The following is a 57,671-nucleotide window of genomic DNA, read 5'->3' as shown; positions in this document are numbered from 1 at the left end:
GGCCGTCGCCGGTCGGCGGGGTGCCGGGGTCCGGTCGGGCGGTCACCGTCCACCGGGTGGGGCCGGCCGGTGCGGGGAGCGGCCCGAGCCGGGCCCGCATCCGGCGGGCCAGCGCCACGCCGTCCACCACCCGGGCCGGCTGGGCGAACCGGGCGGGCCGGGCGTGGCGGCCCCAGCGCACCTGGCGGTGGGTCAGGCGCGGTGCGTCGTCGACGAGCCCGTCGCCCCACAGCGACCGGAGCAGGTCGAGGGTGGGCCCGGTGAGCAGCAGCGGCCGCGACCCGGCCCCGGGGTCCGACCCGGCGGGCGGCCCGAGCCGGATCCGGTGCCCGCGCTCCGCGAGGAGCCGGGCACAGGTGAGCTCGGCGAGCCCGGACCCGGCGATGGTGACCGCACTCACGCGACATTCCCCGGTCCGCCGGCCGGGTTCCCGGTGTGCAGGTCGAGGACGGCCAGCAGCGCCCGGACGTCCCGCTGCTGGCGGATCGCCATCGACCGCGTCGCCCGGTCCCCGAGCCGGCGGAGGGCCTGCTGGGCGTCGATCGCGGCGAGCGCCGCCGCCCGGGTGGCCTGCCCGTCGGCGAGCGGTCCGGCGAGCGGGCCGGCGTCGGGTGCGCCACCGCCGGGCGCTCCGGATTCGGCCGGGCGGGCATCGGACGGGCCGGCGTCGGGCGCGGTGAGCCAGGCGGGCAGGGTGAAGCGGGGCGCCACCCCGCGGGTGGCGAGCGCGTGGTTGGTCTCGTGCAGGTTGGTCATGGTGCGGCGGGACTGTTCGATCAGCACGCCGCCCGCCCGGTCGCCCAGGCCGAGCGTGGTGTGCAGCGCGCCGAGCAGGAGGGCGTAGTACTGGTCGCTGAGGTCCAGCAGCCGGGTCTGCAGCGCGCTGCCGTCGCCCGGCCCCAGGGTGCGCAGGTACTGCTGCGGATCGATCGTCGAGAGGTGGCGCTGCACGGTGGTGAACCGGTGGAAGTGGTCGCCGCCCTCGTCGATGATCAGCTTGACCAGGTGGGCGAGCCGGCCGTCCGGGTCCTCCGGGAACAGCTCCGGCCGGCGCACCAGCGTCTCGTGGAGCCGGACGTACATGCCGTCGATGCCGGTGCCCGCCGCCTGGCTGGGGGCCTCGACGTCGATGAACCACTGCAGCACCTCGGGGTCGAGCCGCCGCAGCTCGAACGCGTGCGGTCCGTCCCGGTCGATGCTGGCCGCGCGGCCGAGGACGACCGGTTCGTTCAGCGTGCCGAGGGCCTCGTTGACCCAGCGCAGGTGGCGCATCTCGTCGACCGCGACGGCGAAGACCTCCGAGGCGGCCGTGTGGATCCGCGCGGTGAGCGTCCGCAGGCCGGTGCCGTCGGGCAGCTGCCGGGGCGCGTTCAGCGAGTAGTGCGCGAACAGGTACTCCACGCACAGCGCGTGCTCGACGGTGGCCAGCCGCTTCAGCTCGGCGACCACCTGCGACCGCGTCATCGGCGGCACGGCCGGCGGGGCGGGCACGCCGAGCGCGTCCGCCTCCCGGTCGTTGAGGACCGGGGGCAGGACGCCCCAGTCGCGGATCAGCCCCGGCCAGCTGAACTCCAAGGCCCTGCGGACGCCGGGCAGGCCGGCGGCCGGGGGCCGGTTGGTGTCGAGGTCGGGGGTGAGGGAGCGGTCCCGGCGGAGGTAGTTCAGCTGCGGGACGGCGCCGTCCGCGCTGCTGGTGACGTCCGGTTTGGAGGCCGCCCAGTAGTAGCAGCCGCAGTCGCGGAAGTCGTACTGCCAGGGCGCGCAGAGGGTGCGGGTGAGGTCGCCCGGCTCGTAGACCTCCGGGTCGATCACGCCGTCCGGGTCCAGGTAGCGGGCCCGGTCGGCGACCAGGACGGCGAGGCCGAACCGGCCGTCCTGGCCGCGCAGGACGCCGCTGCGGTTGTCGCGCCGCAGCCGGTTGAGGTTCCCGACGGCCGTGGAACCGGGGGAGAAGCGGCCGGGTTGCGGGCCGAGCACGACGGCGATCCGGCCGGGCAGCAGGTCCCGCACCCGGCGCCAGACGTCCAGGCCGTCCATGCCCTGGAAGCCGATGACGGGGGCCCGGTCCTCCGTCTGGTCGACGGTGGTGCGCCCGCAGACCGCCCAGAGGTGGACGGGGGTGTCGTCGTCCGTCAGGTCGGCGTCGGTGAGGCCCTGCTGCGCGGCGACGCCGCCGGCCACAGAGAGGACCCGGGAGCCGTCCAGGCGCTGGAAGTCGACCCGCAGGCCGGGGAAGAAGGCCCGGTCCAGGTTGCGCTGGTCGAACTCCAGGCCGGGGTAGCAGTTGTCGACGCCGCTCTCCGGGCGGGTGCCGGGCGGGTTGCCGCGGACGACGTGGTCCGCCTTGGCGGTGAGGTTGCGCGGGAAGATCTTCCCGGGGGGTGTGTTGTCGGGCATGGCACGCTCCTTTCAGTGGGCGGCGGGGCCGGTGTCCGGTCCGGCCGGGTCCGCCGGGTCCGCCGGGTCCGTCGGGTCCCGGAAGAACCCGGGCGCCGCCTCGCAGAGTTCGACGTAGGCGCGCAGGCAGAAGGCCAGCCAGCCGCGGACGTAGTCGCAGCCGGGCCGCCCCCGGCGGCTCACCTCGTGGTAGCAGCCGCCGCCGCACAGGTAGCGCGCCCAGCAGGACCGGCAGGGCTCCGCCCGGTCGACGTGGCGCCGCGCCAGGTGCCGCTCGCGCGCGGCGCGGTCGGAGCCGGCGGCCAGCGAGCCCATCGCGAAGGCGGGGTCGTCGACCAGCCGGTGGCAGGCGTACAGGCCGCCGTCCGCCGAGGCGCTCAGGTAGCCGGCGCCCGCGCCGCACGGGTACGGGCGGTGGGTGCCGCGGTGCAGCTCGTACAGGGCGGTCCGGAGGTTCCCGAACGGGTAGCGGCGCCCGGCGGACAGTTCGCGCAGGGCCTTCTCGCCGCACTCGACCATCCGGTCCAGGAAGCCGGTGAAGGTCGCGGGGGTGAGTTCGTAGCCGGGGTCGGGCGCGCTGACCACGGCGGCGAAGCCGACCTCGTCGAAGCCCAGGTCGATGCCGTGCTCCAGGACGTCGAGCAGTCGGCCGGTGTGCGGGGTGACGCTGACCCGGGCGCCCAGGTGACGCGGGCGCCCGTGCCGCTCCAGCACCTCCAGCCCGGCGCGCAGCCGGTCGTACGCGCTCCCGCCGCCCGGCGCGCGCCGCAGGGCGTCGTGCCCCGCCCGGTCCCCGTCCAGACTGACCGTCACGGTGAACGGGTGCTCGGCGAACAGCCGGGCGTCCCGGGGCCGGACGGTGGTCAGGTTGGTGGTGAGCGCGAAGCGGACCGGGTGCCCGGCGGCGGCCCCGGCCCGCTCCGCGTACCCGACGACCTCGTGCACCAGGTCCCGGGCCAGCAGCGGCTCGCCGCCCATGAAGCCGACCACCACGGCGGCGCCGGGTGCCGCCTCGGCCAGCAGCCGGTCGACGGCGGCGAACGCGGTGGCCCGGGGCATCGCGCGGGCGCTCCCGCCGAACCGGCCCTCGTCCGCGTAGCAGTGCCCGCAGCTCAGGTTGCAGGCCTGCATCACGTTGAGCGAGAGGGAGGAGAGCGGCGGCGGTTCGGCGGGGGTGCCGTCGATCCGCGGCGCTCCCCACAGGGGGAGGTCCAGTTCGCGGGCGAGGTCCGCCCGCGAGCCGTCCGGGGCGGCCGCCCACCGCTCCAGCCGGGCGGCGGTCCGCTCGTCGGGCAGGTCGTAGACCCGGCTGCCGTCGGCGACGAACAGGTGCGCGCCGTGCGCGCTGCGGAACACCTTCACCTCCGGGTGGCCGTCCGGCGGGGTCGCGCCGGGGGGCGTCTCCTCCGGCGGGGTCGCGCCGGGGGGCGTCTCCCCGGGCGGGCGGCGGCCGATCTGCAGCAGCACGGTCATGACCCGGGCTCCGTCTCGTCGCGCAGCGACCGGGCCCAGCCGACCAGCAGGTCGTACTGGCGCCGGGTCAGGTGGAGGTCGTAGGAGTCGGCGCCGCGCATCGCGAAGGGCATCCGCGCGTTCGGGGCCGGATCGTCGGGGACGGGCGCGCGGACCACCCGCCCGATGAGGTCGGGCTGCTCGCGCAGCACGTCCTCCAGCACTTCCAGCGCGACGTAGCGCCGGTGCCGGCGGCGGCCGTTCTCGGTGAGCCCGAGCACCACGCCGTCCGGCTCGTCCGGGACCGGCAGCAGGAAGCCGACGCGCTCGTTCTGCACGTCGACGTTGATGTTCGCCATCGTCTCCAGGATCCGTTCGAACAGGTCCCTGACCTCCAGGGCGGTCTGCCGCCGGTCGGCGAGGTAGGCGGGGTCGCTGACCTGCGCGCGCAGGACCCGGTCGGCCAGGCCGTCGGCGAGGGAGACGAAAGGCCGGCGGTCCGGCGCGAAGTCCGGCGGGCTGACGACGATCCGGGCCGTCGCGCTCGGACCGCCGGGGAGGGAGACCGAGACCGTGCCGTCGCAGACGTCGTCGACCAGGCCCACGCTGGTCTCGTTCTCGGCGTTGGCGAACAGCCCCGGCGGCATCGTGCGCGGGTCCACCTGGGTGTCGGCCAGGGGGAAGTGGCGCCAGACGGCGGCCGGGTTCAGGATCAGCCGATCCGGTGGCAGCTCGTACTGTTCGGGTTCGCCCGGCTCGGCGGGGCGGTTCGGCAGGTCGGTGGGCCCGTAGACGGCGCCGACCGCCGGGGTGAAGCGCAGCCGCAGCTCGGGCAGGGCCTCGTTCGGCCGGGGGACCTGCACCGAGCCGAGCGGCAGCGCGGCCCCCGGGGGGACGAGCGGCCGGTCGGCGCCCGGCGGGGACACCCCGTCCAGCGGGTGGCGGCCGTGGTCGTCGCCGTCGACCTCGACGCTCGCGTCGATCCGGTCGCCGGGGCTGCCGGTGTAGTGGTGCGCCTTGTGGTTGCCGACCGCGACCCGCCAGCGCACGTCGGCCGGGCCCAGCCCGAACCGGGCGAGCACCGCCTCGGTGAGCGGGCCGGTGTGGCCGGTGCCGTCGACGGTCCAGCTGCCGTGCAGTTCGAAGTAGGGGCAGACCGGACGCCAGCCGTCGGCGTCCTTGAAGACGACCCGGTCGGGCGTCCGCTCGCTCAGTGTGCCGTCGGGCGCGAGGTCGAGGGTGGGGGCGGGCAGCACGGTGGTCTTGCCGGAGCCCCGGGGGGTGAGGTCGCTCGGCCCCCACTGGTAGTTGTCGCACGGGACGGGCGAGGGCCCCAACCGGGCGATGGCGAGCGGTGGTTGGAGCCAGATTCGGTCGATCACCGGGGCCTCCTTGCCGGTCGTGCGGCCCGGGAGGGGAGGGATCGTGGGCGATCTCATGGGTCGCGAGCTCACCGAGGCTGCACCGAGGATGACGATAGGTGACCGAAAATACGCGACGGGTGACCGGATGTCCGGTCCGACACGGCCGCGTAGTGCGTCCGCATCGGACCGGACGGGTCCGGAACCGGTGGCTCAGGCCGTGCGGTCGTCCGGCTCCTCGGACCAGTCCTCGGCCAGCAGGCCGAGCACGACCTCGTCGGCGAACGCCCCGGACACCCAGGCGGACCTGCGCAGCGTCCCCTCCAGTACGAAGCCCGCGCCGGTGGCCGTCCGGATCATCGGCAGGTTGTCGGTGAGCGTCTCCAGTTGGAGCCGGTGCAGCCCGCGCACGGTGAACCCGTACCGGCAGAGCAGCCGCACCACGTCGCGCGAGAGCCCGCGGCCGCGGAAGGCGGGCCGCAGCGACAGCCCCAGGTGGGCGAGGCGGTTGTGCGTGTCGATGCCCCAGAGCAGCGCCTCCCCGGCCAGCTCGCCCGAGGCCGCGTCCACCACCGAGAAGCAGGCGGCCTCGTCGTCGGGCGCGACCACGGCGTACGGGGAGCCGGCGCCGTCGGGCGAGATCGGCCGCCAGGGCCGCGAGTCGGCCCGCGAACGGGTGGCGACGTCGTCGTACAGTTCGGACTGCAGCACGGGGACGTCGCTGTCACGCCGGGCGCGGAGCGCAATGCGGGAGTTCTGTAGCATGTCACATTGCTAACAGTCCGGAATGCCCCGGGCAACTCGTTATCCGAGTCGGGGCGGACCGGCCCCGGTCACCCGGTCCCGGTCGGCCGGCCCGGTGGGAATGGTGGCGGTGGGGGCGGATGTTGGGACGGGCGTGACTGCTTCGCCCGGTTTTCGGCTCTCCGTGTTGGATCGTTCCCGGACCCGGGAGGGGGAGGAGCCGGCGCGGGCGTTGCGGGCGACGGTGGCGTTCGCGGTGGAGGCGGAGCGGCTCGGCTACCACCGGTTCTGGGTGTCGGAGCACCACGGGGTGCCCGGGGTGGCCGGCTCGGCGCCGACGGTGCTGGCCGCCGCGGTGGCGGCCGCGACGTCACGGATCAGGGTCGGGACCGGTGGCGTGATGCTGCCCAACCACCAGCCGCTCGTGGTGGCCGAGCAGTTCGGCGTGCTCGCCGCCCTCTTCCCCGGCCGGATCGACATGGGCCTGGGCCGTTCGGTGGGGTTCACCGACGGGGTGCGGCGGGCGCTCGGCCGGGAGAAGGACGCCGCCGACCGGTTCCCGGAGCAGATCGCCGAACTCCTCTCCTACTTCGACACCACCGCGCGCTCCCACCGGGACGTCCACGCCCGCCCCGCCGAGGGCCTGGACGTGCCGGCATTCGTGCTGGCCACCGGCGCGGGTGCGGACGTCGCCGCCGAGGCGGGGCTGCCGCTGGTGATCGCGGCCGTCCGCGGGGAGGAGGCCATGCTGGCGGCGATCGACCGCTACCGGGAGCGCTTCCGCCCCTCGGCCCGGGCCGACCGGCCCTACGTCGTGGTCTCCGGCACGGTCGCGGTGGCCGGGACCGAGGAGCGGGCCCGGACCCTGCTCGTCCCCGAGGCCTGGGCGAGTGCCCACACCCGCACCCACGGCGAGTTCCCGCCGCTCGCCCCGGCGGAGCGGATCCTGGCCCGGCCGATGAGCCCGCGCGAGCGCACCGAGTTCGACCGGGCGCTGACCGGCCACATCGCGGGCACCCCCGACCGGGCGGCCGGCGAGCTGGCCGCGCTGATGGAACGCACCGGCGCCGACGAGTTCCTCCTCACCACCAGCACCTACGACCGTGCGGAGCAGTCGGCCTCCTACCGCCTGCTGGCCGAGGCGGTGGGGTTGTCGGCCTGACCGGGTTCGGTGGCGACGGTCGGTGACGGGGCATCCGCTTCCGTGAACGGTCCGTCGAGGGCTTCGAGTTCGGCCGGGCTGAGGGCGAGGGAGGCGGCGGCCGCGCTGTCGCGGATGCTGGCGGGGCGGCGGGCGCCGGGGATCGGGATGACGCTGGGGGAGAGGGTGAGCAGCCAGGCGAGGCCGACCTGCTGGGGCGAGACACCGTGGTCGGCGGCGACGCGGTGGAAGGCGGTGGCCGCGGGCACGGGGTCGGCGGGGTCGTCCAGGACGCTGCGGGCGAGTCCGCCGAGCGGGCTCCAGGGCAGGAAGGCCAGGCCGAGCCGTTCGGCGAGCCGCAGTTGCGGCTCGGCGGTGCGGTCGGCGGGGGAGAACCGGTTCTGCACCGAGACCAGCCCCGGGCCGAGGATCTCGTGGGCCGTCAGGATCTGCTGCTCGGAGACGTTGGAGAGGCCCGCCGCCCGGATCTTCCCGGCCGTCAGCAGCTCGGCCAGCGCGCCCACCGACTCCGCCCAGGGCACCCGGGGGTCGGGCTTGTGCAGCTGGTAGAGGTCGATCGCCGGGACGCCCAGTCGGCGCAGCGAGTCCTCGCACGCCCGCCGGAGGTGCTCCGGCCGGCCGTCGACCGTCCAGGAGCCGTCCCCGGGCCGGCCGCGGCCGCCCTTGGTGGCGACCAGCACGGCGTCCCGCTCGGCGGCCGGCCGGGCGGCCAGTGCGCGGGCGATCAGCCGCTCGTTGTGGCCGGTCTCGTCGGCGTGCCAGTGGTAGGAGTCGGCGGTGTCGAGCAGGGTGACGCCGGCGTCGAGCGCGGCGTGCAGGGTGGTGAGGGCGTCCGCGGCGTCGGGGCGGCCCTCCACCGAGAGGGGCATCGCGCCGAGCCCGATCGCGCCGACGGACCGGCCGCCGATGGTGCGCTGCCACATGGTCAGGCCGCCTTTCCGTCGGCCCCGGCAGCCCCGGCAGCCCCGGCAGCCCCGACGGCCTCGTCGGCCCGGGTGGCTTCGACGGCCTCGTCGACGGCGCCGGGCAGCCAGTGGGCGGTGGGGGAGAAGGCGAGCCCGAGTGAGACGGCGCGCCGGTCGTCCATCGGGTACCAGCGGTCGAAGGAGAACGGCGAGTGGTCCGCGCCCTCGGCCCGCCGGTAGCGGGCGGTCGTGCCGAGCCGGTCGGCGATCAGCTCGCACAGCTCGATCGCGTCGAGCGGCCGCGCCGAGCAGGCGTTCACCGCACCGACCGCCGGGGAGGCGGCGACCCGGACCAGCGCGGCGGCGATCTCCTCGTGCCGGACGAAGGAGGTCGGCTGCGGCCGCTCGTGCACGGCGACCGGTCGGCCGGCCGCGATCAGCCCGGTGTAGTGCGCGAGGCGGCCGGTGAAGTCCCGGGCGCCGCCGCCCAGGACGTGCGCGCTGCGCACGCTCGCCCAGGAGAACGGCGGGTCGGCGGCGAGCACCGCCTCGGCCTGCCGCTTGCCCTCCGCGTAGGCGGTCGCCTCGCCGAAGTGCCGGACGATCGCCGCCGGATCGTGCCAGGGCAGGCCCGGGTCCACCGCCCAGCCGGTCGGGTCGACGGCCTCCTCGGCGACCGGCCGGCCCGGGGTGCCGCGCAGCAGCGGTGAGGTCGCCGGGTCGTACACCTCCATCGTCGAGGTCATGACGTAGCGGCCGGTGCGGCCGGCGAAGACCCGGCGGGCCACGGCGGCCTGGGCGGGGGTGTAGAGCACCTGGTCCACGACCGCGTCGAAGGTGCGGTCGCCGAGGGCTTCGGCCAGCGCGGTCCCGTCCGAGCGGTCGGCGCGGACGTGGTCCACGCCGGGTGGTGGCTCGGTGGAGCCCCGGTTGACCAGGGTGACGCGGACCCCGGCGTCGCGCAGCAGGGTGACCAGGTGTCGGCCGAAGTACCGGGTGCCGCCGATCACGCACACGCTGCGGAGGTCGTCGTCCTGTTCGGCCTGGTTCTGTACGGCGTTTCTCATGGGCACCACTCTGCTGCCGTCCCGTCATCAGCAGAACTACCGAATGACTGAACGCGTCATCAGCTGAGCTGTCGACCGGGGCTCAGAGCCAGCCGCGCCGGGCCGCCTGCACGCCGGCCTGGAAGCGGTTGCTGGCGCCCAGGTGGGTCAGCAGCGCGGAGACCCGGCGGACCACGGTGCGTCGGCCCAGGCCCAGCCGGCGGGCGATGGCGTCGTCGGTGGCGCCGCTGGCCATCAGGGTGAGGATGCGGCGGTCCCGGTCGTCGAGGTGGAGGCCGGTGCCGGCGGCGGACGCCGGGACGGCGAGCCGCCACAGCGTCTCGAAGACCGCCGCCAGCGCGCGGAGCAGGCCGGACGGGCGGATCAGCAGCGAGACGACGCCCGCGTGGTCGTCGGCGGGGAGGGTGACGATGGCGAGCTCGTCGTCGCCGATGGCGAGCTTGAGCGGCGGTTCGTCGAGCGTCCGGGCCTGTTCGCCGGCCTCGATCATGCGCGCCATGTTGGGACCGGCGACCGGGTCGTCGAAGGCGCAGCCGCCGTAGATCGTGCGGTAGGCGACCCCGGCGGCCATCCGCTGCCGTTGCAGCACCTCCTGGTCGAGGTAGTGGGCGGGGCTGCCGGAGTACGGCGGCACGTCGATGACCCGCAGTCGGTGGCGGGCGGCGAGTTGGATGCGCCGGCTGGCCGCGAGCACCTCGGCGGGGTCCTCGACCACCTCCAGCGCGCCGTAGCCGCCGGTGCCGCGGCGGGCGAGGCGGTAGATCCGGTCCAGCTCGGCGCCCGCGCGCCGGGCGTCGGCGCGCCGGACGGAGTCGCGCTGGAGGACGGCCTCGACCACCTGCCCGGGTGGCAGCGCCTCCCAGGCCAGGCTCCGGCGGTCGCAGGTCACCACGATGCCCTCGTCGGCGAGTTCGCCGAGCACGGCCAGGACGGCGGCCTCGTCGAGGCCGGCGGTCGCGGCCAGTTCCGGTACCCGGGCCCGCGGGCGGGTGACCAGGCCGTGGTAGACCCGGCCGCGTTCGGAGTCGGGGTCGAGCACGTCGTACACAAGGGCCTCGATTCGCCATGTTCATGTCGGAATGTCGGGCCGTCGGAGCCTACCCAGGCCGACGGCGCACATGCGCCAGTGGCCCAACCGGGCCGACAGGCGCTCTGGCGCGCGGCGATGTGACGTCGCGAGAGTGGTCGGTGTCCGGACCGTTCGCCGACCCGCCCGTCCGCCCCGCCCGTCCGCCCCGCCCGTCGGACCACCGGTCCACGGCTGCCGTTGCCCCCGTGCGTCCGGACGCGGACGCGGGCGCCGACTCGGCGGCACGCACCCTCACGCCCAAGGACGCCCCATGACAGCTGCACCACCCGCCCGGCTCCCGCGCACCAGGACGGCCGCCGCCGCCCTGGTCGCCGGCCTCCTCCTGCTCCTCCTGCCGGGCGTGCCGTCCGCGCACGCCGGGACGCCCGCCCCGCCGCCGATGACGGACGGCTTCGGGCTGACCCAGGTCCGCGCCGTCACGGGCAGCGCCACCAACTTCGTGCTCACCGTGACGACCCCCCAGGTGGCCGGCGAGCACACCATCCGGATCCTGCTGCCCGCCGACTACGCGGCGAATCCGGACAAGCGCTACCCGGTCCTCTACTTCCTGCACGGCGCCTCGGACAACCCGGCCAATCCGGCCCTGGCCTTCCCCGCCCTGACGGCGGCCACCTCGATGATCACGGTCATCCCGGACGGCGGCCTGCGCGGCTGGTACACCGACTGGCTCGACCAGAACACGGCGGCCGGGGCACAGAACTGGCAGACCTTCCACCTCAACCAGGTGGTCCCGTTCGTCGACGCCAACCTCCGCACCCTGACGGCCCGGAAGAGCCGGGCCGTCGGCGGCCTGTCGATGGGCGGCTTCGGCGCGCTGCACTACGCCCAGACCCGGCCGGAACTCTTCGGCCACGTCCTCACCATGTCCGGCGCCAACGACCTCTCGGCGGACGAGATGATCATCCGCGGCGCCGTGGTGGGCACCCTCACCAACGCCGGCACCGTGCTGTGCGGCTCCAGCAGCGGGCAGCCCTGCGGCCTGGACTTCGGGCCCACGGTGTCCAGCGACGCGATCTTCGGCTCGCCGTACCCCGTGTTCAACGTCGACTGGCGGTGGAACGCCGCCGACCCGGTCGCCCACGCCGGGCTGCTGGCCGACACGGACATCGCCGTCTACACCGGCAACGGCAACGGCAACCCCGCCGACATGGAGTTCTGGGCCGAGGGCACCGCGAAGCGCCTCAAGGACCGCCTGACCGCCCTCGGCCTCCCGCACCGCTTCGTCGACTACGGCAACGGCGCCGGCTGGGGCACCGCCTGCGACGGCGGCCACTCGGCGGGCTGCTGGGCGCAGGACCTCGTGGACTACGTCCCGCGCCTGGAAGCCGCCTTCGCCTCCTGAGCCCCCTTCCACCCCCGTACCCGACGAGCCCTGTTCCCCGACGAAAGGACCCACCCGTGCCGTCCACCCCGACCTCGACCCTGACCCCGGTGCCGGGCCATCGCCCGGCCTCCTGGCTGCGCCTGCTCGCGGCCGTCCTGGTGACCTGTTGCGCCGCGCTGGGCCTCGGCGCCGCCCCGTTCACGACGGCCCGCGCCGACGCGGCCACCACCGGCACGGCCGGCGCCGTGGCCGCCTGCGGCGCCACCCCGCAGCAGTGCCTCACCCTCAAGTCGCTCAGCAACGGCCGCCAGCTCGACGTGCAGAACGGCTCGATGGGCGACGGCGCGTACGTCGTCACCAACTCCGCGCCCGGCTACCACCAGTCCTGGCGGCTCAACGTCGACCCCGCGGACTCGTCGTTCACGATCGTCAACAACGACACCGGCAAGTGCATCGACCTCGCCTGGTTCACCCCGGCCCTGCGTCAGCAGACCTGCGCCGGACAGGCCAGCCAGCGGTGGTTCTTCCAGCCGGTCGCCGGCTCCGACGACTCGTTCATGATCCGGCACCAGGGCGACAACACCTGCCTCGACCTGCTGCTCGGCGCCAACTACGACGACGCCTGGACCGACCAGTACACCTGCAACGGCACGGTCAACCAGCGCTGGTCCACCGGCCACCCGCTGGCCGCCCGCAACCTGGCCGTCGACCACGCCGCCAAGCAGTGCCAGAAGGACCTCTCCAGCTGCTCCTGGGCGCTGAAGAGCGAGGCCCCGGCGGCGCCGCTGCCCAAGATCTGCGTCTCCTCGGTGTGGTTAAACAACACCGGCGGCACCGTCCAGCAGAACTTCTCGGTCACCAACATGAGCGGCTGGTCCAACAGCATCGGCGCCGACATGGGCACGCAGATCTCGGCCGGCATCCCGGGCGGCGGACTGACCGCGGTGGTGAACTCCACGCTGCGGTACAGCAACGTCTGGAACGGGTCGACCACCGTCAACAACAGCGTCACCGTCTCCGTCCCGCCGCAGCAGTACGGCTGGGTGACGCTGGCGGAGCTGGCCCGCAAGGTCACCGGGACGTGGACCTTCGACGCCCGCGGCATCCCGTGGACGGCCGAGGACACCCTCACCGTCCCGCTCACCTACGACCCGGCGAGCGGCGGCGCGACGCTCTACATCGCCAACACCAGCCCGACCTTCACCACCTGCTCCTGACGCTCCGGAATCACCGGACCGGGCGGGCGGCGCCTCACGCGCTGCCCGCCCGGTCCGACGGCTGTGGGCTCAGGCCAGCAGGTCCGACTGGAGGGTGACCACCTGCCGGAACGCGGCCTCGGGCACGCCCTTGGGGTTGGTCATGGTGATGACGCCCACGACGTCACCTGCGGAGAGGTAGGCCAGGCTGGCGGTGGGATCGGCGTCCCGACGGCTGGTCGGGGTCTGGCGAGCCGCGAGGTCGACGCCGTAGACCGTGTTCCACGCCTGCGGCGTGAAGCCCACCAGGCCGGGGATGTCCTTCGGCTCCCCGCCGTCCCGGAGCTTGACGAAGACGGACCAGGCCTCGCTGGAGGAACCGAAGGAGAGCAGCCGGATCTGCGTGCGGGTGCCGTCGGCGGTCGTCCACTCCCGGACGGTGGCGGCCCGGCAGGCGAGCTGCAGGAGGTCGGCACGCAGCTTGGCCGGATCCTTCTGCTCGGCCGCGAGGGCGTCGCAGGGCACCCAGTCGGCGACGGCCGGGCCCGCACCGGTCGAGGTGGACGGGGCGGGGCTCGTGGCGGTCGGGCTCCCGGTTGCGGTCGCGGACGCCGACGCGCTCGGGGTCGCGGGCGCGGTGGGGCTCGGGAAGACCACTGGGCCGAGCGAGCCGCCCGCCTCCTTGGGCGCGGGCAGCAGCAGGTGCCGCAGATCGGCGGCGTGCCGGCTCTTGCTCTCCCTGGGCGCGGCCTTGCCCGAGGGCAGCGGCGGAAGAACCAGGGCGGGGAAGGTGTAGCGGCCGTCGCTCTTGGTGGCCAGTCCCGGAAGGTCCGTGCGCTCCGGCGTGGTGACGGCGAACGCCGCCCCCGTCCCGGCGAGCACGAACACCACGGCCGCCGCGCTCCACCGCACCGCCGCCTTGCGCCGACGGGTGCGCAGGGCCGCGCGCTCCTCCTCGGTCGGCGACGCGGCCGCGTAGGGGGCCGTCACTCCGGGGCTACCCCAGGGGTTGTACTCGGCCACGGGTACCGGGGCAGCCGGTGGGGCAGGGGCGGCCGGTGGGGCCGGAGCCATGGGCTCGGCGGGGACGTCGGGGGTGTCGTGGTCGGTCATACGGACGCTCCCGGGCTGGCGAGGCGGTCGAGCTGCTGGGTGAGGAGGGCCACGATCTTGTCCTTGGGCAGTGGTGTCACGCCCTCGGAGGACAGCACCACCAGGAGGTCGCCCTCGGCGGCCGAGCACTCCATCCGGTCGATCGGCGCGGACGGCGGCGCGGGCAGCAGGTAGCAGTGCGCCTCGGGGTGGCCCGGGACCGCCGGGCCGGTGCGGAAGAGTCCGGTGTCGCTGGTGAACACGGCCGTGTACTCGTTCATCTTCTGCACCTCCTGCTGGTTGAACTGGTGCAGCTTCACGCTGATGACCAGGTTGTTCAAGCGGTGCTTGTAGGTGCGCACACCGATGGCCTTGACGTGCAGGCTGTCCCAGAACCGGCGGAGCTTGTCCTGCTGTTCCTTGGGTACCGGCAGGATGTCGTCGTTCAGTTCGGCGTCGAGCTGACCGGCCGCCAGCTCGACGTCGTTGCCGGAGCCGCCGTCGTCCGGGCCGAGCCCGTAGTCGCCGCCGACCGGCAGCAGCAGGTCGCGCAGCGAACCGAAGTGGTTGCCGTTGGACTTCGCGCCGAAGGGCGTGGCGGTGGCGGTCGGCGTGGGCGCGCCGGTCGGCACGGCGGCGGCCGTGACGGGCGCGGGATCGTCGTACCGGACCTCGATGATGCCGACCCCGATCACCACGCCGACCAGTGCGGCCGCCATCGTCGCACCGCCCGCCCGCAGCAGACGGCGGGACGTGGCGACCGGTACGGGCTGCGGCTCGGTGTCCGGGATGCCGGTCACGATGCTCTCGTTCATACCAGCCGCTCCCACTGCTGCTTGGCAAGGTTCTTCAGGGCCTCGCCGTCCACCGGCTGAGTGCCGAACATCTCGACCTGCATCAACACGGGGCCGCGTTGCGCGACCGCGATGCCGCGGTAGAACTTCTCGGTGGTCTCGTGCCAGTACGAGGCCTGGCTATCCACGCGGTAGCCGCCGTTGGCCTCGGCCGCGAACGGCTGCGCATCGGACTTGGCCCACCGTCCCAGGTCGGCCTCGCGGGCGAAGTCGGCCGAGTACTGGATCAGCGAGACCCGGACCTTCAGGTCGCCCTGCTGCCAGTCGACCTCGACGGCGCGCCGGAAGCCGTGCTCGACCAGCTTGGTGAACTCGCCCTTCGAGTTGCCGTTGTGCTCGGCGAGCTCGCCGACCGTGATCCAGCTGGGCTTGTCGGGGTTGTCGCCCCAGGGGCTGCTGCCGGACGGCGCGGTGATCAGCAGCTTCCGCAGGTCGCCGTCGATGGCGAGCGGCGCGGGCGCGGCCGCGGCGGCGGCCGCCGGGTCCAGGACCTCGGCCGGGTAGGACGGCAGCGCGACCTGGATCGGCGGCAGCGGCGTCGGGGGCCGGAGGGCCTGGACGGCGTAGCCGACGGCGCCGCCGGCCACCGTGCCGAGCACCAGTCCGGAGACCAGGAGCAGGACCGGGCGCGGCCGGCGGGGGCTGCGGACGGGGACGACGGGCGGCTCGACGACGGTGTACGCCATCGGTGGCGGCGGAACTGGCGGCGCGTCGGCGGGCGACGGCGGCACGGACTCGGTGGTCACGGGGTGGCTCCAGAAAGGAAAGGGGAGGCGGAGGGGCTCAGCGGCCGGAGGTCAGCCAGTCGCGCTGGCGCTTCATCAGCTCGCTCAGCAGCGCCTTGTCCGGGGTGCCCTTCACGTCGACGTCGACCTTGTACTGCACGTCTCCCTGACTGGAGATGCCGGTCATCGAGCCGGTGTACGCCTGCTGCTTGGGCTTGCGGATGTACCCGTGGGCGGCGGAGTCACCGGTGATCTCGATCGGGTCGAGGTTCATGGTGTGGTTCTTGGCGAACTCGCTCGCCTCCGCCGTCGAACCGAACCGCATCAGCGTGACGGTGACCTCGGCCTTGCCGTCCGCCGTGCGGTACACCCGGGTGGCGGACTCCTTGTAGCTGTACGAGCGGAGGATGCGCATGATGCCGTCCTGGTTGTCGAACATCTCGGCCACCTCCTCGTCGGTCATCGTCATGCCGTCGAGGGGGCCGTAGGCCTCGCCGCCCTCGGGGATCGGCAGCAGGAAGAAGCGCAGGTCGCCCTCGTGCCGGCCGTTGCTGACGGAGCCCTTGACGGTGCTGCTCGGCTTCGGCGCGGGTGCGGGCGGCTCGGTCGTCGCGGGGGCGCTCGGAGTGGCGCTTGCCGACGCGGACGCCGACGCCGAGGCCGGCGCCGAAGCGGTCGGGCTCGCCGTGCCGGGGGCTCCGGCGGCGACGACGGCCGGCTTGTCGTCCGGCTTGCCGACGGCCACGGTGACGGCGGCACTGGCCGCCGTCACGGCGAGCAGGCCCGCGGTGGCCAGCGCCACCCCGACGGCACGCGGCAGCCGCCGCGCCGCGCCGGGCTGGGCGGGTACCTCGGGAACAGCGGCGACGGGAACAGGGGCGCCGGGAACAGCGGCGAGGGGAACGGGATCGGGTACGACCGCCGGCTGCGCCGGTTCGGCGGCGGGCGGCAGGTTTTCGGGCGCGGACAAGGAACTCCCCCACGGGAACACAGCGGAATCTCGCGCACGGGCCTCTCGCGGGCCACCCCCCGGTGGCTTCGGGCCATCAGTCGCGCGTCTCGGCTGGAATTATGCGAGCAGCCGCACCCCCGGCGCCAACAAGATCAATCACCGCACTCCCGCCCAAGACCCGACCAAAGGGACACGCCGTGATCGAACTGAAATCGATCACGGCCGCCGGCCCGTCGACCGCCGAGCCGGCCCGTCTGCCGACCCGTCATTCCCCGGGCGGGCGCGCCGCGCCGCGCAGGGTGCCCGGGGGGAGGCCGAGGTGCCGTTCGGCGGTGCCGAGGGCCATGTCGTGCAGGGCCGGGTGGTCGGGGTGGGTGTCGTCGTTGGCGTAGGCGCCGAGGCCGTCGACGGTGACCAGGATGTGCAGGGTGGCGCCGAGGGCGTCGTCGGTGGTGAAGTCGCCGGCCCGGACGCCCTCCTCCACGAGCTCGGTGAGTGCCGTGCGGGTGAGCGACTCCTGGGCCCGGACGGCGGACCGCAGGCCGGGCTTGAACCTGCTGAGGTGGCGGGCGTTGAGCCACAGGCGGCTCAGGTCGAGGTGGCCGCCGTCGGTGAGCGGGACGAGGAACCGGGCGAGCCGGGTGACGGGCGGCAGCGGGTGGTCGTCCGGGGGCAGCAGGGCGTCCCGTTCCTGGGCGGCGGCGTGCGTGAAGGCCTCGCTGACCAGGTCGTCGGCGGCGGGGAAGTAGTGGCCGATGAGTCCGGGCCGCACGCCCAGGTCGTCGGCGACCCGCCGCAGGGTGATGCGTTCGAGGCCCTCGTCCAGGGCGATCCGGGCGGCGGCGTGCAGGATCTCCGCGCGGCGCTCGCCCGGCGGCTTGCGGGTGCGGGTGGCCTGAGGTCTTGACGTCATGGGGGACACGCTATTGGATGTGTGCCCAACATCTAGTTGGCCATCCGACCAATAAGGCCGGACCGGTCGACGGACGGACGGATCCGAGAGGCCACCATGAGAGCGACCGATCCCACCCCCTGCCCGAGACCCGTCGACGACGCCCGTCCCGAGGGTGAGCCCAGCAGCGGCCGGACGGGCCGACCGGAGGCCCGGGGCATCGACCTGGTCCCCGCCGAGGAACGCGCCGGGCGGCCCCGCGGGCTGTTCGCGGTCTGGGCCGCGCCCAACGTGAGCTACCTCAGCTTCGTCGTCGGCGCCGCGCTCGTCCTGATGGGCCTCACCCTCCCGCAGGCCGTCGGCGTGATCCTGGTCGGCAACCTGGTCTGGATCTGCACCGGCGTGGTCGCCGCCGCCGGCCCCGTCGCGGGCACCAGCGGGTCCGTCGTCTCCCGGGCGATGTACGGCGTCCGGGGCAACAAGGCCGTGGTCGTGGTGACCGGCTGGCTGATCTCCGCGGCCTACCTCGCGCTGAACTGGTCCGCCGCCGCGGTGGCCGGCATCGGCCTCGCGGCCCGGCTCGGCCTGCCCGCAGGCCCGGTCGTCGACGCGGCCGTGACCTGCGCCATCGCCGCCGGGACGGTGCTGATCGCGATCTTCGGGTACGCCGCGATCGTCCGCCTCTACAGCGCGCTCAGCATCGCGCTGACCGTCGTCTTCGTCGTCGTCACCGGGTACGTGCTCGGCGCGGCGGACCTCTCCTACGCCCCGGCCGAGCCACTCGCGGGGGCGGCGCTCGCCGCCGCGCTCGGCGCGGGCTTCACCCTGGTGGCCTCCGCGCCGTTGTCCTACGGCAACAGCCCCGACCTCGCCCGCTACCTGCCTGCCGACAGCAGCCCGGTCGCCGTGGCCGGCTGGACGGCGCTCGGCGCGTACCTGCCGAGCGTGGTGTTCACCGCGGTCGGCGCGCTCGCCGCCACCGGGCTCGACATGAGCGACCCGGAGCGCGCGCTGGAGGGCGTCCTGCCGGGCTGGTTCGTGCCGGTCTTCGTGATCGCCGTCATCGTCAACACCATGACCAACAACGGGATGACGGCCTACAGCGCGAGCCTGTCGGTCCAGTCGGTCGGCGTCCGCCTGGCGCGGATCCCGGCGGTCCTGGTGATCGGCGCGCTCGGCACCGCCATGACGCTGTACGCGGTCCTCGTCTTCGACTTCCTGACCGGCGTCAGCACCATGCTGCAGCTCGTCGTCGTGGTGACCGGCCCGGTCATGGCGGTGGCGATGACCGACCTGCTGCTGCGCCGCAACCGCTACGACGGCGCCGCCCTGCTCGAACAGCGGCGCGGCGGTCCGTTCTGGTACCGCGGCGGCGTCCACTGGGCCGGGCTCCTCGCGCTGGCCGCCGGCGCGCCCGCCGCCCTGCTGTGCGTCCGCACCACCTTCTGGACCGGCCCGATCGCCCGGATCGCGGGCGATGTGGACCTGTCGATCCCGGCGGGCACGACCGTCGCGGCCGCCGTCTACTGGGCTACGACCCGCGTCCTCGGGACGATCCCGCGCTCCTGACCCGGCCCCCTCCCACCGCCGACCCAGCACCCCAGCACCCCAGAACCCCAGCACCCCGAAGGAAACCGTGCACGCCGACACCATCCTCCTCGCCCGCACCGTCCGGAACCCGGCCGAGGACACCGCCGGTCCGCCCGCCGGCCCCGCCCCGCTGCACGGGGTGGCGATCACCGCGGGCCGGATCACCGCCGTCGGCCCCGCACCGGCCCTCGACGCGCTGCGCGGCCCGGCCACCGCCGTCCACACCTTCCCGGACGCCGCGATCCTGCCCGGCCTCGTCGACGTCCACGCCCACCCCGTCTGGGGGTCGATCTCCGCCGGCGGCAGCGTCGACCTGGCGGCCGCCGCCACCCTCGACCAGCTGCTGACCCGCCTCGCCGAGGCCGCGGCCGGCCTCCCGCCCGAGGAGTGGATCACCGGCTACGACCTCGACGTCAACCTGTTCGACGGCGAGCCCACCGGCGCCGTCCTCGCCGAGCACCTGCCCGGGCGCCCCGTCTCGCTGATGACCCGCGACGCCCACGCCCTCCTGGTCAGCCCCCGGGTCGTCGAACTCGTCGGCCTGACCGGCCGCGAGACCTTCACCGACGCCTCCTCGATCGCCGTCGACGCGGCCGGCCGCCCGACCGGCCACATCCTCGAACTCCAGGCCATGGACCTGGTCTTCGCCCACTACCCCGAGGTGCCGCCGGCCACGGCCGCCGGCTACGTCCGCGACCAGCTCGAACGCCTCGCCCGCAGCGGCCTCACCGGCCTGCACGCGCTGGACTTCGCCGACCCCTCCGAGGAGGTGTTCCGGCACCTGGAGGAGCACGGCGAACTGCCGCTGCGGGTGCGCTGCTCCCCGCTCGTCCCGGCCGACTCCGCCCCGGACGTCTGGCGGGCGATCGCCGCCCTCCAGGGCCGCGGCGGGCGGCGCTGGCACGTCGACGGCGTGAAGTTCATGCTCGACGGCACCGCCGACAACGGCACCGCCTGGTTCGAACACCCCGACGTCCACGGCGAGAACCGCGAACCGCTGTGGCGCGACACCGAGGCCTACCGCGCCGCCGTCCGCTATTTCACCGACCTCGGCATCCCGACCGCGACCCACGCGATCGGCGACCGCGCGGTGCGGTTCGCGCTCGACGTCATCGAGGAGGCCGGCCGCGTCCCGCGCGCCCCGCACCGGATCGAACACATCGAGTCGATCCCCGACGACCTGCTGCCCCGGTTCGCCCGACTCGACGTGGTGGCCAGCCTGCAGCCCGTCCACGCGACCCGGCACACCCGGCCCGACGGCAGCGACAACTGGTCCCGGCGGATCGGCCCCGAGCGGGTCGCCCACGGCTGGCGCACCCGCGACCTGCTCGACCACGGCGCCGTCGTCGCCCTCGGCTCCGACTGGCCGATCGGGCCCGGCGACCCGCGCGTCGGCCTGGCCGACTGCCAGCTGCGCCGCCCGGTCGAGGACCCGGACGCGGCACCCGTGCAGCCGGACCAGGCGATCACCGCCCGCGAGGCCTACGCCGGGATGACCGTCGCCGCCGCGTACGCCGCCGGTGCGGCGGGAGAACTCGGGCGCGTCGCCCCGGGGTTCACCGCCGACCTGACCGTCTTCGCGGCCGACCCGCTCGCCCTCGCCCCCGCCGCCCAGGCCGCCAACGCCGTCCTCGCGACGGTGGTCGGCGGCGTCCTCCAGCCGTACCCGGACACCGCCGCCACCACCTCGAAGGAAGACCAGTGACCACGACGCCGATTCCCCGCCCCGACCACCGCCGGCACGTCGAGGTGGCGGACGCCGACCCGTACCGGCGCGGCACCGCGCGCGGCGAGCAGCTGCGCACCGGCCTGCCCGCCGCGATCGAGGTCTACGACCGCCTGTTCGCGCTCGGCGGCATCACCCCGGCCCGGGTCCGCGCGGACGCCGAACGCGCCCTCGACGCCATCGGCCGCTTCCGTCCCGCCGCCCACGCCGAGATCGAGGGCATCGCCCGGGGCGCCGGCCTCGAACCGTGGCGGATCGCCGCGCTCAACGCCCGCACCGAGATCCTGGCCGCCAGCGCCGCCGTCCCGCCGGGGGAGTGCACCACCCTGGTGCGCCGCGCGGCCACCGGCGCCGGACGGCCGCGCACCTTCGGCGCGCAGACCTGGGACTGGCACGTCGAACTGAGCGCGCACTGGCACACCCTGGAGTCGAGCGGCGCCCGGTACACCGTCGTCGGCCTCACCGAGGACGGCATCCTCGGCAAGATCGGCGTCAACAGCGCGGGGCTCGCCCTGCACTTCAACATCCTCGGGCACGAGCGGGACGGCGTCGGCGGCGTCCCCGTGCACGTGCTCGCGGCGACCGTGCTGGCGGAGGCGGGGAGCGTCGCCGAGGCCGTCGACCTGGTGCGCGGCGCCCCGCTCGGCTCCTCCGGCTCGTTCGCGCTGTTCGACGGGACGGACGGCGCGCTGCTCGACCTCAGTCCGGTGGGGGTGTTCGCGGTGGCGCCGGACGAGCACGGCGGGTTCGTGCGCACCAACCACTTCCTGACGCCGGTGCCCGCCGCCGGCGAGAAGACCCGGCTCTACCAGCCGGACTCGGGCGAGCGCCACGACTTCGTGCGGGCCCGGCTCGCCGCCCTGCGGCCGCTGCCCGACACGGCGGAGGCGCTCGCGCGCTGCCTGGTGACCGGGCCCGGTGAGCCGCCGGTCACCTGCCTGCCCGACCCGGCGCTGCCGCTGGGTCAGCGCTGGGCCAGCCTGGCCACCGTCGCCCTCGACCCGGCCACCCGCACCGCCGCGATCCTCGACGGCACCCCGGCCGAGCTCGACACCCGCCCCTGGCGCACCCTCACCGCGCGCTGACCGCGCGCACCCCGCCCCGGCCTTGGCTGAACCCGGGCCGGCTGAGCCCGGGTCGGTCGACCCGCCGCCACCGCCCGGCAGGTGGCGGCGGACAGCAGCAGGGCCCGGTACGGACGAACCGTCCGCACCGGGCCCTGCCCGTCTGGTCCTACGACACGCCTCAGCGGTCGAAGAGCTTCACCGGGATCCGCTCCGGCTGGGCCCCGGCCCGGCCCGAGAGCGAGCTGTCCTGCGGCGACAGCATCAGCGCGATCCCGCCGAGCGCGAGCAGCACCAGGACCGCCACCGCCAGCGGGGTGATGAACTGGGAGGCGGGCAGCCCGCCGACCGGGGAGCGGCCGTCCAGCACCACCGAGACCGCAGCCATCCCGGTGTAGTGCATGGCGACCACCGCGACCCCGGCGATCATGGCGGCCGCCAGCGAGGCCAGCAGACCGGTGATGTTCAGCGTCATCCACAGCGCGGCGGTGGCCGCGAACACGGCGATGGCGATCGAGGCGACCACGATGAGCGGGTCGTAGGAGACCTGGCCCTGGACGTGCATCGCCGCCATGCCGAGGTAGTGCATCGCGGCGACGCCCAGGCCGGTGACCGTCCCGCCGACCAGCAGCGTGGTCAGGCCGCGCGGCCGGTAGCCGACGTAGAGGATGCCGAGGCCGCAGACGGCGATCGCCAGCACCAGGCTGAGCAGCGTGAGCGGCACGTTGTAGAGGATCGTGGACCCGGTGACGTTGAAGCCGAGCATCGCCAGGAAGTGCATCGTCCAGATGCCGCAGCCGATCTCGATGGCGCCCAGCAGCAGCCAGCCGAGGCGCCGGCGCGGCGGCAGGTCGAGGGCGCGGACGGTGCACCGCAGGCCGAGCGCGGCTCCGGTGCAGGCGACGACGTACGACAGGACCGGGTTGACCCAGCCGTAGTGGAAGCCGTCGATGGGGGCGGTGTGGTGCATGGTTACCTGAGCTGACGTTTCGTTGATGGATTCGGACGGGAACCACCCGCGCGGAGCACGGTCCGGCGCGGTGTTCCCGGTTCCAGGAGTACGCGAGGAGTCGGAACCCTCGGGGAAGCGGAGTTGAATCGAAGCGGTCCACCGACCGGCGGGGTCAGGGCCTGGTCTTGTGGATCGGCCCCGGGCGCGGGTGGTGGCCGCGACGGGTGTCCACCTGCCGGGCCTGACGTGCGAGTACATACTATCCACCCGTCGGTCAAGGGTTCGCACCGGGGGGTCTGCGGGATTTTCCGTGAAGGCTGACGGCCCGTGCGCCCGGCCGCCGCACCCCGGGCCGTATCGTCGTCGCGGCGAAGACGAGACGCCCGCCGGCCGCGCCGGCGGCGGGACCGACCACCGGGGGCGAGCGATGCTCGATGTCAGACGGCTCACCATGCTTCAGGCGGTGGCCGAGCACGGGAGCTTCAACCGGGCCGCCGCCGCCCTGCTGCTGACCCCGTCCGCGGTCTCCCAGCAGATCGCCGCCCTGGAACGCGGGCTGGGCGCGACCGTGGTCGAACGCTCGACCCGGGGCGTGCGGCTGACCGAGGCGGGCCGCCTGCTGGTCGACGCCGCCGTCGCGGTCGGGGCGGAGCTGCGGCACGCCGAGGAGCAGATCGGGCGGCTGGGCGCGGCCCGGCCCCGGCTCACCCTCGCCACCTTCACCAGCGGCGGCCGCCGGCTGCTGCCCGGGGTGCTGGCCCGGTTCGCGCGGGCGCACCCGGAGGTCGAGCTGCGGATCGTGGAGCGCGAGCCGGAGGACAGCCTGCCGATGGTCCGCGAGGGCGCGGCCGACCTGGCGCTCGCCTACCACTTCGACGGGCCGCTGCCGGTGGTGCCCGGCGACCGCTCCGGCCTGGAGTGGACCCCGCTGCTGGAGGACCCGCTGCTGGTCGTCCTGCCCGAGGGGCACCGGCTGGCCGGGCGGCCCGCCCTCGACCTGTCGGAACTCGCCGCCGAACGCTGGGTGCTGGGCTGCGCGAAGACCGAGGCCTTCCTGCACCGGCACGCCGAGCTGGCCGGGTTCGAGCTGCGGGTGGCGGGCTCCACCACCGACTACTTCTTCGCCCGCTCGCTGGTCGCGGCGGGCGTCGGCGTCTCCCTGGTGCCGACGGTCGCGCTCGACCCCGCCCTGCCCGGGACCCGGGTGGTCCCGGTGCTCCCGCCGCGCCCGGCCCGGCACTTCGGTCTGGCCCTGCCGCGCCGCCGCGGCCCCCGCCCGTACGCGGACGCGCTGGCCGCCCTGCTCCGGGCGGAGGCCGCCGAGACGGACCAGACCGACGGGGCCGGCGCGCCGTGACCGCCACGGCGCGCCGCCCCCGGTCGGCGGAGCGCGCGGTGCGTCAGGCGGACGGCGTCCGGCCGACGGTCTCGAACAGCAGCTTCGCCGCCACCTCCGCGCCGTCGGCGTGGAAGGCGCCGGCCACGGCGCCCGCCCGGACCCGGGCCTCGGGCGCCAGGGCGGTGCCGAGGGCGGCCGTCAGCGACTCGACGGTCGGGGTCGGACCGTCGTGCGCCGCGCCGATGCCCAGCTCGGCCACCCGGGCGGCGAAGTACGGCTGGTCCGCCCCCTGCGGCACGATCACCTGCGGCGCGCCCGACCAGGTGGCGGTGGTCGTGGTGCCCGCGCCGCCGTGGTGCACGACGGCGGCCACCCGGCGGAACAGCGCCTGGTGGTTGACCTCGCCGATGACGAAGCAGTCGTCCCGGTCGTCGGCCAGGGCGAGGTCGGCCCAGCCGCGCGAGAGGACCACCCGGCGCCCGTGCGCGCGGACCGACTCGGTCACCACCCGGGCGAGCTCCTGCGGATCGCGCATCGGGATGCTGCCGAAGCCCACGTACACCGGCGGCTCGCCGGCGTCGAGGAAGGCCAGCAGGTCGGCGGGGAGCGGGCGTTCGTCCGGCAGGACCCAGGCGCCGGTCTGCACGACGTCGAGCCCGGCCGGCTGCCGCCACGGGGCCAGGACCGGGTCCGAGGCCAGCCACGGCCGGTCGGTGAAGACGTGGTCGCGGACGTCGTCCACCGGCGGCAGCCCGACGGACGCCCGGTGGCCGTTGACCGCCTCGCCGAACACGGCCTGCGCGTCCTCGGCGTCCCGCTCCCACAGCACCGCGTTGTCGGTCACCTCCGGCGGCAGCGGCCGGCCCGGCCGGGGGATCGGCGGGTGGTGCGGCGACGGCAGGCTGACCGGCTGGTAGCTGACGTACACATAGGGGACGCCCAGCGTCTCCGCCGCCGACTTCACCCCGGCGACGGCCGGCACCAGGCCGGTCGCCACCAGCACGTCGGCCCCCTCGGCGGCCGCGGTGACGTTCTCGTGGAACGCGGCGACCAGGTCGGCCGCGCGCCGGGCTATGCCGCCCGGGGCGGGCGGCGTCCTCCCGGTCACCAGGTCGCGCACCGACTGGCCGGTCGGCACCATCGCCACGCCGACCGCGGCCAGCCGCTTCTCGAACTCCTCGTCCGGCGGAGCGCACACCCGCACCTCCGCGCCGAGCTCCCGCAGCCGCACGGCCAGGCCCACGAGTGGCTCGACGCCCCCGCGCGAATCGTACGCCGACAACACCACACGCATTTCGTCACTCCTGTATCAGCGGTTCCGGCCCAGGTCGGTGATTCTCCGTCATGACCTGGGCCTTTCCGCAACTCCCGGCTTTCTCCTCCTTCGTGCCGGACCGAGACGCGCCGTCAATCTCAGCCCTTGGTCGAGCACTTGGCGTCGGGAGCGTGCCCGGACGGCCAGGCGACGCCTTCGAGGACCGCGGTCTTGGCGGTCGGGTCGAGGCGGACGATGGGGATGGCCTTGTTGTACGGGTTGCCGGTCTCGTCGAGGCAGATCCAGCCGCTGGCGCCGTCGACCCGGCCGTCACCGCGCATCCGCAGCCAGCTGTTGGCGACCTGAGCGGTCGAGGGCATCTTCACATCGCCCACCGTGCTCTTGCGGATGCCCTCGACGGCGGTGGTGACCGCGTCGTAGGTGATGATCACCCGGCCGTCGGCGAGGCCGGCCCGCTCGGCCGCCCCGGGCTCCGGCTTCGGGAGCAGGTCGTACAGCTCCTGCGTCGCCTTCTTGGAACCGCCGGTGGCCTCCGTGCTGTGCGGTCCCCAGGTGTCGGGGTGGGCCAGCGCGGTGTACCGGACCGTGATCCCCTTTCCGGTGCTGAGCATGTCCCAGTGGGCGGTGAACTCGGGGTCGACCAGCAGGGTGGAGGCGTGCGAGCCGGTGATCACCGTGTAGGCCTTCTCGGGGCACGGCCGACCGCTCAACTCGATCAGGAACTGGCGCAGTTGGACGGGTCGGCCGGCGAAGTAGACGGTCGTCGCGGTGGCCGCGCAGATCTCCGGCATCATCCGGCGGAACTCGTTGGCGAGGTTGCCCTTGTCGTTCACGTCGTCCGCCGGCGAGCGGTAGGGCTGCGGGATGTACGGCGCGTCCTTGGTGAGCTTCTCGAAGGAGGCGCGCAGACTGCTCAGGTAGTTGTCGTTCTCGCGGAGGTCCTTGATCAGGAGGGCTTCGCCGGGCTTGGTGGCCGCCCCGTAGGCGGCGAGGACGGTGGCCTGGTCGCCGTTGCTGGGCGCGACGTGGGCCAGGCCCGGGAAGGCGCGCGGGTCGGCCGTGGTGTTCCTGATGTCGTCGGCGGTCATCGGGCCCGCGACCACCGGGATCCCCCGCTCCTTGGTGAGGTAGCGGACGGCCTCCTTGGTCTCCGGGAGGCTGATGTTGAGGCCGGTGACGGCCCGCAGGTTCTGCTTCTCGTCGGCCGCGGCTTCGGCCAACTGCTCGGCGACCGTGCGCCACTGCTTGTAGGCCCGGCCGGGGTTGGCGAGCACCAGCCGGATCGGCGGCTGGTTGTCCTGGCTGTTGGCCCGGTGCTGGGCCAGGTAGGCGCCCTGCACCTGCTCGAGGTACTCCTGCTGCTCGGCGGGCGAGGTGGAGACCATCGGGATCATCAGGGCGACGGTGGCGACGGACTTGCCGGCGAGCTTGTCGTTCTCCGCCTTGATCTGCTCGGAGACCTGCTTCAGGGACTGGTGGAAGACGAAACCGCCGTCGGTGACGCCGACGCACTCCTCGCCGTCGTGCTTGGCCACGCCCGTGCCGCAGGACCGGTCGGTGAGGATGCGGTAGGTGACGAAGCCCGCGGTGGTCAGCAGGGCGGCGGCGAGGAGGAGCACCAGAACGCGGTTCAGCGGTCCGGCGGGAAAGGGGACTCTCATGGACGGGTTTCTCCCCAGGTCGGCAGGTAGGGTGCCTGGATCCAGTGGCTCAGCAGGCGCGGCCACTCGCGGTGGGCCAGTTCGAAGACTTGCTTGGCGGCGGGGGCGCCGAACGGGGCCAGGGTGAGCAACTGCCGCTCGATGTCGCCGATCCCGTTCGGGTCGGGCGGGGTGAGCGGCTGCGACTGCTTCCACAGGCCGAGCAGGAGGAGCTCCACCGCCCGGTGCACGGAGTCGCGCTTCCCGCCCGGACAGGCCGGACACGGGACCGGCCGCGAGGCCGGGAGCGGCATGTTCGCGGGCGGCGGGGGCGCCGCGCAGATCAGGTTGAGGGCGCCGAGCCACCAGGATGCCCCCTGCCCGGCGGTTGCGGCGCGCCGGGGCGAGGTCAGCCCGGCCAGGTACTGGTGCAGGACGCGGGCGACCACCGCGGTGTGGCCGAGCGAGAGCGAGTGGTGCAGGAGCCGCATGGTCCGGTTGGGCTCGGTGTCCCGGCCGTACACACCCCGGAGGGCCAGCTGGAGATCCTTCCAGCCGACGGCTTCGGGTGTCGCCGAGGTCCGGGCCAGCGACTCGTGCAGCAGCAGGGTGCGCAGCACCGGGTCGCCGATGAACGGCGACTCCGCGGCTCCCGGCCAGTGGCGCGGTCCCCAACGGCCGTCGGCCAGCAGGTTCACCGTGTCCTGGACCGCCAGGCGCGGGTCGCCGCCGGGCGGGTGCACGCCGCCGAGCGCGAGGGCGGCCTGCTCGTCCAGGGCCGGGGCGAAGCGGACCAGCCTGGTCCGGGCGAGTTCCTCGGGGAACAGCGTCCGCAGCAGCCGCTCGCGCACCGACTGGTCCGGGTCGGCGGCGGACGCCAGGTCGAGCAGCGCGTGGTCCGGGACGAACCCGCGCTGGCGGATCTCCTGCCGGGCGGCCTGCACCAGGGTGTGGGCGATCCCGGCCCGCCCGGCCGCGAGCCGCTGGATCAGCCGGGCGGTGCCCGGCTCGACCGGGGTGTCCTCGAACATCCCCTGGACCTCGTCCGGCGAGAGCTGCGCCAGGGGCACCCGCAGCAGCCAGCCGTCCGCCGTCTCCGGCCGGGTCTGGAGCCAGAACGGGCCGGTGGCGGTCCGGGTCGACAGGGCGGCGCGCTCGGGGTCGAGGGTGGCGGGCTCCTCGGCGAGCGTGGTCACGACGACGCCGGGCCGGTGGCGGGTGGTCCCCTCGTGCCAGACCCAGGTCAGGCCGTCGAGGACCTGCCGGCCCAGCGGGGTGTGGGCGTTGTCGAGGAGCAGCAGCGGGCGCGGCAGCCAGTTCAGCCGGCGGCGCAGGGTGTAGTGGCCGGCGATGTCCGCCAACAGGGCCGCCAGCAGCTGCCGTTCCGCGAACCGCTGGTCCGTCGGGGTGCTGCGGAAGCGCAGCCGCAGCGCGGTCAGCTGGCTGTGCGCGCCGCCGTGCGGGCGGATCGGCCGGTCGGCCCACCAGTTCCGGCCGGTCGTGGTGGCGCCGTGGCCGAGCAGCTCGGTGCCGACGACATCGGCGAGCGCCGCCACCCGCGGGTCCACCTCGGCGGTCGCCCCCGGCACGGCGTCGGCCGGGCGGGGGAGCTGTTTGATCCACTGCGCCGCCCGGCTTCGGCGCACCGCGTCGTCGGCCTCGCTCGCCAGGAGCAACCCCGCCAGCCGGTGCCGGGCGGCCTCGGTCTCGCCGTCCAGGGCCTCCTGCCAGCTGGTGACCGCGAGCAGCCCCAGGGTGAGCCGGGGGAACGCCAGGGTGCCGTCGAACTTCTTCGGCCGCCGGCCGAGTTCGTGCCGCAGCAGGAACAGCAGGTCCGCGGTGCGCGAGACGTTCGCCGGACCGGGGTCGTACGGCGGGGCGAGCCCCGGCTGGCCGAAGTCCTCCTGGGCGAGGTCCGCGTACGCCTGCGGCAGGTGCTTCGCGTACCGCTCCTCCAGCTCCTCCAGCAGGGCCGTCCGGCCGGTGAGCCGCCCGCCCGCGAACTCGACCACCGGCGGCGTCCCGGCCGGATCGCGCAGCCGTCTCTCCTTGTCGAGCCTCAGACCCACCAGTGCGGGAACGATGTCCTTGAACACCGCGTCCCGGCCGTACAGCATCACCGTGAACCCCCCAGTCCTCCGGCTCGGTGGTGCACACCGCCGTGATGGAAGGAGGATAGGGGAGATCGTCAGCTCTACTCATGGGTAATACAACTGACGTGATCTCAGTTGCGAAGCTGTGACTCACCGCCCCGGTCGGCCGCCGCGGGGGCCGGCAGGCGGAAGCCGACCTCGGCGCCGCCGCCGGGGGCGGCGCCGGCGAAGACGGTGCCGTGATCGGCGGCGATCAGGTCGTGGACGATGGCCAGACCGAGGCCCGAGCCGGGGACGGACTGGGTGCCGGGGCCGCGGTGGAAGCGGTCGAAGACCGCCTGCCGCTCCGCCGGGGGGATGCCCGGGCCGTGGTCGCGGACGGACAGCCGCACGCCGCCGGGCCGCAGGGCCTCGACGTGGACCTCGACGGGGGTGCCGTCGGGGCTGAACTTGACCGCGTTGGCGAGCAGGTTGTCGATGCAGCGGTGCAGCGCGCGCGGCCGGGCGAGGACGAGGACGCCAGTACCGGCGGTGACCGTGATGGAGCGTCCGGTGCGGCGGCGGAAGCGCCCCGCGCAGTCCTCGGCCGCCACCGCCAGGTCGAGCGGCACCGGGTCCTCGTCGGCCTGCCGGTCGGTGGCGAGTTCGACGAGCTCGCGGACCAGCTCGTCGAGCGCCACGCTCTCGCCGACCAGGGTGGCCAGGATCTGCTCCTCGTCCTCGGGCGCGAGCCGGCCGCGGGCCCGCTGGAGCAGCTCGGCGCTGCCCCGGACCGAGGTCAGCGGGGTGCGCAGCTCGTGGCTGGCGTTCTGCACCAGGCGCTGCTGCGCCTCGCGGGAGCGGCGGAGCGCGTCGAGCATGATCTCGAACGAGCGGGTCAGCCGGCCGACCTCGTCGCGGCCGGCCGGCGGCAGCGGAGTGCCGAGGTCCTGGGTGGTGCTGATGTGTTCGGCGGCCCGGGCCAGCCGCCGCACCGGCCGCAGGACCCGGCCGAGCAGCAGCCAGCTGAGGGCGGCGCAGCCGGCCGCCGCGGCCGCGGTGGTCCAGGTGATCTGCCGGAGGAACTCGCGGTCGACCCGCTCGGCGTCCGCGTAGGTCTGGCCGATCAGCACCGCCCCGGCGCCCGCGCCGAGGCCCTTGGTGAGGACGCCGTAGGTGGTCTCCCCGACGGTGATCTCCTCCGCCCGGGTGCCCAGGCCGTCGCGGGCCAGCTCCAGCGCCCCCGGTGGGACCGGCAGCGGCTCGCGGCCGGGGGAGAGCGGGCGGACGGTGCCGTCCGGCAGCAGCAGCTGCTCGGTGGTGTCGGGCCGGGGGGCCGGGGTGCGGCCGGCGTCGAGCAGGGCGACGACGGTGTCCGCGCGGTCGGCGAGGACGCGGTCGAACTCCTCGGCGACCAGTCCGGAGACGCTGCGGTAGGAGGTGGTGACGGTGACGGCGATGGCCAGCAGGGTGGCGGCCACCACGACGAGGGCGATCCGGGCGCGCAGCACTCAGGTCCTCTCTTTCGGATCACGTCGGGTCAGTGGGCGTCGTTGGAGTGCGTGCATCGGCGGTGCGGAGGAGGAAGCCCATGCGGAGCATCGGCGACCGACGACAAGCCGGCGAGGTGCGTGCTCCGGCGGCGACCGCCCGGCGCGATCCGGAAGAGAGGGCCTAGGTCCGCACGAGGTAGCCGACGTTGCGGACGGTCTGGATCAGCCGGGGCTCGCCGTGCTCCTCGCTCTTGCGGCGCAGGTAGCCGATGTAGACGTCGAGCGAGCGCGAGTCGGTGTCGAAGTCGTAGCCCCAGATCCGCTCGTAGATCTGCGGGCGGGTGAGCACCGCGCCCTGGTTGCGGAGCAGCAGTTCCAGCAGGTCGAACTCGGTCTTGGTGAGGTCGAGCGGCCGCTCGCCGCGGTGGGCGCTGCGGGCGGCGGTGTCCAGGACGAGGTCGGCGCAGGACAGCAGGCCGGTGTCGGCGGGCGGGGTGGCGCGCCGCAGCAGGGCGCGTATCCGGGCCAGCAGTTCCTCGGTGGCGAACGGCTTGGCCAGGTAGTCGTCGGCGCCCGCGTCGAGCCCGGCGACCCGGTCGCCGAGCTGGTGGCGGGCGGTGAGGACCAGGACGGGCAGCCGGTCGCCGCGCCGGCGCAGCATCCGGCAGAGCGCCAGCCCGTCGAGGCGGGGCATGACCACGTCGACGACGGCGAGGTCCGGGCGCCGGTGCTCCAGCAGTTCCAGGGCCGCCTGGCCGTCGGTGGCGGTCAGGACCTGGTAGCCCTCGAAGCGCAGGAGCTGGTCGAGGGTGGTGCGGACCCCGGGGTCGTCCTCGACGACGAGCACGGTGCGTCCGGGCGCGGTTGCGTCTGTCATGGCGTCATTCTCGCTGGTGGCGGGCGGTGGTGGGGATGCGGACGACGGCCCGGGCGGCCGGGGCCCGTCCACCCGGACGGGCCCAGATCCGACGGTGCGTCAGCCTGCGGTCGGCCCGGCGGCGTTCACCGGTGTGACGGCGATCGGCGGGACGGCGGTCGTGCAGGAGGTGTCGCCCGGCTGCCCGGTGCGGATGAACGTGTTCGCGACGGCGACCGCGCAGTGCGTGGACTCCAGCTCCGGCACGTGCCCCGCGTTGGGCACGGACACCAGGGTGCTGCGGCGGAACTGCGCGGCCGACAGCCGGGAGGCGCTCTCGGGGGTGTTGGAGTCGAGGTCGCCGGAGAGCACCAGGACGGGCACGTCCGGCAGCGGGCCGTCCACCGGCTGCGGGCGGGCGGTGCCGGAGCGCGGCCAGCGGATGCAGGCGTCGGCGCCGTCGGTCTGCCCGGCGGTGAAGCCCTCGACGCTGAACGGCGCGAACCGGTTCGGGTCGGCGGCGGACAGGGCCTGGCGGTACTGCTGGCGGCGGACCGCGAGCGGGGCGTCCACCGACCAGGCCCGGGCGTAGTCGTTGCAGGCCACGGCGAGGAAGCCGGCCTGGTCCTCGGCGGTGGCCGGCGCGTAGTCCGCGCGCACCAGGGCGGTCAGCGCGGTGTCGTCGCCGCGCGCGGCGGCGTGCAGGGCGGCCGGCAGGTCGCCGAGCAGCGAGTGCCCGGCCGGGTCCGCCCCGGCCTCGCGGCTGGCGGCCTCGTACAGCAGGTTGGCGAACTTGTCCTCGGTGAAGCGCAGCGTGCGGGTGGCGCCGGCGGCGTCGATCCGCAGGGTGAGCGGGCGCTCGCGCAGCCGGGCGGCGACCGTGCCGAGGTCCTCGACGGCCGTCGCGCCGTCACAGGCCGCGCTGCGCTCGCACACCCGCCGCAGGGACTGCGCGACGGCCTCGGCGCTCGGCCGGGCGAGCGGGTCGACGGCCAGCGGGAACGCGCCGGAGAGCACCATCGACTCGACCCGCTCGGGGTGACGGCCGGCGTAGACCGGCATCAGGTAGGTGCCGTAGGAGAGCCCGTACAGGACGAGCGATTCGGCGCCCAGCCGGGCCCGGACGGCGTCGAGGTCGTCGGCGGTGGCGGCGCTGGTGTAGCCGGCCGCCCGGGGCCCGAGCCGCTCGGCGCAGCGGGCGACGGCGGCGCGCTGGCCGGCGTGGTCGGCGAAGCGGTACTCGGCGTCGGTGACCCCGCAGGGGATCCGGCCGGAGCGGCCGGTGCCGCGCGGGTCGACCAGCAGCACGTCGTGGGTGTCGAGCACGCCCTGCAGGGCGGCGGCGAACGGTTCGGCCCGGTCGATCGCGGTCTCGCCGGGCCCGCCCGGGTTGATCGCGACGGTGCCCCGCGCGGGTCCCGGGCCGGTGTGGCGCACCACCGCGTACGCCACCGGGACGCTGCCGAGCCACGGCTTGTCCGCGACCAGCGGCCGCTTGACGGTGCCGCAGTCGACCCGGTACCCGTCCAGGTCCGGGCACCAGCCGGGCCGGGCCTGGGTGCCGGGGGCCGGCGCCGCGGCGGCCGTCGCCGGTGCCAGTGGCAGCGCCGAGAGCAGCGCCGCCACCGCCCCGGTGACCACCCCGGCCCGTCGCAGCGTCCGCGTGGTCGTGGCCCCGGCCGTCGCCTTGCTCGTCATGGTGTCCCGTCCGTCCTGTCGTCCGTGTGTGCCTCGGTGTGGGGACGACAGTGCCGGGCGCCGGTCAGACGTTCGGCAGAGCGACGGCAAAGACGTGTAAGAAGATCGGCCCGGGCCCGGAACGGGCCGCAGGCCGGGTCAGCGGCACATGAGGGCGAAGGTGTAGCCGCGGGCCTTGAGGGTGCGCAGGATGGCGGGCAGCGCGGCCACCGTCTGGCTGCGGTCGCCGCCGCCGTCGTGCAGCAGGATGACGGCGCCCGGGGTGACGGCGTTGAGCACCCGGCGCTCGATCGCGGCCCGCCCGGGCCGTGACCAGTCCTGGGGGTCGACGCTCCACAGCTGGACGCTCTTGCCGAGCGCCGCCGCCCGCGCGCGGACGGTCGTGTTCACCCCGCCGTAGGGCGGGCGCAGACAGGACGGCGTGTACCCGGTCTGCGCGCGGATCCGCGCGTCGGTGGCCGTCACCTGGTAGTCGAAGGCGGACTTGGAGAGGTTGCGGAGGTCGGGGTGGGACCAGCTGTGGTTCTGCACGCTGTTGCCCTGGGCGTGCACCTGCCGGGTGACCCCGGGGTAGGCGGCGACGTTCTGGCCGATCTCGAAGAAGGTGGCGCGGACCCCGTACTGGGACAGCAGGGCCAGGACCTGCGGGGTGTAGCGCGGGCTCGGGCCGTCGTCGAAGGTGAGGTAGACGACCTTGCCGGCGGCGCCGGCTCCGGCCGCCTGGGCCGGGACGGCGGGCAGGGCGACGACGGCGGTGGCGGCCGCGATCAGGGCGCCGATCAGGACACGGGTGGTGCGGCGGCCTGCGGGCCGGTCCGCTTCACGAGGCGAAGACACGGGTCCTCCCAACGGGCGCGGGGCAGGAACGAACCCGATGCCCGGCCCTCCCCGCGTGCCGGTCAATGTAACCGCTCACCCAGGTCCGGTCACGGGGTCGCGGACGCGCAGGGGCGTGCTTCGGCCAGCTCGGGGACGCCCTTCCGCGCGGGTCGGCTCCGGGCGCGATCCGGAGCCTCCCGGTCCGCCGGAACCCGGGGTCCCTGCGGGCGCCGCCGGGCCCTCGGGGAGGATAGCGGGCGTGACGTTCTCCCTGGACCCCGCCGACCCCGCGTTCGCCCGCGACCCGTACCCCTTCTACGCGGCCCTGCGCGCGGCGGGACCGGCCACGCGGGTACGGCTGGCCAACGGCACCTCCGCCTGGCTGGTCACCGGCCACCGGCAGGTCCGCGCGGCCCTCGCGGACCCCCGGTTCTCGAACGTGCCGAAACCGAACGCGGGTCGGGCCCGGGCCGGCTGCCCGGCCGACCCGGCACGCGCCGCGCTGGCCCGGCACATGCTCAACACCGACGGCCCCGACCACCGCCGGCTGCGCCACCTCGCCGTCGCCGCCTTCACCCCCCGGCGGGTGGACGCGATGGCCGACCGGATCCGGCAGCTCACCGACACCGTGCTCGCCGGGCTCAGCGACCGGCTGCACCGGGACGGCACCGCGGACCTCGTCGACGACTTCGCCTTCCCGCTGCCGGTCCTGGTGATCGGCGAGGTCCTCGGCGTCCCCGAGCGCGACCGCGCCGACCTGCGCACCTGGACCTACCAGGTCGGATCCCCCGCCGACGCGCTCCCGGCCGGCACCACCGAACGCGCCTGGGGCCGGCTGCACGCCTACTTCGACCAGCTGATCGCCGACAAGCGCCGGGCCCCGGGGGAGGACCTGTTCAGCTCGCTCGTGCACGCGGCCGAACCGGACGCCCTCGACCGGGACGACCTGCTCGCGATGGCCTTCCTGCTGCTCTTCGCCGGCTACGAGACGACCATGAACCTGCTCGCCTCCGCCTCCCTCGCCCTGCTGACCGACCCCGGCGAACTCGCCGCCGCCCGGGACGGCGGCCCCGACCGCTGGGCGGCGGTGATCGAGGAGACCCTCCGCCACGGCAGCCCGCTGGAGGGCGCCACCTGGCGGCGCACCACCGAGGACGTCGACCTCGGCTCGGACACCGTCATCCCGGCCGGCTCCTCGGTGCTCGTCGTCCTGGCCGCCGCCAACCGCGACCCCGAGGTCTACCCGGACCCCGACCGGTTCAGCCCCGACCGCTACCTCCCCGGCACCGACCGGGCGCCCGGCCACGTCGCCTTCGGCCACGGCCCGCACGTCTGCCTCGGCGCCCGCCTCGCCCGCCTGGAGGCGCAGCTCGCTCTGCCCCGCCTCTTCGACGCCCTCCCCACCCTCCGGTTGGCCGCCGACCCCGCCGACCTCCCCTACCGCCCCGGCCTCCTCGTCCGCGGCCCCCGCCGCCTCCCGGTCCGCCCGGCCTGACCCGGTCGGCGGCCCGTTGCTGGCCGAGACCTCCGTCGTCCACCCGTCCGCGGCTCCCGCCGCCGCCTCCCCGACCCCGTCCGCCCGTTCGTTCGTGGCCTTTCGGGTGCGGCGGGCCCGCTTGGGTGGGACACGGAGGGATGGGCGGATCACCCGGTGCCGAAGGTGCGCCGGTGGTGGCGGTTTTCTCATTTCCGAGTGTTTGACCGGGTCGCGGCGGGTGCGCTGCTCCGCCCCGATTTCCCGCTTTCCCGGCCGGGAATTCCGATGAATTCGAGCACCCTCCATCCGGCCGGTGATTGATGGCCGCCGCGAGCGATTCTCCCCAGTCGACTCAGTGGATTTCCGCTGCGGGTGATTGTCGTGTCTGGTGGGGGTTTGGGTGCTGTGGGTGGGTGTGTGGGGCAGGAATCCGGTCAGTCGAGGGCGGTTATCGGTCACTGCGTCGCGTCGGCGGGGGAGTTGATCGGCGGTGCTTGATTCGAGTGGTTGATCGATGGTTGTGTCGGGCCCCGTGAAATCGTTGGCACCAGGCGTCACACGGGAAACCGGCACCCAATCCGGTCATGACAACGCGTCAATTCGTGCCCGTCGCGATCGTGCGGGCCTTTTCGGTCCGGTCGTCGTGCCGTTGCGGGTGGACGAGGGGGACCGGTGCTTCTTCGACCACCCGCTCGACCACGTGCCGGGGATGCTGCTGGTCGCGGGGGTACTGGACCTGGTCCTGGGGCAGGCGGAGGCGCGGTCCGGCGCGGTCGGCGGCGATCGGCTGCGGCTGTCCATCGCGTTCGAGCGGATGTGTGAGCTGGGCCGGCCGGTGCTGCTGCACTGCGAGGAACTGCCCGACGGCGGCGAGTACGGCGCCCGCGCGGCCTGGCAGGTGCGGGCGGACCAGGGCGACGACTCCGTGTGCCGGGCGACGGTCCACCTCGGCGGCCGGGATGATCCGGCCGGTCCGGTCGAGACCGCGGTCGCGCCGGTCACCGGTGTGACGGCCGCGGACGCGGGCCTGGTCCACCGGTGGCTGCCGGAGAACGTGCTGGTCGGCGCGACCGTGCGGACCGAGCGGGCGGCGGTGCTGGTGCCGCCGGTCGGACACCGGCTGCACGGCGGGGCGCGGGGCGTCCACACGCCGGGGGCCCTGATCGAGTCGGCGCGCCAGCTCGCCACCCTGCTCGGGCACACGGCGCACGAGCGCGGTCCGGACGCGCAGATGCTGTGGCTGTCGCTGGACGCGGACCTGCCGGTCGGTCTGCCGGAGTCGGTCCCGCTGGAGTGGTCCTGGGAGTTCGCGCCGGCCAGGGGAGTGCGGGCGCAGTACCGGATGGCGCTGGTGGAGGCGGACAGCGGCCGCCGGCGGGGCCGGGTGGAGATCGCCGTCCACACGCTGAGCCGCGCGGGGTACCGCAAGCGCCGCGGTGCCGGGTGAGCGCGGTCGTCTTCAGCCATGCCGTCAGCCGTCAGCCGTCAGCCGTCAGTCAGAAGTCGTCAGTCGTCGTGAGGAGTGGGGAAACACCAGGTGAGTACCGTGAAGCCGGTGGTCGGGGGCGGAGTGCCGTGGGTGGTGCTGGCGCCGAGGGTGCTGTTCGTGGTCGCGGTGACCGCGGTCGGGACGGGGCTGGCGGTGCATCTGCGGCGGGCCGGTGACCCGCTCGACCTGGTCGCCGCCGTCCTGGCCGGCTGCTACCTGGCCTGGCTGGCGGTGGAGGTGCCGGTCACCTTCCGCCGGTCGGCGGCCGCGCCCAAGGAGGCGGCGACCCTGCTCTGGTACGCGACCGCGCGGATCGCCACGGTGTCGGCCGCCGTGCTCGGTCCGCTGCCGTGGGACGGCTGGTCGCCGGTGCTGCTGCTGCCCGCCGCGGTGTTCGTCGGCGGGGTGGTGGTGCGGCAGGTGGCGATCCGCACGCTGGGGCGCTTCTACTCCCACCACGTGATGCGCCAGCGCGACCACCAGATCGTCACCTGGGGCCTCTACCGACTGGTCCGGCACCCCGCCTACGCGGGGATGCTGCTGGCGCACCTCGGGTTCGTCGGCTTCTTCCTGAACCCGGCGAGCGCCGTCCTGCTGGTGCTGCTGGTGGCCGCCGTCCTGTGGCGGATCCGGACCGAGGAGCGGATGCTCGTGCACATCCCCGGCTACCCCGACTACGCCGCCGGCCGGGCCCGGCTGATCCCGGGGCTGTGGTGAGCGCCCCGGCGGCCCCGGGCCGACTCCCCTTGACACCGGGCGAGTTGATGCCTGGCGAGTCGACGCCTGGCGAGTCGACGTCAGCCGAGTTGACGCCCGACGAGCTGCTGACCACCACGCGCGCGGTGCGCCGGCGCCTGGACCTGGCGCGCCCGCTGGACCTGGCGGTCGTACGGGAGTGCGTGGAGATCGCCCTGCAGGCGCCCAACGGCGGCAACACCCAGCGCTGGCAGTGGCTGGTGGTCGTGGACCCGGCGCAGCGGGCACGGATCGCGGCCGTCTACCGCCGCGCCTTCGAGGCCCGCTACCCGCCGAGCGCCGCTGCCACGGACGCCGCCGGGGCGGGCACGGGCGGAGTGTCGGACCGGATGCTGGCGGGCGGCCGCCACCTGGCCGCGCACCTGCACGAGGTCCCGGTGCTGGTGATCCCCTGCCTGGACCTGCGGGGCCGGCCGCTGCCGCCGGGCAACCAGGCGGGCGTGTGGGGGTCGCTGCTCCCGGCGGCGTGGAGCTACATGCTCGCCGCCCGGGCCCGCGGGCTCGGCACCGCCTGGACGACGGTGCACCTGGACGCGGAGGAGGAGGTGGCCGCGATCCTCGGGCTGCCGCCGGAGGTCCGCCAGGGGCTGCTGATCCCGACCGCGCACGCGCTCGGGGAGGGGTTCCGGCCGGCGCCGCGTCGGCCGGTGGAGAGCGTGTGGCACCTGGACGGCTGGGCCGGCGGGGCTTGGGGAGACGACCGTGACGACTGATCTGGTGGCCACCGCCGCCCTCGCCGGTGACGTCCTGGCGGACGCCGGGCAGGTGGGCAACAAGTTCGCCCGGCAGGAGCTGCTGCGGCGGGCGGGCTTCCGGGTGCCGGAGTTCTTCTGCCTGCCCGCCACCGCCTTCGACCGGGCCCTGGACGCGCTCCGCCCGGCTCTGCCCGCACCGCCGCCGGGGGACGGCGACGACCGGGAGGCGGTGGAGCGGTGGTGCGCGGCGGCCCGCGTGGCCCTCGCCGCCGCCGAACCGCCGGCGGCGCTGGCGGAACGGGTCCGCAAGGAGTTCGCCGCCCTGGCCGGGGTGGAGGGCCTGGTGGCGGTCCGGGCCTGCGTCGTCCCGGTCGCCACCGACACCGGAGGCCCCGACGGCGCGGACCCCGAGGGCGCGGATCCCGACGGCGTGGGGGAGGACAGCGCGGTCGACCCCTTCGCGGGGATGAGCGACAGCTTCCTCTACGTCGACGAGGACGGCCTGCTCCCGGCCGTCGTCGGCTGCTGGGCCTCGGCGTTCAACCCGCAGGCGGTCCGCTACCGGATCCTGCGCGGGCTGGACCCGACCCGGGCCCGGGTGGCCGTCGGCGTCCAGCGGATGGTGCTCGGCACCCGTTCCTTCGTGGCGTTCACCCGCGACCCGCGCGACGGGTCGCGGCGGCACCTGGTCGCGGCGGCGCACGGCATCGGCGAGGGCGTGGTGCAGGAGAAGGCCGACGTCGACCACTTCTTCCACGACCCCGCCACCGGCCGGGTCAGCGCGCGGACGGTGCACAAGCGGTGGTCGGTGGGCCTGCCCGCCGGGGCGGTGTCGGGCGCGCCGGTGGTGCTGGCGGTGCCGCCGGAGCTGGCGGACCCGCCGGTGCTGGACGACGAACGGGTCCGCGAGGTGGCCGCGTTGGCGTCCCGGGTGGAGGAGCTGTTCGGCGCCCCGCAGGACATCGAGGGCACCATCACCCCCGACGGCACCGTCCACCTGGTCCAGGCCCGCCCGCTGGTGACCGGTCCCGTGCGGGACGACCGGGCCGACGCCGCCGGGACCGGCCCGACCGTGTACTGGGGCAACCACAACATCACCGAGAGCTTCCCCGGGACCTCCGGCGCCCTGACGTACTCGCTGTCCCGCGAGTTCTACCGCCGCTCGTTCGCCGACCTGTACCGGCGGATGGGCGTGCCCGCCTCCCGGGTCCGGGACAACGCCGACCACCTGGAGCGGATGGTCGGTTTCCTGGAGGGGCAGGTCTACTACCGGCTCGACGACTGGCACGAACTGCACGGCCAGATGCCGGTGTTCGAGATCGTCCGCCGCGGCTGGGAACAGTCGATGGGCATCACCGGCCCGGCCCGCGGCGAGCGCCGTTGGCCGGCGCTCGCGGTGGTCGGCGGACTGCCGCGCCTGCTCTGGCGGGCCGTCCGGCACCCCCGGCAGGTGAAGCGCTTCCTGCGCTGGTGGGACCGGCAGCTGGCGGAGGCCGAGCAGGTCCTCGGCAGCCCTGGCAGCGGCCCGGCCCCCGGTAACCCCCAGGAGCTGATCGCCTTCCACCGCCGCCTCTGGGAACGGGCCGGCGAACGCTGGGGCGTCACCCTCGTCAACGCGTTCATCGCCCTGTTCGTGCTCGGGGTCGCCAGCCTGCTGCTGCGCCGCTGGACCGGCCAGGGGCCGCAACTGCTGGTCGCCCTGCTCGGCGGCGGACGGGAGAACCGCTCGCTCGAAGCGGTCCGGGCGGCCATGGCGCTGGCCGAACTCGTCGCCGCACAGCCGGAGTCGCGCGAGGCCGTACTCGACGACACCCGCGACCCCCGGCAGCTCTGGGAGGAGCTGACCGGCGGCCGTCACGGGGCCGGGGTCGCCGAGGCGGCGCGCGGCTACCTCGCCCACTACGCCGACCGCGCCCTGCACGACCTCAAGCTGGAGGAGCCCACCCCCCGTCAGCGCCCCTGGACCGTCCTCGCACTGATCCGGCCGATGGTCCGCCAGGGCGCCACCGTGGCCGCCAGCCGCGCCGACGAGCAGGCCGCCACCGCCCGCGCCCGCGCGCGGCTGCGCGAGGCGTGCCCGAACCCGGTCCGGCGCGCCGTCCTGCTCGGCTTCGCCGCCGTGGGCCGCGACCTGGCCCGGATCCGCGAGGACACCCGGTTCTGCCGCACCCAGCTGTTCGGCCTCTCCCGCGAGGTGATGTGGCGCCTGGGCGGCGAACTCGTCACCGCCGGCGTGCTGGACGACCCGCTCGAGATCACCGACCTGACCGTCGAGGAGGTCATCGGCGCCTTCGACGGCACCGGCACCGTCGGCGACCTGCGCGCCCTCGCCGCTCTGCGCCGCGCCGAACGCGAGCGCTGGACGGCCCGCCCGCAGCGCCCGGCCCTGTTCGGCACCCCGGCCGGCCTGCCGCTGGCCCGCGCGCTGGAGCGGGCGGTGCCCGTGGCCGCGGGCGGCGGCGCGGACGGGCAGGTGCTGCGCGGCATCGGCTCCAGCGCCGGGGTGGTGCGCGGACGGGCGAAGGTGATCCTCGACCCCGGCACCGATCCCGACCTCGCCGACGGGCGGATCCTGGTCGCCCGGGAGACCGACCCGGGCTGGCTGTTCCTGATGATGTCCGCCACCGGCATGGTCGTCGAACGCGGCACCCTGCTCTCCCACACCGCGATCACCGGCCGGCTGCTCGGCGTGCCGACCGTGGTCGCCGTCCCCGCGGCCACCACCGCGATCCCCGACGGCGCCTGGATCGAACTCGACGGCACTGCCGGGACCGTGCGCCTGCTGTCGCCCGGCGAACAGCCGCCCGCCGAACAGCCGGCCGCCGCCACCGCCGCTGAGCCCACCACGACACCTGAGAAGACCGAGAGGCCATGAGCGACCCCGTCCGCTTCCCCTTCCCCGCCGCGGGCGACGTCCGCCCGCCCGACGCCTACCGCGACGTCCTGCACGCCGGCGTCCCGCACCCCGTGGAACTGTCCAGCGGCCGCCCGGCCCTGCTGGTCACCCGGTACGAGGACGTCACCGCGGTGCTCGGCGACGACCGGTTCAGCCGCGCCCGCTACACCGAGCTCGCCCGCCCGCTGTTCGCCCGCGCCACCGACTCGGTCCTGCTGGCCACCGCCGACGCCCCCGACCACACCCGGCGGCGGCGCGCGATCCTGCCCGCCTTCACCGCCCGCCAGGTCCGCCGGCTGCGCCCGCGCCTGGCGGCCCTCGCCGAACAGCTCCTCGACGACCTCACCGCCGGCGCCGAGCACGGCCGGGCGGACCTGGTCGGCGGCTACACCGTGCCGTTCCCGATGCGGGTGATCTGCGAGCTGCTCGGCATCCCCGTGACCGACTCCGCGATGCTGCGCCGCGAGGTCGACATCCTGATGTCCACCTCCGGCCACAGCCGCGAGGACGTCGCCGCCGCGCAGGGCCGGGTCGACGAGTACTTCGCCGCGCTGGTCGCCGCCAAGCGGCAGGCCGCCGACCGGGGCGAACCGGCGGACGACCTGCTGACCGTCCTCGCGACCCGGCCCGAGGACGACCCGGAGCGCAGCCTGTCCACCCGGGAGGTCGTCGCCCTCGGCTCGGGCATGCTGATGGCCGGCTACGAGACCACCGGCAACTCCTTCGCCATGTGCGTCCTCCTGCTGCTGCGCCACCCCGGCCTCGCCGACGAGCTGCGCGCGCACCCGGCGCGCATTCCCGCCGCCGTGGAGGAGATGCTGCGCTTCACCTCCCTCAACAACACCGGCGGCGCCCCGCACCTGGTCACCGAGGACACCGTGCTCGGCGGCTGCCCGGTCGCGGCCGGACGGATCGTCGTCCCGCTCACCGACGCCGCCAACCGCGACCCGGCCGTCTTCGCCGACCCCGACACCTTCGACCCCGGCCGCCCGGACACCGCCGCCCACCTGGCCTTCGGGTACGGCCGCCACCTGTGCCTGGGCGCCGAACTCGCCCGCGCCGAACTGCAGATCGGCGTGGAGGCGCTGCTGCGCCGCTTCGAGGTGCTGGAACTCGCCGTCGCCGAGGAGGAGTTGTCGTGGCGGCGGACGATGTTCGTGAACGGCCTGTGGCAGCTGCCGGTGCGCTGGGCGCTGTCCGCGAAGCGACCGGCGTGACCACCGTCCCCCGACCGCGTCCCGGCTCCCGGCCTGGTCCGAGGTCCCGTCCCGGACCGGTGGCGCGACTGGGCGCGTTCGTCCGGGGCAGCTACCCGCTGCCCCTGTCGCCGGTCTTCGCCGCCGCGTGGGCGACGGGCGCGACCGGCCTGTTCGCCGCCGCCGACCCCCGGGTCCAGCACTGGCGCCCCGGCTGGGGGACGCTGGTGGCGGTGCTGACCGTCGTCGTCGACCTGCTGCTGCTGCGGATCGCCGACGACCTGCGCGACCTGCCCTACGACCGGCGCCACCACCCCACCCGTCCGCTGGCGAGCGGCGCCGTCACGCCCCGCGACCTGACCGTCCTCGCCACCGTCGGCGCCCTGGCGGTGCTGGCGCTGAACGCCGGCGACCGCCCCGCCCAACTCCTGCTCGCCGCCCAACTCGCCTACACCGCGGCCCTGGTGGGATCCGAGCTGGGCCTGGGGTGGCCGCGCGGCGACGCGGTGGTGACCGGGGTGCTGCTCAGCAGCCCGGTGCAGGTCCTGCTCAACCTCTACCTGTACGCGCGCTTCCTCGCCGACACCGGCCTGTCGCCCGACCGGCACGCCTTGGCCGTCCTGGCGGCCGTGACGCTCGCGGCCACCCACCACGAGCTGGCCCGCAAGCTGGTCCGGGCGCCTGGTCCGCATGAGCGCAGCTACGTCCGGGTCTTCGGCCTGTCCGCCACCACGGCCGCGACCTGCGGTTTCGCCGTCGCGAACGGGGCGGTGGCGCTGGCGGCGCTGAGTCCGTGGGAGGGCGGGGCGCGGGCCTGGGGGTGGTCGGCGCTGCTGCCGCTGCTCCTGGTCGCCGCCGCCGGCCGGACCTTCGTGCGCACCGCGGCCCCGCGCTGGCCGGCGTACGCGACGGTCGGCTACCTGCCGGCCGTCTTCCTCTGCTACCTGCTGATCGGCGTGGCGGTCACCTCGTGAGGACGGCCAACCTGTTCATCGCCGGCCTGGTGAGCCCGGCCTGGTGACCCCCGGCCCGGTGCCCCCGGGGTCCTGCCTCTTCGGGCAGGACCCCGGGGGAAACCAGATTGGTCCAGACCAAAATCGATCGCACTGTGATAGAACCTCAACTCTGTTCCGCACGTGGTCCCGTGGTACGCGACCCCCGGGTGCGGAAGGTGCCGAGGGGAGCGGTGGATGGGACGGGCGGGAGTCGGGCGTCGGCTCGCGCGGCACGGGCTGGTCCCGGCCGCCGTCGCCGTGAGCATCCTGGTGGCCACGGCGGTGCTGTCCGTCGTGGCCGGACTGGCCCAGTCCGCCGCCACCGCCGGAGTCCGCCAACGGCTCGCCGCCGACGCCGGCCGCTCGGTCGAGGTCACCGCGCGCTGGACGGCCCAGGGCCTGCCCGCGGCCGACCGGGCGGTGCACGCGGCACTGGTCCGCACCATGGCCGGCACCCCGTTCCGCACCGAGACCGCACTGCGCGCCACCGGCGCCGTGGACCTGCCGCTGCCACCCGCCGGCCGCCGTCGGCCCGCCGAAACCGTCCTCCCCGCCCTCCCGGTCGCCCTCCCGGACCCCGGCCGCTACGCCCGCCTGCGCAGCGGCAGCTGGCCGACCACCGCCGCCCCCGCCTCCGCGAGCGCTCCCGCCGCCGACGGCGGGCTGCGGGTGGCCCTCGCCGAGGACGCCGCCGACCGGCTCGGCCTGGACAGCGGCGCCACCGCCCTGGTCCGCGACCCCGTCACCGGCGGCCCGCTCAAGCTCACCGTGACCGGCGTCTACCGGCCCGACCCGGCCGCCGCCGCGCTCTGGTCCGGCCTCGCCGGCGCGGACGGCGCGGGCCGCGCCCCGCTGCTGGTCGACGGCGCCCAGCTGACCGCGCTGCCCGCGTTCGCCACCCGCACCCTGGCCCAGTGGCTGGCGCTCCCCGACACCGACGGGCTGGCCCTGCCCGAACTGGCCGCGCTGCGCGACCGGGTCGCCACCTTCGCCGGCGCGGACACCGCCCGCTCGGTCTACCGCGGCGCCACCCCGGCGCTGGCCGACACCGAGGCCCGCAGCACCCTGCCCGCCGCCGTCGACGCCCAGGCGCTGCCGGCCCTCACCGCGCGCGCCGGAATCGCCGTGCCGCTCGCCCTGCTCGCCGTCCTCGCCTCGACGGTGCTGGTCCTGACGGCCCGCCGGCTGGCCGAGGCGGTCGCCGGCGAACAGGAGCTCCAGCGCTCCCGGGGCGCCGGCCCACCCTGGCTGCTCGCGGTCGCGGCCGGCGAGTGGGCGGTGGTCGCGCTGCCGGCGGCGCTCTGCGGACTGCTCCTGGCCGAGCCGCTGCTCGCGGCCGTGCTGCGCGGCGCCGGCGTGCCCGGCCTGGTCGCGGCCGACGCCGGCCGGGCCGCCTGGTGGACGCCCTGGTGGACCGCGGCCTTCGCGCTCGCCGTGCACGGCGCGGCCCTGCTGCTGCCGCTCGCCCGTCAGGCGCTGGACCCGGGCGCCGGGCGGACGGCGGGCGGGCGCCACCCGCGCCGGCTGGGACTCCAGCGGGCCGGCGCCGATCTCGGGCTGCTCGCCGTGGCGGTCCTCGGCTTCCTCCAACTGCGCCACTACCGAGGCGTGGTGGTGACGGACACCGCCGTCGGGTTCGACTCCCGGGTCGACCCGGTGCTGGTGCTCGCCCCGGTGGCCATGGCGGTGGCCGGCGCGGTCCTGCTGCTGCGGGTGCTGCCGGCGGCCGGGCGGCTGCTGGAACGGGCGGCCGGCCGGGCCCGCGGACTCGTCCTGCCGCTGGGCGCCTGGCGGCTCAGCCGTGACGCCGGCCGCCAGGCGGTTCCCGTCCTGGTGACGCTGCTGGCGGTGGCCTGCGCGAGCCTGGCCGCCGGGGTGCTGGCCGCGCTGCCGGCCGGCGACCGCGACCGGGCGGTCTTCACCGTCGGCGCCGACCTGCGGCTGTCCGGGGTCACCGGCCCGGCGGCGCAGCGGCACGCCGTGCTGGCCGCCCTGCCGGGCGTCACGGGGCTCACCCCGGTGGCCGAGCAGTCGGCGTTCGTCGGCAGCACGGTGGTGCAGACGGTCGCCGTCGACACCGCGGCCGCCGCGGCGTCCGGACGGCTGCCCGCGCTGCGCGCCGACCTGGCCGACCGCCCGGCCTCGGAACTCCTGGCCCCGCTCACCGCCGTGCCCGCCCAGGGACTGCCGGTTCCGGGCGAGCCGACCGCGCTGGAACTGACCGTCCAGGCCACCACCGACCGACCGGTCCCGGACCCCGGTACGAGCCTGCTGCTCTGGATCCAGGGCGCCGACGGGCTGACCGACCGGCTGACGGTCCCGCTGCCCGCCGACGGCCGCCCGCACCCGCTGACCGTGGACCTGACGGCCGGCGGCCGGCGCGCCCACCCGCTGACGGTCAGCCGGCTCGGCGTCCACTTCCCCGCCGAACTGACCCGGCGCACCACGCTCGACCTGCGGGTGACGCGGATCGCGGCGGTCACCGGCGACCGCCGGACCGACCTCGTACTCCCGCCCGGGCAGTCCTGGTTCCGCTCCGGCACGGCTTTCGGCAAGCCCGCCGCGCTCGGCTGCCCCGGCACCGAACCGGCCCCGGGAGCGCTGCCCGCCCCGCCGATCGACCGGACACCCGAGGACGACCAGGCCGCGGCCTGCACCTGGCAGGGCGGCGGCCCCGACCTGCTGGGCGCCGTTCTGCGCTCCCAGCAGCCGTCGGCCGTCCCGGACCCGGGCGGCCAGGACGCGGTCTTCGCGGCGCTGCCCGGCAGCGGTACCGGCACCGGCCGCGAGGTCCCCGCACTCCCGGCCGTGCCCGCGCTCGCCGACCGCGCGCTGCTCGACGCGCTGAACGCCAAGGTCGGCGACACCCTCCGGCTCGACTGGGAACACGGCCGGAAAACCGCCCAGCAGGTCCGGATCACCGGCGTGATCGACGCACTGCCCGGCTACCTCCCGAACCAGCCGCACCTGCTGCTGGACCTGCGCGCGCTCGCCGCCGGCCGGGCCCTCACCGGAGCGGCACCACCCACCGAGACCCACTGGTGGCTGGCCAGCGACGACCCGGCGGCCACCTGGGCCGCCGTCGACGGCCACGGCGGGTTCGGCCGGGCGCAGAGCGCCGAACGGGTCGCCGCCACCCTGGCCGACGACCCCTTCCGGGCCGGACTCCGCTGCGCCTGGCTGCTGGTGCTGGCCGCCGCGCCGCTGTTCGCGGTCACCGCCCTGACCCTGCACACCGTCGGCGCGGTCCGGGCCCGCCGCCGCGAGTTCGCGGTGCTGCGCGCACTGGGCGTACGGCGCGGCGAACTGACGGCACTGCTGCGCGCCGAACAGGTGGCGGTGACGGCCCTGCCGACCCTGCTCGGCGGCCTGCTGGGCCTGCTGCTGACGGTCCTGCTGCTGCCACTCACCGTGCTGGACGACACCGCGGGCCCGCTCTTCCCGGCCCTGGCCGCCGCCCCGGGACGGCCCGCCGCCGTCCTCACGGTGCTCCTCAGCGGCCTGGCCCTGGCCGTCGCCCTGCTGCTCCTCACCCGCCTCCTGGCCCGGGTCGACCTGGTCCGAGCCCTCCGCGCAGGGGAAGCCGGATGACCCATCCCGCCCCTGCTCCGCCTGCCACCCCCGCCGCGCCGGAGGGCTCGCCTCGACCCGCGCTCATGGCCACCCCCGACACCCCAGCTGCGGCAGGACGTTCCGACGGGGGGAGCCCCACATGCTGACGTTGCGCCTGATCCGGCGTGAGGCGCGGATCGCCTGGCCGGTGGCGGTCGTGCTCGCGCTGCTCGCCGTGCTGCTGACGGCGATCCCGCTGAGCTGGCCGCCGCGGTTCGACCGGCTGGCGGCCGGTTCGCTCGCGGACCGGGTGGCCCGGGCCCAGCAGTCCGGGCCGCTGGTCGCCGCCGGCGCCGCCACCGTCGCGCTGTCGGACTCCCTGCCGACGGCGGGCGATGCCACGCTCGACGAGCAGCTGGACCGGATCGGCGACGGACTGCGCCGCGCCGCCACCCCGCCGCTGGCCGCCGTGCTCGGCAAGCCGCAGGGCCGCGTCACCACCCAGGCCGCGGCGGCGGTGGGCGCGGACCTGCCCACCCCGTACGGCCGGCCCCCTCGGTTCAGCCTCGCCTACGCCCAGCCGGAGGCACCGCCGGAGACCCAGCCGGACGCCCAGGGCGCCGGCCCGGTCGAGTACGTCCAGGGCCGCGCCCCGCACCAGCCCCCGCCCGCCCCGGCGTCCCCGTCCGCCCCGTTCGCCCCGCCGGTCCCGATCGAGGTCGCGGTCTCCGAGGCGACCCGCGACCGGCTCGGCCTCACCGTCGGCCGGCAGTTCGACCTGCAGAGCGTCGGCCCGTCCACCCCGGTGGTCCTGGTCGGGGTCTTCCGCACCGGCCGGGGCGGCGGCCGGCTCTGGCAGCAGTTCCCGCTGCTGGCCGAACCCTTGACCGTGCAGGTCGAGACCGGCCAGGAGCTGAACGGCCAGCTCCTCACCAGCGCCGGCGGGATCGAGCAGAGCGCCGCGCACAGCACCGTGCCGCTCCAGGCGGCCTGGGACCTGCCGGTGGCCACCGACCGTGCCGGACCGGCCGCCACCCCCGCCGGGACCGCCGGGCTCCGCGCCGCCCTGGCCGGGTGGCGCGCCGCCAAGACGGCCGAGCTGTGCGGCAACCAGATCTGTCTCCTGGCCGGCCACCTCGTCCCCTCGGCGACCGTCTCCGAGCGGCTCACCCCGGAGTTGGAGGCCTTCGCCGACCAGCGCGCGCGGGTCGAACAGCTGCACGGCTTCGCGCTGGTCGGACTGCTCGCCGTGGTGGTGGCCACCGCCGTCGCGGCCGCGCGGTTGGGGGTGCGCCGTCGGGCCGGGGCGTTCGCGCTGCAACTCTCCCGCGGGGCGGGCCCGGCCGGGATCGCGGGCCGCCTGCTGGCCGAGGCCGGGGTGGCGGTCGGCGCCGGGGTCGCGGTGGGCTGGGTGATCGGCCGCGCGCTGGCGCCGCCGGGCACGGCCCCGGGCTCGGCGGTGCCGGTGCTGGTCGCCGCGCTGTCGGTCTGGTGCGCGCCCGCGGTGGTGCTGCTGGCCTCGGCGGGACGGGTCCGCCCGGTGCCGCGCCGGCGCCGGCTGGTGCTGGAGGCCCTGGTGGTGCTGCTGGCCGGGGCCGGGCTGGTCGCGCTGCGGGCCCGCGGCAGCTTCACCGGGTCCGGCCTCGACCTGCAACTCGCCCTGACGCCGGTGCTCCTGGCGCTGGTCATGGTGCTGGCCCTGATCCGGCTGCTGCCCCCGGCGCTGGCCCGGGTCACCCGCTGGGCGCGCGGCTCGCGCGGGCTGGTCCCGCTGGTGGCGCTGGCCCGGGCCGGTGCGCACAGCGGCGCGGCCGCCCTGGCCCTGCTGGTGCTGGTCCTGGCCACGGGCTACGGGGTCTTCGGCGGGATGGTCGCCCGCACCGTGGCGGACGGCGGGGCGCAGGCCGCCGACTGGCGCACCGGCGGAGCACCGGTCGCACTGGTCGGCCCGCGCGACCGGCTGCCCGAGGACCTCTCGCACCTCGGCACCACGGGCCACCAGGTCCGGATCACCGGTGCGAGCGGTGACCTCACCTCGCAGGACGACGGCACGGCCTTCCCGGGCGCCCGGCTGGTCGGACTGGACGCCGCCGCCCTGGGCGCGGCCGAGCCGTCCTCCCCGCTGGCCCGCGCCCTGCTGGCCGCCGACGGGGCGGACGCGCCGGTCGGGCAGTCCGGTCCGGACGGCGGCGTGCCGGTGCTCAGCGCGCTGGCCGATCCCGACCTCGCGGCCCGCTTCCCCGACGGCGTCTTCGAGCTGGCCGCGCTGGGCATGAGCCGCTCCCTGGTCCACGTGGTGGGCGCGCTCCCCGCCGAGGCGCTGCGCGACCCGGCGCTCGGACCGGTCCTCGGCAGCGGGCCCCGGCCCGGCGCGCTGCTGCTGTTCACCGGCCCGTCCGCGCAGCGGCTGCCCGCGCAGAACGGCCGGCCGTCCGCCGTCCTGCTGCACCCGGCCGCCGGCGGACCGCCGCTGGACGTGGCCGCCCTGCGGACGGCCGCCACGCAGTTCGCCCCCGCGGGCGGAGCCGGGGCGCGGGTCGAACTCCGCGAGCACGCCGAGGAGTCGGCGGCCCTGCGGACGGACGGGCTGGTCCGCTCGGTCCGGCTGGCCTTCCGGCTCACCACCGGGCTCGGCCTGCTGCTGGCACTCGGCGCGGTCGCCCTGGACCTGCTGCTCACCGCCACCGAACGCGCCCGGACCACGTCCTACCTGCGCACCCTCGGGATCGGCGGCCGCGCGGTGCTCGGGCTGCAACTGCTCCAACTGCTGCCGCTGCTGCTGGCGGCGGCACTCGGCGGCACCGCGCTCGGCCTGCTGCTGCCCGGCGCGCTCGGCCCCGGCCTGCGGCTCGGGGCACTCACCGGCGGGCCGTTCGAGCCCGACCCGCGCATCGACTGGACGACGACCGCGGCGCTCGGCGGCGCGGTGGCCGTGCTGGTGCTCGCGGCCGCCGCACTGGAGGCGGCGATCGGCCGCCGCCGTGGACTGGGCGCCGTGCTCCGACTGGGGGAGGCCCTATGACCATCCGACCGACCGCTGATCCGACGTCCCGATCGTCCGACCCGACCTCCCGGACGTCCGACCAGCCCATGGTGGCCTGCGAGAGCCTGGTGCGGATCTACCGCACCGGCCCGACCGCCCGCGGCGGGGTCGAGGTGCAGGCCCTGCAGGGGCTCGACCTGACGGTGCGGGAGGGCGAGCTGCTGGCCCTGGTCGGCGCCTCCGGTTCCGGCAAGTCGACGCTGCTCGGCATCCTCGCGGGACTGGACACCCCGAGCGCCGGGAGCGTCCGGGTGGCCGGCACCGACCTGGGCGCGCTGAAGCGGCGCGAGCGGACCGCCTACCGGCGCCGGACCGTCGGGGTGATCCAGCAGCAGACCGCCCGCAACCTGCTGCCCTACCTGACGGCCCGCGAGAACGTGCAGCTGCCGATGGGCTACGCCGGGGTGCCGCGCCGTCGGCGCGCCGCGCGGGCGCTGGAACTGCTCGACCTGATGGGCATCGCGGCGGCCGCCGACCGCACCCCGGCCGCGCTCTCCGGCGGCGAACAGCAGCGGGTGGCGATCGCCGTCGCCCTCGCCAACCGACCGCGGCTGCTGCTCGCCGACGAGCCCACCGGCGAGCTGGACACCGCCACCTCGGAGGAGGTCTTCGGCGCCCTTCGCATCGCCAACAGCGAACTGGGCACCACGGTGCTGATCGTCACCCACGACGCCCTGGTGGCCGACCAGGTCCGCCGCACCGTGCGGATCCGCGACGGGCGCACCTCCACCGAGGTGCTGCGCGACCCGGCGACGGCCCGCGCGGACGGCACGCCCGCCGCCGAGGAGTTCACCGTGCTGGACCGGGTCGGCCGGCTCCAACTGCCGCGCGAGTTCACCGAGTCGCTGGGGCTGGCGCACCGGGTTCGGCTGGTCCTGGAGCACGACCACATCACGGTCTGGCCCGACCGCGACCGCCCGGCGGCTGGCGCCGGGGCGGACGCCGCTGCGGGGGAGGGCGGGAGCTGAGACGTTGACCGGCCGGCCCCGCTTCCTCAGCCCGCCACGCGCTCGCGCTCGTGCTCGGCCGCCTCGTCCGCGCTGTAGGAGGAGGTGAACGTGAACGCGCGCGGAGAGGGCCCGTGCGCCCGCAGCTCCGCCAGCCGCTCCATGGCCTCGCCGACGTCCGGCCGGTGGCCGGCGGGCACCCACCAGAGCACCAGGTGCGCCTCGACGTGCCGCTGGAACCACTCGCGCCGCCGCCGCATCACGTCCAGGTGGCCGCTGCGGTAGGAGAAGTCCCACAGGGCCTCCTGGTTCTCCCACACCGACAGGTTGACGATGACGTGCTCGCCCGCCGGGCGCAGGCCGGTGGCGTCGGCCGCCCCCTCCTCGACGAGCCGCCAGACGAAGCCGGGCGCGGCGTCGGCGGCGGCGTTGACCGGGTCGAGCAGTTCGACGAAGGGCGCGATGCGCGGGTCGTCCATGGGGTGACGGAGCGTGGCGACATTGAGCTGGGCGAGGTGGGCGGCAGGCAGGGAGGAGGTCATGCCCCATCCCAGCACGGCGCCGCTTTCTATGTCAATGATCATTGTTTTTAGAAGCCTCGACCACCACGCAGCACTCGCCCGGCCGGGCGTCCATCCGCGCCCGGACCGGGCCGTCCGTGCCGAGCAGCCCCTCCAGCAGGGCGAGGTTCATGCCGCAGACGAGCGGCGGGAAGCGTTCGGCGACCGCGTGGAAGGGGCAGTTGCGCATCCGCAGGACCGGCCCGGCCGACTGCTCCGCCTCCCCGTCCTCGACGTGCTCCCCGTCCTCGAGGTGCTCCCCGTCCTCGAGGTGCGGCTCGTAGCCGCGTGCGGCCAGCGCCTCCATCGCCTCGGCCAGTCCGCCGCAGGGCGCCGCCGATCCGCGCAGGGCCTCGCCCCGGCGCCGCGCGGCCGCGCAGAGCCCGGCGTCCAGTCCGGCCTGCTCGGCCGCCTCGGCGAGCAGCTCGGCGGCGGTGCGGTAGTCGCGGGCGGGCAGCGACACCGACCGCTCGGCCCGCGCCCGGGTGTACACCTTGGCGGGGCGGCCCGCCCCGGGGCCCGAGCGGCCGGTCAGCCGGCGGCTGCCGGTCTCCAGCAGTCCGGCCTCGGCCAGCTTGTCCAGGTGGTGCGCGGCGAGCGTGCGCGCCACCCCGGTCGCCTCGGCGGCCTCGTTGCGGCCGACCTCGCGGCCCTGCGCCGCCACGTACTCGTACAGGCGGCGGCGCACCGGATCCTGCAATGCCGCGATCGCGTCGATGTCGTTCACCCGGCCATTCTAGGAACAACGCGGGTTGGAGATAGAAGTTCCGCCGGGCGCTCGGGAGCCTGGGAGCCCGGGAGCTCAGAACCCCAGGAGCCCGTCAGACGTAGTGCCCGCCGGTGACCTCCGGCAGCGGGTCCGCCACCGGCTCCAGGAGCTGCGGGCCGTCGTTGCGGACGCTGTTGACCGTGGTGGCCACCGGCCGCACCAGCAGCTCCCCGGCCGGGGCGTGCAGCAGGTCGCGGACCTCGCCGGGGTCGGTGACGGTGGGGTCGAGCCAGGCGTCCAGCGCGTCGGGAGAGAGGGTGACCGGCATCCGGTCGTGGATCCGGCCGGCCGCGTCGGTGGCCTCGGTGGTCAGGACGGTGCAGGTGACCAGCCACGCGGCCGGGTCATCGTCCTCGGCCACCGTGCGGTCGCGCCAGAACTCGTACAGCCCCGCCATCAGCAGCAGTCCGCCGTCGGGCCGGTGGAGGTAGTAGGGCTGCTTGTACGCCTTGCGGCCCTCGCCGGCGGGCACCGGGCGCCACTCGTAGTAGCCGTCGGAGGGCACCACGCACCGCCGTTCCTTGAACGCCTTGCGGAACGCGGGCTTCTCGTGCGCCGTCTCCACCCTCGCGTTGATCATCCGCGCCCCGGAGCCCGGATCCTTCGACCAGGACGGCACCAGGCCCCAGCGCAGCGACCGCAGCTGCCGGACGATCTCCCCGGTCTCGTGGTCGACCCGCTCCAGCACGCTGGGCACCGGGTCGGTCGGTGCCACGTTCCACGACGGCGCGAGGGCCTCGGCGGACGGCCACACCGAGGCGCGCAGCAGCTCGGCCAGGTCGGGCGGGGTGGTGGTGGAGACGAATCGACCGCACATGGGCCCCATCCTGCCGCCCCGCGGCCCCGGCCGTCCCACGAACCGCGGACCTCCCCACCATCACCGGCAGCCTTCGTCCCCTCCCCGCTCCGCCCCATCGCGCACCCCGCCACGGGTGGGCGAACACTGGAGGTACGGATCCGCCGGACGCGCCGCGGCGGACCTCGGCCCGCCCGGAATGCGGCGCACCGCCCCGCGAAGGAGTTCCCGTGAACGCCTCGGTGGATCCCCCCGTCCCCGGCGGCCCGCGGTCGGCGCCGGGCGACGGGCGCTACGGGACGGACCTCTTCGCCCCGGACCGGACGGGGGAGGGGGAGCGCATCGACCACGGCGCGCTGGCCTACGACGCGGTGACCCGTTCCCGCCTGGCCGCCCTGGGCGTCGGTCCCGGGTGGCGCTGCCTCGACGTCGGCGCCGGCACCGGAACGATCAGCCGCTGGCTGGCCGACGAGGCCCACGTCGACGAGGTCCTCGCCCTCGACCGCGACCCGCGCTTCGTCCCCGTCCACCCGGGGGACCGGGTGCGCACAATGGCCGCCGACATCACCGATCCGACGCTCGCACCGGGCCGGTTCGACCTGGTCCACTGCCGCTTCGTCCTCATGCACCTGCCCCGGCACGCCGAGGTGCTGGCCCGGCTGGCCGACTGGGTGGCGCCCGGGGGCCGGCTGGTCGTCGGCGACGCCGTGGACCTGACCACGGCGGACTCGTCGAACCGGGCCTACCGGCGGACCATGGCGGCCATGTGGCAGGTGCTGCGCGCGCGGATCGGCACCGACATCAACTGGGTGACCCGCTATCCGCAGCTGTTGCGGGACCTGGGACTGCGCGAGGTCGGCGCGGAGATCGTGGTGCCGCCGCTGACCCCCGACGCGGCCGTCACCGCCTTCTGGCGGACCACCTGGCAGAGCATGCGCGACGCCCTGGAAGCCGGTACCGCCCCGGAGGCCGGCACCGCCCTGGACGCCGATACGGTCCTGGCGCCGGGTGAACTCGACGAGGCCCTGGACTACCTGTCGTCGCCCACCCTCGCCGAGCTCCCGCCCGGCATGATCACCGCCTGGGGTCGCCGTCCCCCCGCCTGAGCCGCTTCCCGCACCGCCCCGTTGTCGGACCCCGATCCTAGGGTGCTCGCATGATCGAGTCCCTGGACCTCACCCGCGCCCTCGCCGCCCTGCCCGTCCCGCTCCCGCCCGGGCGCCCGGTCACCGGAGAGGAAGGGGAAGGCCGCCGGCCGCTGCTGTGGATCAGCGACGCCCCCGCCCCCGACGGGCTGTGGGAGCGGCTCCACCGCGCCCACCCGGAGACCGGACTCTGGCCGCTGCTGCTCGCCCCGCTGGACGGCGGCCCCGACTTCCGCCCCTGGCTGTCCGGCGAGCTCTACCCGGACCAGGCCTCCGACCTCTCCCACCACGACCCGGCCGTCCTGCTGCGCGACTGGTGGGACTCCATCACCCCCGACCCCGAGGAGGACGACGCCGACCTGGTCGACGCGCTCGCCCCGTACGTGCGGACCTGGCCCGGTCTCGCCCCCGCCGCCGCCGTCCCCGACGGTGCCGCCGACCGCGAAGCCCGCGGGCTCGCCGGGTTCCTGCAGCCGGGCCGGAACGTCCGGCTCGGTCTGGTGCGGGCCGACAGCGGCGCCGAGGCGCTGGTGGCGTGCGGCTGGAGCGGCCCGGTCAACCACGAGAACGACATCGCGAAGATCGCCGCCGTGCTCGCCGGCTGGGAGCGCCGCTTCGGCGCCCGGGTCGTCGAAGTGGGCTTCGACACCCTCCAGTTGAGCGTCGCCGTGCCGCCCGCCACACTCGCCGAGGCGCTCCCGGTGGCGGCCGAGCACACCGCCCTCTGCTCGGACCTGGTGTTCCAGGGCACCGGCACCCTCACCGCCTATGCCGAGCAGCTGGTCGGCTCCCACCTCTGGCACTTCTGGTGGGACTGACCCGTCAGCCCCACCGTCGTCCCCCCGCCAGCGGTTCGTGCCCGTTCGGACAGCCGGCCCCGGTGCCGCCGTGCAGGGTGCCCGCGCCGAGCGTCCTGGCGGTGGGACGGGAAGGGCCCCCGCAGTCGCCGGGCCGACGGCGCGACCTGCGCCCGTGAAACCTCCGCCGCCCCGCCCTCCACCCTCACCCCCTCACCCCGCGACGACCCACCGCCCAGCCGGAGGCCGGCGCCGGCGGAGCCGAAGGTAAGTCAGTTGCCCCGGCCGACTAGGGTGACCCGCCGGTGGCCGGGCACGGGGCCGGGCCACGGAGCGGAACGAACGAAACGGGGGAGCCGATGAGGCTACGTCGAAGGCTCGCCGTCGTCCTGATGGCGGCGTCGAGCGTGATCGGTGGCGGGACCGTCGGGATACCGGCGGCAGCGGCAGCGGCAGTGGGAGCGCCGGCGGCAGCACAGCAACCGGTACCCGCCGCGTCCACCGCCCGCCCGGTGGACCCGAGCGCGAGCCCGCAGGCGCAGACGGTGCTGGACTGGCTCACCCACCTGCCCGACCGGGGCCTGCGGAACAAGGTGGCCTCCGGGTTCTTCGCCGGCTACAGCGGCAGCGCCGCTGTCGAGTCCGGCAAGGACTTCGCCACCCAGTACCGGGACGTCGCCGAACTGGCGGACCGGACCGGCCAGTTCCCGGCCGTACTGGCCTGCGACTACGCGAGTGCGTGGAACGCCGACCACGCGCCCACCGCGATCAACTCGGACTGCGACGCCGAGCTGATCGAGCACGCCGGTCGCGGCGGACTGGTCTCGGTCAGCGTCCACCTGCCGAACCCGGTCGCGGGAGCGGCCTGGCGGACCCCGCTGCCGCAGTCGACCTTCCGTCAGCTCTCCGACCCCGCGACCGCGCCGGGCCAGGCCTGGCGGGCCGAGCTCGACGACGTCGCCGCCGGGCTGCGGCGGCTGTCCGACGCCGGAGTGCCCGTGCTGTTCCGGCCGTTCCACGAGATGAACGGCGACTGGTTCTGGTGGGGCAATCAGGACCCGGCGGACTTCTCCTCGCTGTGGCAGCGGACCTACGACTACCTGACCACCGCCAAGGGCCTGCACAACCTGCTCTGGACGTACGCGCCGAACTGCGGAACCGCCGACCCCACCGCGTACTGGGTCGGCCGGGCGTACGCCGACGTGGTCGGGCTGGACTGCTACACGGCCGACCCGTCGACGATCACCGGCTACGAGAAGCTGGTCGAGCTGGGCAAGCCGTTCGCCTTCACCGAGATCGGCCCGGGCTCGGGGGCCGGCGGCACCTTCGACTACGAGCGGTGGGTGAAGGCGCTGCACGAGCGCTTCCCCCACACCTCCTACTTCCTGGCCTGGAACAGCGAGTGGAGCCCGGCCCGCAACGTCAACGGCGCCAAGCTGATGAACGACCCGTGGACGGTCAACCGCGGCCGGGTCGACCTCACGGCCACTCCCGCCGACAACCCGCCGGTGGTGTACCAGGACTTCGAGAGCGGTACCCAGGGCTGGAGCGGCTGGCGCCTCGCCGCCGGACCGTGGCAGGTCACCGAGTGGTCCGCCCGCGGCAGCGGCTCGCTCAAGGCCGACGTGGACCTCGCCGCCGGCCCCGCGTACCTCAACAAGGTCGGCCCGCTCGACCTCTCGGGGGACACCGTGCTCAGCGTCGACGCCCGCACCGCGGAGTGGGGCAACCAGGCGGGCGGCACCCGCGCCAAGCTGTACGTCCGCACCGGGACCGGTGACGCCGGGAGCTGGACCTGGACCGACTCGGGCGCGGTCGCCGTCGACACCAAGGCCACCCGGCTCACCGTCGACCTGACCAAGGTCCCCGACCGGGCCCACGTCCGGGAGATCGGGGTCGAGTTCGCCCCCGCGGCCGGGGCGAACGGCCGCTCCGCGGTCTACCTGGACGACGTCCGGCGCGGCGGTCTGCTCGCCGGTTTCGAGAACGGCACCGAGGGCTGGACCGGCCAGGGCATGGCGGCGGGGCCCTGGGCGGTCGCCGACGAGGGCTCGGCCGAGCGCCGCACGGCGCTGAAGGCCGACGTCGAGCCCGAGCGGGGGCCGGTCCAGCTGCGCCGGACCGCCCCGGCGGACCTGACCGGCGCCACCGTGCTCACCGTCGCCGCGGGCACCGCGCCCTGGGGCAACCAGGGGAGCGGCACCACCGCCAGGCTCTACGTCCGCACCGGCACCGGCGACTCGGCCGGCTGGACCCGGACCGAGAGCGCGCCCGTCACCGTCGGCCCGGACGGCCGGGTCCTCCGCCTCGACCTCACCACCGTCCCGGACCTCGCCCACGTCCGCGAGATCGGCGTGGTCCTCACCCCCGCCCCCGGCACGACCGGTCGCACGGCGGTCTACCTGGACGCCCTGACCCGTTGGAGCTGACCCACCCGACTCGCCCCCGCAGCCGGCGCCGGCCGCCCTGGAACGTCCCGTCAGGCCGTTCCAGGGCGGGACGAATCCGCAGGTCAGAGGGGGTGGAATCGTTCCAGCGTGCCAGATCGGCGGGAAGGGCTGGCGGGTGGGACGGACGGCGGGTCAGAGTGCGGTCCAGCGGGGCGCCGACGGTGGCGCCGACCGCACTCCCATCCGACCTGCGCTCTTACGGGGATCCCTCATGTCCATTCGCCGTGCCCTTTTCGTTCCGGCCGCGCTCGCCGGCGCCGTCCTCGTCCTGACCGCTTGCGGGACCGACGACGTGACCGCCGCGCCGAAGCCGAAGCCGACGACGTCCACCTCGGCCGCCGCTCCCGCCCCTGCCGCCGGCGACCCCGCC

At 75.5% G+C, this 57,671-nt stretch carries 44 protein-coding genes (1 of these 44 running past the window's edge); 20 read left to right on the top strand and 24 right to left on the bottom strand.

The window, feature by feature from the left end; translation table 11 throughout:
* From AB0N76_RS11265 to AB0N76_RS11245, 5 genes are all read right to left on the bottom strand, one after another.
* Positions 1–400, bottom strand: the start of a protein-coding gene (locus AB0N76_RS11265) for a hypothetical protein (RefSeq protein ID WP_363555613.1). Its footprint begins 581 nt before the window's first position; only the first 400 of its 981 coding nucleotides appear in the window; the start codon lies at positions 398–400; its stop codon lies off the left edge, out of view.
* Entirely contained in the window at positions 397–2,397 is a 2,001-nt protein-coding gene (locus tag AB0N76_RS11260; protein WP_363555611.1) for a ferritin-like domain-containing protein, read from the bottom strand. The genes AB0N76_RS11265 and AB0N76_RS11260 overlap by 4 nt, the downstream gene beginning before the upstream one ends.
* 12 nt (positions 2,398–2,409) lie before the next feature.
* Entirely contained in the window at positions 2,410–3,870 is a 1,461-nt protein-coding gene (locus tag AB0N76_RS11255; protein ID WP_363555609.1) for a radical SAM protein, read from the bottom strand.
* Positions 3,867–5,231 carry a hypothetical protein gene (locus AB0N76_RS11250; RefSeq protein ID WP_363555607.1) on the bottom strand — a complete coding sequence of 455 codons (1,365 nt, stop codon included), beginning with the start codon at positions 5,229–5,231 and terminating at the stop codon, positions 3,867–3,869. The genes AB0N76_RS11255 and AB0N76_RS11250 overlap by 4 nt, the downstream gene beginning before the upstream one ends.
* A 192-nt stretch (positions 5,232–5,423) precedes the next feature.
* The gene (locus tag AB0N76_RS11245; protein ID WP_363555605.1) at positions 5,424–5,975 is read right to left on the bottom strand and encodes a GNAT family protein; all 552 of its coding nucleotides are present in this window, start codon (positions 5,973–5,975) and stop codon (positions 5,424–5,426) included.
* 100 nt (positions 5,976–6,075) lie between these two features.
* Here AB0N76_RS11245 and AB0N76_RS11240 point away from each other — a divergent pair, with 100 nt between their 5' ends.
* A complete protein-coding gene (locus AB0N76_RS11240) occupies positions 6,076–7,116 on the top strand; it encodes an LLM class flavin-dependent oxidoreductase (protein ID WP_363555675.1) in 1,041 nt (346 codons plus the stop codon).
* On the opposite strand, the gene AB0N76_RS11235 is transcribed toward AB0N76_RS11240, so the two are convergent.
* The 3 genes from AB0N76_RS11235 to AB0N76_RS11225 all read right to left on the bottom strand — a co-directional run bounded on the left by AB0N76_RS11235 (position 7,077) and on the right by AB0N76_RS11225 (position 10,136).
* Complete coding sequence (locus AB0N76_RS11235) at positions 7,077–8,039, bottom strand: aldo/keto reductase (RefSeq protein ID WP_363555603.1); 963 nt, start codon at positions 8,037–8,039, stop codon at positions 7,077–7,079. The genes AB0N76_RS11240 and AB0N76_RS11235 overlap by 40 nt on opposite strands.
* A 2-nt stretch (positions 8,040–8,041) precedes the next feature.
* Positions 8,042–9,088 (bottom strand): NAD-dependent epimerase/dehydratase family protein, encoded by a 1,047-nt coding sequence (locus AB0N76_RS11230; RefSeq protein ID WP_363555601.1) that lies wholly within the window; start codon positions 9,086–9,088, stop codon positions 8,042–8,044.
* An 82-nt stretch (positions 9,089–9,170) separates the two neighbouring features.
* Positions 9,171–10,136 (bottom strand): LuxR C-terminal-related transcriptional regulator, encoded by a 966-nt coding sequence (locus AB0N76_RS11225; RefSeq protein WP_363555599.1) that lies wholly within the window; start codon positions 10,134–10,136, stop codon positions 9,171–9,173.
* Between the two features lie 292 nt (positions 10,137–10,428).
* Between AB0N76_RS11225 and AB0N76_RS11220 the strand changes: the two genes are divergently transcribed.
* Both AB0N76_RS11220 and AB0N76_RS11215 read left to right on the top strand, forming a co-directional pair.
* Complete coding sequence (locus tag AB0N76_RS11220) at positions 10,429–11,520, top strand: alpha/beta hydrolase-fold protein (RefSeq protein ID WP_363555597.1); 1,092 nt, start codon at positions 10,429–10,431, stop codon at positions 11,518–11,520.
* 56 nt (positions 11,521–11,576) lie between these two features.
* Entirely contained in the window at positions 11,577–12,719 is a 1,143-nt protein-coding gene (locus AB0N76_RS11215) for an RICIN domain-containing protein (RefSeq protein WP_363555595.1), read from the top strand.
* Positions 12,720–12,788: 69 nt separating this feature from the next.
* Here AB0N76_RS11215 and AB0N76_RS11210 read toward each other — a convergent pair whose 3' ends face one another.
* The 5 genes from AB0N76_RS11210 to AB0N76_RS11190 all read right to left on the bottom strand — a co-directional run bounded on the left by AB0N76_RS11210 (position 12,789) and on the right by AB0N76_RS11190 (position 17,234).
* Complete coding sequence (locus AB0N76_RS11210) at positions 12,789–13,811, bottom strand: hypothetical protein (RefSeq protein WP_363555593.1); 1,023 nt, start codon at positions 13,809–13,811, stop codon at positions 12,789–12,791.
* Positions 13,808–14,605: a hypothetical protein gene (locus AB0N76_RS11205; protein WP_363555591.1), complete on the bottom strand. Its 798-nt coding sequence runs from the start codon at positions 14,603–14,605 to the stop codon at positions 13,808–13,810. The genes AB0N76_RS11210 and AB0N76_RS11205 overlap by 4 nt, the downstream gene beginning before the upstream one ends.
* Complete coding sequence (locus tag AB0N76_RS11200) at positions 14,602–15,390, bottom strand: hypothetical protein (protein WP_363555589.1); 789 nt, start codon at positions 15,388–15,390, stop codon at positions 14,602–14,604. Before AB0N76_RS11200 ends, AB0N76_RS11205 begins: the two co-directional genes overlap by 4 nt.
* Before the next feature lie 37 nt (positions 15,391–15,427).
* Positions 15,428–16,339 (bottom strand): hypothetical protein, encoded by a 912-nt coding sequence (locus tag AB0N76_RS11195; RefSeq protein ID WP_363555587.1) that lies wholly within the window; start codon positions 16,337–16,339, stop codon positions 15,428–15,430.
* Between the two features lie 247 nt (positions 16,340–16,586).
* Positions 16,587–17,234, bottom strand: a complete 648-nt coding sequence (locus AB0N76_RS11190; protein WP_363555585.1) for a TetR family transcriptional regulator — start codon at positions 17,232–17,234, stop codon at positions 16,587–16,589.
* 96 nt (positions 17,235–17,330) lie between these two features.
* Here AB0N76_RS11190 and AB0N76_RS11185 point away from each other — a divergent pair, with 96 nt between their 5' ends.
* From AB0N76_RS11185 to AB0N76_RS11175, 3 genes are all read left to right on the top strand, one after another.
* On the top strand, positions 17,331–18,782 hold the full coding sequence (locus AB0N76_RS11185; protein ID WP_363555583.1) for a cytosine permease: 1,452 nt from the start codon (positions 17,331–17,333) through the stop codon (positions 18,780–18,782).
* Positions 18,783–18,849: 67 nt separating this feature from the next.
* Positions 18,850–20,508, top strand: a complete 1,659-nt coding sequence (locus AB0N76_RS11180) for an amidohydrolase (protein ID WP_363555581.1) — start codon at positions 18,850–18,852, stop codon at positions 20,506–20,508.
* Positions 20,505–21,614, top strand: a complete 1,110-nt coding sequence (locus AB0N76_RS11175) for a C45 family peptidase (protein WP_363555579.1) — start codon at positions 20,505–20,507, stop codon at positions 21,612–21,614. Before AB0N76_RS11180 ends, AB0N76_RS11175 begins: the two co-directional genes overlap by 4 nt.
* 160 nt (positions 21,615–21,774) lie before the next feature.
* On the opposite strand, the gene AB0N76_RS11170 is transcribed toward AB0N76_RS11175, so the two are convergent.
* Positions 21,775–22,563 (bottom strand): MHYT domain-containing protein, encoded by a 789-nt coding sequence (locus AB0N76_RS11170; protein WP_363555577.1) that lies wholly within the window; start codon positions 22,561–22,563, stop codon positions 21,775–21,777.
* 409 nt (positions 22,564–22,972) lie between these two features.
* Between AB0N76_RS11170 and AB0N76_RS11165 the strand changes: the two genes are divergently transcribed.
* Complete coding sequence (locus AB0N76_RS11165) at positions 22,973–23,902, top strand: LysR family transcriptional regulator (RefSeq protein WP_363555575.1); 930 nt, start codon at positions 22,973–22,975, stop codon at positions 23,900–23,902.
* A 43-nt stretch (positions 23,903–23,945) separates the two neighbouring features.
* On the opposite strand, the gene AB0N76_RS11160 is transcribed toward AB0N76_RS11165, so the two are convergent.
* From AB0N76_RS11160 to AB0N76_RS11130, 7 genes are all read right to left on the bottom strand, one after another.
* A complete protein-coding gene (locus tag AB0N76_RS11160) occupies positions 23,946–25,178 on the bottom strand; it encodes a glycosyltransferase (protein WP_363555573.1) in 1,233 nt (410 codons plus the stop codon).
* A 119-nt stretch (positions 25,179–25,297) separates the two neighbouring features.
* Positions 25,298–26,821, bottom strand: coding sequence for a hypothetical protein (locus AB0N76_RS11155; protein ID WP_363555571.1), 1,524 nt, complete (start codon positions 26,819–26,821; stop codon positions 25,298–25,300).
* A complete protein-coding gene (locus tag AB0N76_RS11150; protein ID WP_363555569.1) occupies positions 26,818–28,917 on the bottom strand; it encodes a hypothetical protein in 2,100 nt (699 codons plus the stop codon). The genes AB0N76_RS11155 and AB0N76_RS11150 overlap by 4 nt, the downstream gene beginning before the upstream one ends.
* Positions 28,918–29,024: 107 nt before the next feature.
* A complete protein-coding gene (locus AB0N76_RS11145; protein ID WP_363555567.1) occupies positions 29,025–30,383 on the bottom strand; it encodes a HAMP domain-containing sensor histidine kinase in 1,359 nt (452 codons plus the stop codon).
* Between the two features lie 163 nt (positions 30,384–30,546).
* Positions 30,547–31,242 (bottom strand): response regulator transcription factor, encoded by a 696-nt coding sequence (locus AB0N76_RS11140; protein WP_363555565.1) that lies wholly within the window; start codon positions 31,240–31,242, stop codon positions 30,547–30,549.
* A gap of 99 nt (positions 31,243–31,341) precedes the next feature.
* A complete protein-coding gene (locus AB0N76_RS11135; RefSeq protein ID WP_363555563.1) occupies positions 31,342–32,919 on the bottom strand; it encodes an alpha/beta fold hydrolase in 1,578 nt (525 codons plus the stop codon).
* 138 nt (positions 32,920–33,057) lie between these two features.
* Positions 33,058–33,756, bottom strand: a complete 699-nt coding sequence (locus tag AB0N76_RS11130) for a polysaccharide deacetylase family protein (protein ID WP_363555561.1) — start codon at positions 33,754–33,756, stop codon at positions 33,058–33,060.
* Positions 33,757–33,997: 241 nt separating this feature from the next.
* Here AB0N76_RS11130 and AB0N76_RS11125 point away from each other — a divergent pair, with 241 nt between their 5' ends.
* The 10 genes from AB0N76_RS11125 (at position 33,998) to AB0N76_RS11080 (ending at position 50,805) form a co-directional block, all read left to right on the top strand.
* A complete protein-coding gene (locus tag AB0N76_RS11125; protein WP_363555559.1) occupies positions 33,998–35,233 on the top strand; it encodes a cytochrome P450 in 1,236 nt (411 codons plus the stop codon).
* A 625-nt stretch (positions 35,234–35,858) separates the two neighbouring features.
* The gene (locus tag AB0N76_RS11120; protein ID WP_363555557.1) at positions 35,859–36,662 is read left to right on the top strand and encodes an AfsA-related hotdog domain-containing protein; all 804 of its coding nucleotides are present in this window, start codon (positions 35,859–35,861) and stop codon (positions 36,660–36,662) included.
* 90 nt (positions 36,663–36,752) lie between these two features.
* Complete coding sequence (locus tag AB0N76_RS11115) at positions 36,753–37,421, top strand: isoprenylcysteine carboxylmethyltransferase family protein (RefSeq protein ID WP_363555555.1); 669 nt, start codon at positions 36,753–36,755, stop codon at positions 37,419–37,421.
* A 47-nt stretch (positions 37,422–37,468) separates the two neighbouring features.
* Complete coding sequence (locus AB0N76_RS11110) at positions 37,469–38,173, top strand: nitroreductase family protein (RefSeq protein ID WP_363555553.1); 705 nt, start codon at positions 37,469–37,471, stop codon at positions 38,171–38,173.
* Positions 38,163–41,030, top strand: coding sequence for a PEP/pyruvate-binding domain-containing protein (locus AB0N76_RS11105; RefSeq protein WP_363555551.1), 2,868 nt, complete (start codon positions 38,163–38,165; stop codon positions 41,028–41,030). Before AB0N76_RS11110 ends, AB0N76_RS11105 begins: the two co-directional genes overlap by 11 nt.
* Complete coding sequence (locus AB0N76_RS11100) at positions 41,027–42,268, top strand: cytochrome P450 (RefSeq protein WP_363555549.1); 1,242 nt, start codon at positions 41,027–41,029, stop codon at positions 42,266–42,268. Before AB0N76_RS11105 ends, AB0N76_RS11100 begins: the two co-directional genes overlap by 4 nt.
* A gap of 59 nt (positions 42,269–42,327) precedes the next feature.
* Positions 42,328–43,221: a hypothetical protein gene (locus AB0N76_RS11095; RefSeq protein WP_363555547.1), complete on the top strand. Its 894-nt coding sequence runs from the start codon at positions 42,328–42,330 to the stop codon at positions 43,219–43,221.
* Between the two features lie 216 nt (positions 43,222–43,437).
* On the top strand, positions 43,438–46,833 hold the full coding sequence (locus tag AB0N76_RS11090) for an FtsX-like permease family protein (protein ID WP_363555545.1): 3,396 nt from the start codon (positions 43,438–43,440) through the stop codon (positions 46,831–46,833).
* A gap of 121 nt (positions 46,834–46,954) precedes the next feature.
* Positions 46,955–49,816 (top strand): hypothetical protein, encoded by a 2,862-nt coding sequence (locus tag AB0N76_RS11085; RefSeq protein WP_363555543.1) that lies wholly within the window; start codon positions 46,955–46,957, stop codon positions 49,814–49,816.
* Positions 49,813–50,805: an ABC transporter ATP-binding protein gene (locus AB0N76_RS11080; protein WP_363555541.1), complete on the top strand. Its 993-nt coding sequence runs from the start codon at positions 49,813–49,815 to the stop codon at positions 50,803–50,805. The genes AB0N76_RS11085 and AB0N76_RS11080 overlap by 4 nt, the downstream gene beginning before the upstream one ends.
* A gap of 26 nt (positions 50,806–50,831) precedes the next feature.
* Here AB0N76_RS11080 and AB0N76_RS11075 read toward each other — a convergent pair whose 3' ends face one another.
* From AB0N76_RS11075 to AB0N76_RS11065, 3 genes are all read right to left on the bottom strand, one after another.
* Entirely contained in the window at positions 50,832–51,326 is a 495-nt protein-coding gene (locus AB0N76_RS11075; RefSeq protein ID WP_363555539.1) for a DUF3291 domain-containing protein, read from the bottom strand.
* Positions 51,327–51,357: 31 nt separating this feature from the next.
* Entirely contained in the window at positions 51,358–52,071 is a 714-nt protein-coding gene (locus AB0N76_RS11070) for a helix-turn-helix domain-containing protein (RefSeq protein WP_363555537.1), read from the bottom strand.
* Positions 52,072–52,165: 94 nt separating this feature from the next.
* On the bottom strand, positions 52,166–52,930 hold the full coding sequence (locus AB0N76_RS11065) for an SOS response-associated peptidase (protein ID WP_363555535.1): 765 nt from the start codon (positions 52,928–52,930) through the stop codon (positions 52,166–52,168).
* Positions 52,931–53,139: 209 nt separating this feature from the next.
* Here AB0N76_RS11065 and AB0N76_RS11060 point away from each other — a divergent pair, with 209 nt between their 5' ends.
* From AB0N76_RS11060 to AB0N76_RS11050, 3 genes are all read left to right on the top strand, one after another.
* On the top strand, positions 53,140–54,015 hold the full coding sequence (locus AB0N76_RS11060; protein ID WP_363555533.1) for a methyltransferase domain-containing protein: 876 nt from the start codon (positions 53,140–53,142) through the stop codon (positions 54,013–54,015).
* Between the two features lie 50 nt (positions 54,016–54,065).
* On the top strand, positions 54,066–54,872 hold the full coding sequence (locus AB0N76_RS11055; protein WP_363555531.1) for a DUF4253 domain-containing protein: 807 nt from the start codon (positions 54,066–54,068) through the stop codon (positions 54,870–54,872).
* A gap of 491 nt (positions 54,873–55,363) precedes the next feature.
* The gene (locus tag AB0N76_RS11050) at positions 55,364–57,280 is read left to right on the top strand and encodes a glycosyl hydrolase (protein ID WP_363555529.1); all 1,917 of its coding nucleotides are present in this window, start codon (positions 55,364–55,366) and stop codon (positions 57,278–57,280) included.
* The last annotated feature ends 391 nt before the right edge of the window (positions 57,281–57,671 follow it).

Origin of the sequence: Kitasatospora sp. NPDC093806 (assembly GCF_040683335.1) — a bacterium.
In the GTDB taxonomy this organism is placed as follows: Bacteria; Actinomycetota; Actinomycetes; order Streptomycetales; family Streptomycetaceae; genus Kitasatospora.
The sequence above is the reverse complement of the archived record's forward strand: the minus strand, read 5'-3'. Positions and strand labels throughout refer to the sequence as shown.

Coding starts and splice junctions, on each gene's coding strand:
- AB0N76_RS11235 (WP_363555603.1), bottom strand. CDS start 8,039: ATGTGGCAGCGCACCATCGGCGGCCGGTCCGTCGGCGCGATCGGGCTC.
- AB0N76_RS11260 (WP_363555611.1), bottom strand. CDS start 2,397: ATGCCCGACAACACACCCCCCGGGAAGATCTTCCCGCGCAACCTCACC.
- AB0N76_RS11185 (WP_363555583.1), top strand. CDS start 17,331: ATGAGAGCGACCGATCCCACCCCCTGCCCGAGACCCGTCGACGACGCC.
- AB0N76_RS11205 (WP_363555591.1), bottom strand. CDS start 14,605: ATGAACGAGAGCATCGTGACCGGCATCCCGGACACCGAGCCGCAGCCC.
- AB0N76_RS11100 (WP_363555549.1), top strand. CDS start 41,027: ATGAGCGACCCCGTCCGCTTCCCCTTCCCCGCCGCGGGCGACGTCCGC.
- AB0N76_RS11065 (WP_363555535.1), bottom strand. CDS start 52,930: ATGTGCGGTCGATTCGTCTCCACCACCACCCCGCCCGACCTGGCCGAG.
- AB0N76_RS11170 (WP_363555577.1), bottom strand. CDS start 22,563: ATGCACCACACCGCCCCCATCGACGGCTTCCACTACGGCTGGGTCAAC.
- AB0N76_RS11160 (WP_363555573.1), bottom strand. CDS start 25,178: ATGCGTGTGGTGTTGTCGGCGTACGATTCGCGCGGGGGCGTCGAGCCA.
- AB0N76_RS11245 (WP_363555605.1), bottom strand. CDS start 5,975: ATGCTACAGAACTCCCGCATTGCGCTCCGCGCCCGGCGTGACAGCGAC.
- AB0N76_RS11075 (WP_363555539.1), bottom strand. CDS start 51,326: ATGACCTCCTCCCTGCCTGCCGCCCACCTCGCCCAGCTCAATGTCGCC.
- AB0N76_RS11230 (WP_363555601.1), bottom strand. CDS start 9,088: ATGAGAAACGCCGTACAGAACCAGGCCGAACAGGACGACGACCTCCGC.
- AB0N76_RS11255 (WP_363555609.1), bottom strand. CDS start 3,870: ATGACCGTGCTGCTGCAGATCGGCCGCCGCCCGCCCGGGGAGACGCCC.
- AB0N76_RS11165 (WP_363555575.1), top strand. CDS start 22,973: ATGCTCGATGTCAGACGGCTCACCATGCTTCAGGCGGTGGCCGAGCAC.
- AB0N76_RS11110 (WP_363555553.1), top strand. CDS start 37,469: ATGCCTGGCGAGTCGACGCCTGGCGAGTCGACGTCAGCCGAGTTGACG.
- AB0N76_RS11140 (WP_363555565.1), bottom strand. CDS start 31,242: ATGACAGACGCAACCGCGCCCGGACGCACCGTGCTCGTCGTCGAGGAC.
- AB0N76_RS11190 (WP_363555585.1), bottom strand. CDS start 17,234: ATGACGTCAAGACCTCAGGCCACCCGCACCCGCAAGCCGCCGGGCGAG.
- AB0N76_RS11090 (WP_363555545.1), top strand. CDS start 43,438: ATGGGACGGGCGGGAGTCGGGCGTCGGCTCGCGCGGCACGGGCTGGTC.
- AB0N76_RS11240 (WP_363555675.1), top strand. CDS start 6,076: ATGGTGGCGGTGGGGGCGGATGTTGGGACGGGCGTGACTGCTTCGCCC.
- AB0N76_RS11150 (WP_363555569.1), bottom strand. CDS start 28,917: ATGCTGTACGGCCGGGACGCGGTGTTCAAGGACATCGTTCCCGCACTG.
- AB0N76_RS11155 (WP_363555571.1), bottom strand. CDS start 26,821: ATGAGAGTCCCCTTTCCCGCCGGACCGCTGAACCGCGTTCTGGTGCTC.
- AB0N76_RS11220 (WP_363555597.1), top strand. CDS start 10,429: ATGACAGCTGCACCACCCGCCCGGCTCCCGCGCACCAGGACGGCCGCC.
- AB0N76_RS11210 (WP_363555593.1), bottom strand. CDS start 13,811: ATGACCGACCACGACACCCCCGACGTCCCCGCCGAGCCCATGGCTCCG.
- AB0N76_RS11080 (WP_363555541.1), top strand. CDS start 49,813: ATGACCATCCGACCGACCGCTGATCCGACGTCCCGATCGTCCGACCCG.
- AB0N76_RS11085 (WP_363555543.1), top strand. CDS start 46,955: ATGCTGACGTTGCGCCTGATCCGGCGTGAGGCGCGGATCGCCTGGCCG.
- AB0N76_RS11135 (WP_363555563.1), bottom strand. CDS start 32,919: ATGACGAGCAAGGCGACGGCCGGGGCCACGACCACGCGGACGCTGCGA.
- AB0N76_RS11055 (WP_363555531.1), top strand. CDS start 54,066: ATGATCGAGTCCCTGGACCTCACCCGCGCCCTCGCCGCCCTGCCCGTC.